The sequence below is a fragment of the Parabacteroides leei genome, assembly GCF_023369805.1.
Taxonomy (GTDB): domain Bacteria; phylum Bacteroidota; class Bacteroidia; order Bacteroidales; family Tannerellaceae; genus Parabacteroides; species Parabacteroides leei.
The window spans coordinates 1-57671 of the sequence record NZ_JAMBQG010000024.1 but is presented as its reverse complement, the minus strand read 5'-3'; the positions used below and the strand labels follow the sequence as shown (position 1 = coordinate 57671).

The following is a 57671-nucleotide window of genomic DNA, read 5'->3' as shown; positions in this document are numbered from 1 at the left end:
GACCTCTTTGACAATGGTGTCAGCAAAGAAGATACCGATAAGATTGCGCATGTGAGCATCTTCCGAACCCGTGATGATAAATTGCTTTGTTTGCCGACTATTGAAGGAACCGAAAAGTTGAAGCCTCGTGAGATTACCCAACAGCAATGGCAACGTATGTGGATAGCCCAGGATATGGCCTTGTACAAAAATCAGTTGGCTGCCAAGCTCTTTGCAGATGTGCTTCACCCTGAACTAAAACAAGAGAATGCCGTCAGGGAACAAGAAGAAACCAAAATAATTTCAATCCCTAACTTCAAGCAATACATAGAACTCAAAGCCAAGCATCCTGATGCTGTGTTGCTATTCAGAGTTGGAGATACCTATCAGAGTTATGCCGAAGATGCCAAACTTATTTCCAAGGTTCTAGACTTGCCAAGACTAAAAGGCGAAGATTCTAAAAATCAAAAGCAGATAGATGTAACCTCATTCCGCTATGGTCAGCTGGATACATATCTACCAAAGTTGATTCGGGATGGAAATAGAGTAGCTATCTGTGATATGTTGAAGTCTCCGAAACAATCCGTGCAGGAAGATCCAAAACAAGAAATAAAGCAGGAGGCCAAGCCTGAAGAGAAAGAGGAAATGCGTATAGGCTGTCACATGTAAATGGAATAATCATGAGTAGAAATCAACAATACGTAGAACAATATAAGGAATATGCCATGGAGCAAATGCGTCGCTATGGCATACCCGCTTCCGTAACACTAGCCCAGGGAATCTTGGAGAGTAGTAATGGACAAAGTCAGTTGGCTCGAAATGAAAACAACCATTTTGGCATCAAAGCTACTTCTTCCTGGATTGCCAATGGAGGAAAATACGGACTGTACACAGATGACAAACCAAATGAGAAATTTTGTAGTTATGCCAGTGTGGGTGATTCGTATGAACACCACAGTCAATTTTTGAGAAACAACAAACGCTATTCAGCCTGTTTCAGTCTTTCTCCTGACAACTACAAAGGATGGGCACAGGGGCTAGATAAAGCAGGATATGCTACGGCTGGAACGTATGCTCCGAACCTGATTAATATCATTGAACGTAACAACCTTGCAAAGTACGACCGCATGGTTATGGAGGAGATGAAAGCCCAAGGAAAGCAGATTGGTGTGGAACAAAACCCACGAACTACAGATAGTAATATAGCTAATACTAACGGTAGTAATAATTCATTATCAATGAATACTACTGATAGTAATTACTCCTTTCCTCTAAAACGTAATGAATTCATATTGGTTACTTCACCGTTCGGAATGCGTAGTGATCCTACAGATTCTTCCAAGCAACAGATGCACAAAGGTATTGATATCCGAACCAAGCAGGACGATATATTGGCAACAGAAGATAAGGGAAAAGTAGTGGCTGTAAATCAAAATGCCAACACTGCAGGAGGTAAATCGGTAACGGTGGAATATCAGCGTGAGAATGGTGATAAAGTTCAGCTCAGCTACCTACACTTGAGTAGTGTTGACGTAAAAGCCGGTGATGAAGTGAACGCAGGACAGAAGTTAGGTGTAACTGGTAATACAGGTACACGCACCACTGGGGAACATCTTCATTTGAGTGTGAAACAAATCGCAGCCGATGGAACGACAAGAGATTTAGATCCGGCTGCATACTTGGCTGAGATTGCCGAAAAGGGAAACATTCAATTGAAAGCCTTATCCAATGGCGAAGACCTGTTGGCAAAATACAAAACCAATAACGCTTCTGAGATAGACACTACTCTATCACCCGATGATTGGATGAAGAAAATCCTATCGTCAGAAGATTCGGGTGAACATATGGGTATGGGTGATCCAATTGTAGAAATGGCTATGACCTTGTTTACCTCGCTTATGGCATTGGCGGTACAGATAGATAACAAATCTGAGAGTGAGAAGATGCAGGCTGCCACAGATGCGGCACTTAATAAACGTATCGACTTATCCTCCTTATTGCCTGGCATGAAAGATAGTGCTTTGGTTCTGAAAGAAGATGGTAAAACCGTCTTGGAAATCAATAATGGCAAACAGCAGTTCATACATGAATTGACACCTAACGAACTGAATAGGCTGTCTCAGGTGCTGAATAATACCGAGCTGAGTGATGATGTAAAACGACAAAGACTGTCAGGTATCGTAAACTCTATAGTGGTAGCTGGTCAAGTATCACAAAACTATGAGCAGCAACAGAATCAAACGGAAAACCAAAACGAAGTAATTCGAAGATAACACAAACACTATGACACATAAAACTAGAAAGTTAGCAAGTATTTCGGCATTAGCTACTGCCGTTTTCCTTTGGGACTTTGGAGTCTATCTGCTCTTTAATGAGTTCGTGGCTAAGCTATTCTTAGTCATCATCCTCATATCAGGAGCATGGACATACTACGAACTAAGAAGAGCAATAGAAATGCCACCTGATTATAACCCAGGTGAGGAAAATCAAAAACAACATACAAACAACAATAAAATAGACAAACTATGATTAAAGCAGAAGCAACAGTAAACGGTATCATCAGTCGCTCAGCGATGATGAAGACAGGCAAAGATGGTAAACCCTTCACAGCCATGACAGTGAAAGTAGATGTGACAGACCGTAATGGTAGTGGTATCTCAGTAGAAATTAGTGTAGGTAAAGACGGCTATGACACAAACGAAGCAGCCAAGTTGACCATCGGTCAGCGTGTTGAAATTGTGGGCACGATGAATTTCAAGAAACGCACAGAACACTTGTACGTAAATCTCAGTGCCAAACAGATTACATTGAATCCAGCCTCACAGACCGATTCGGTAACTGGCGATTTGGAGTTCAAGGGAACTCTAGGCAAGCAGATTGAACGTAAGACCGATAAGAATGGTGGAAACTATCAAATTTTCTCAGGTTTCAGTACTGAAAAGGTAGCAGAAACTTTCGAGTTTACATGGGTGCGTTTTGTCCGATTCTCGAATGATGAGTGCAAAGCTCTTGTTCCCAGTGGCAAGGTGGAAATTAAGGGAGAATTGGAACTGGGCTGTTACCAAGAGAAGCTCAACCTCTCTTGCCGTGTGAATGAAATCTCGGAATGGGTGAAGCAGCCCTTTCCTAATACGAACCAAAACGCATAACTATGGTCGGAAAGAAATTCTATAATAGCGATGGTCCAAGTGCTGAAGACAGAGCCTTGGAACGATTCGCCGATATGCTCATTGAGAAGATGGAGACACTGCAAGGTGACTGGAAGAAACCTTGGTTCACTGAAGGTTCAATGAAATGGCCGAAGAATATGAATGGGCGTGAATATAATGGTATGAATGCCCTGATGCTAATGCTTCAATGTGAGAAGAATGGCTATAAAATCCCTGTGTTCTGCACTTTCGACCGTGTAGCTGCCCTCAATTTCGATAAAGATAAACAAGGAGCTCGCAAGCCAATGGTAGATGAGAATGGTGAAAAACTGCCATTGGTCTCTATCAATAAAGGTGAGAAAAGTTTCCCCGTGTTCATTACGACCTTTACCTGCATCGATAAGGATAGCCATGAGAAGATTAAGTACGATGATTACAAGCAGATGTCCAATGAGGAAAAGAAAAACATAGCCGTCTATCCTAGGATGCAAGTTTATAATGTATTCAATCTCGACCAAACCAATCTAAAAGAGGCTCGTCCAGAGCTTTATGCAAAGTTTGAAGAAGTCAATAAAATCAATGCTGGAGAGAAAAAAGGAGATGGTAAGATGATTGATTTCCCTGCTGTTGATGCCATGATAGAAAAGAATGGATGGGTATGTCCAATCTATCCGAAGCATCAGGATAATGCTTATTTTAGTATTAGCAAGGATGAGATAGTAGTACCAGAAAAGTCACAATTTATCAACGGTGAAAGTTTCTACAGTAACCTTCTCCATGAAATGACCCATAGCACTGGTACGGAAGAAAGATTGAACAGATTCAAGCAAGGAAATGGATTCGGATCTGCCGAATATTCTCGCGAGGAGTTAGTTGCTGAACTTAGTGCCGCCTTGATTGCCAGTCGTTATGGTATGGAGAAAAACGTAAAAGAAGACTCTTGTGCATACCTCAAATCTTGGTTAGGAAGCCTGAAAGAATCTCCAGAGTTTCTCAAAACTACTCTATTGGATGTGAAACGAGCATCCTCCATGATTACACAACGCATTGATGCCATCAATGAACGTATAGGACAAGGTTTGGATCCTATTCCACCCAAAGAGGAAGTTAAGGATGAAAACAAGGAATCTGTTGCTAAAGAGCCTGTCTTCTACTCTAGCATTCAATATCTTCAAATGTCTGATGATACGAATCGTTTGGACAAAATGGATGCCAGCGTTATTCTAAAAGAAGCAAGGGAATACGACAATGGCGATAGCATTGATATGGATAAAACCTATGCCAAAGCCGTTAAATATCCAGGAGATACTGTTATTGCTGAAGATAACCATTATGCGGTTGTCAATAATAACCAGGTAGGTGGTACTTATGATATTATGCGTAAAGTATCTGAAAAGGAAGTACGAGATGCTATCAATCGTTATGGTTTGCCCAGTGATGCTACCGAAGATGTAAAGAACATCGCCAAAGCTATGGTGGCAGAAGAATTCAGCAAAATGGCAACCAATCGTATGCCCATCTTTGAAATGAATAATGGCAGTGTCCTCTATGTTCAATACAATCAAGAAAAGGATACGATGGATGTTGGAACAGCTACCAACGTAGGAATGTCGGTACTTCATCAATTCCCATACGACCATGATTTCAGCTTGGATGCTAATCTTGAAGGAGTAAATGAAAAGCTAACGGAGATGACGGTATATCAAGCAGAAATCGATAGTGAACAAGAAACTGAGAATGTAGCTGAAGAGCAACATTACCATCGAGGTAGATAATCCATAACTAAACACATGACGGCAAGATTGAGTAGAATTAGTCTTGCCGTCTTTATTATAAACACATGACAAACAAAACTAAGCAATACATAACCCTATTATTTCTATTCATAATTGGCTTTACGCCGATAAAAGCTCAGAGCCTACGTCAATCACATTCCTCATCCATTTATGCCTTGTCTGATTTCGATAAGGCTGTTGCTTGCATAAAATTCTACGAGGGACTTCATACCAAGAAAGATTATCCATATATAGGCTACGGGCACTGCATACAACCAGGAGAGAAACTTAACTGGTCTCTTACAAAGAAACAAGCTGATGCTTTATTGCGTTCAGATCTAAAAAAACTTTGTGCTATATTTCGAGGATATGGTGTGGATTCCTTGCTTCTGGCCACATTATCTTATAATGTAGGTTATGGCCGCATCTTGGGTAATGGAAAGTATCCTAAAAGTAAATTGCTTCGAAAGATAGAAGCTGGCGACCGCAAGTTTCACAAAGAATACTTGGAATTCTGCAAGTACAAAGGAAAAAGAATAGCCTCAATCCAGCGAAGACGATACACTGAACTGAGGCTATTATATAGCAAGTAATACCACAGTAATTGCAAAATGAAGCCCCAATCCGATAGCATTCGAACTGAGGCTATATAGCATTTTGAATATGGATTTCTTACTTGCTGACAATCTTCTTTCTCTTAAAGGTATAACATAAGTAACTGGTATAAGCGTTTCCAGAAGATAGATTTGAAGCTATTAGTGGAGCGACAGCAACGAGTTCCCAACCTTGTTGCCCATATTTATCCAGCGTCTTATCATGGTTTTCGAAATGAACCTCACCTTGTTTTGCAAACTTATGGGAGTTTCTAATGTATATCGATTTATATTCCCACTGTTCTGTGGCAACATAAGTTGAATCACTGTTGCTCTGTGTCTGAGCGAAAGAGGATGCCGAGCAAAGAGCCAGCATAAGGACGAATAGGAACTTCTTCATCTGTCTGATATTTAGTTATTTACCATACACAAAGATACGAATTTTCCGGCGCATAACCAAAAAAATAGGAGCTAATTACCTGAACAACAACGCATATAATACATTTCTTTCAAACCTATTGTTGCCTACATCTATTTGACAAAATAGGCCGACCTTCACAGGTCAGCCTACTATCCCCAAATTAAATAACAAAAAGCATTATTTTGGTTCAAAGAACAATTCTATCCTTGTGAACCGATTGCCATCGTTGGGAGAAAGTTCGCTAACCCCACCCATGGATACTTTGGCAATATATTTTTCGTTCAGACCACGCGCTACCAACTGTTCACAGATATATCGAGCACGATTACGGCTCAACTCACTGTTGCGCTCTTTACTGCCAGTAGCACTATCTGCTGCACCCGTCACACGGATACGAAGGTCATATTTTTTGGCCACACGAGCAATCTCATCGAGATTGATCAGCTGTCTATGGTCACTCAACTGGTGTGTATCAATCTTGAAAAAGAAGTAAACAGGAGCACCTATGCAAGAACGGTTATTGCTCATATCGAGCAGATAAGCATTCCAAGCCTGCTCATCGGAGGGTGATGTATGTGCGCTATCACCTGCCAACATCATTGCCATCATCGACTGCCTAGTAGATTCACTTAGGGAATCACCTGGAAATCCGTCCTTACCGGTATTCATATTCCACTTACCTTTTCTCAATCGCTCCATCAACGAATTGAGTCCACTGTAGTCATTCTTAGGATAGAGTGAAACCGTCTGTGAGGCTTCCTCGTCCGAAGAAAGGCTTTCCAGCTTGTCGCCATATTTTTTCAATAACCCTTCTATCTCCAGAATCTTGCGCATCTCTGCGAGAGCTCTTGAGTCTGATTTGTGTCGAGCGTCCAACAGTCTGTTTTTGTTTGCCATCGATAACGAATATCCCAGCAACCAATCATTCTGCTGAATGTAGGGTTTGGCATCCACCACTTTTTTCCATCCACTCTTACCAAGGGTTACAGACAAACCTGCGGTCAGGCTCACCAGATTGTCACCAAATTCACGGGAAGCACCACAGCCATCAAAGTCCTTAAATGTAGTAGTACCGTTCACCTCCATTGTGAGATGCAATCTGTGAGAAAGACGATATCGTCCCACCACACCATAAGAGAATGCAAAAGGACAGTTCCCACTGTCCTCGTTGTGGATCAACCCCAAACCTGCATAGGGAACAATGTCCCAGCGTGGCTCATCACGAGCCTTATTAAAATACGAAGCCACATTCACCAGCAGGTCAGCGTGCATCAGCTTGTAGCGAGTGTCCTGTAACTCCGAGTTTTTCAACTCAAAGCCACGGAACGATACCCGTGTACCGATAGCTGGCGTAAACCATTTGCCCACCTGCAGGTGAAGCGTAGGCTTGATGCGACCAAATAAATCCTCACAACCGAGTGGTGTACCGGCAAATGCAGAAGCACCGCCACCGATTCCAATGAACCAGTTGTCCTTCCAACCCGACGAGAGTGTTACGTTTCTCAGATACGTCGGTTCCAATGACCGAAGCATCGTCTCACTGATGGAAGTCTGCTGACTCACCAGAGAATCCTCCACGAGAGGTTTCTCATCAGCTGCCTGTGCAGTGAGAGCCAAGCAGACAGCCGATAGTACTAAAAATTTCTTCAACATGCGATTCTATTTTGTGTTCATGTTATGTTCTGTTTGAAAGAATGGACATCAAGCCTGACGTAGAGGAACTGGTGAAACAAAACGCCACCATGTCTGAAAAAAGAAAAGGAATATGGTGTAAAAAAAACACCAGTCAACCTCTGCTTCTGACCATCCGTCCATTCTTAAAAATTATCTCTTCATTCGTTTGCCTCCTGATGGTTTCATCATACGATGAGCCTGCATCATGCAACGATAAGCCCATGACCGGTCATCTTCATCTTCTTTGCGGCCCCATGGCAAATCACTACCACCGCCACCGCCTCCATGACCTTTGGCGAAGTTGGTTGCATTGTCCAGCATACCTGTATAGAGATATAAGGCACAAGTCATTATCTCTTCGCCATTAGCAGCCATATCTGCCAGCAATGTATTGTTGAATGCTTCCATGTCACGAAAGGTCATCTGTGGCAATACCGAACGGAAGTCAGAAAGCACAGAATCCGCAAACGCATCCTTCAATCGGAAACGAATCTGGTTTTCCATTTCACCGGCAGCTGCATAAACCTGACGGCGTAGCTCATCCCGGTTGGTTTTGAGTTGTTCTACATCGGACAAAACCTTGTCTCGTTGCTGAACAGCATCGTCCAACTTCGCTTTCTTGTCTGCCAGTCCATCGATGACTGATTGAAGCTGTACATCCAGTTTGCGAATCTGTTCACGAATAGCATCTGCATTTCCTCGTCCTTGAGCAAGTTCATCAGCAAGACGCTTCTGTTCAGCTTCGATGGAAGCCTTCTTCTCTTCCAGATTCTGTACCATCGTAGTAAGACCCTTGACACGGCGTTCAGCCATGACAATCTCCTGGTTAAGCAAACGAAGACGGTCTGTGTTTACAGCTAGTTCTTTTTCCAAAGCCGTACATTGACTGCTGAGCGAACGTCTGTACTCTTCGGTAGAACGATGGCGAGCACCTGTAAGCACGATATTGTCACCACGGTCAAGTCCCCACTTGGCATTCACTTTAGCCAATGCATCATGAATGGCGGTCGTGCGAGCCTTGAACTCATATTTATCCTTGCCGGCAAATAACTTCTTGAAAGCAAACTTCTGGTTCTTGTCTATTGGCAGAAGCGTAAGATGACAATGTGGATTTTGCTCATCGAGATGCACATAAAAGGCCACGATGTTTTCCTCACCCCATCTGTCGGCAGCAAAGCGATACATATCAGATGCCCATTGCTCAATATCCTTGCAGCGAGTGATACCACTGTTGTCCGCACCACGCTCAAAGTTCACCTTCTGATCACCGAAAGCCAGCTCACGCATACGCTCACGACCACCACCCATAATCACATTCACCACCGTTCGGTAGTATGGCTCTTTCATCCCTTCATTCGAGTCTTTGATGCCACGAGCTTTTAGGTTCATGGCCATCAATTCAGGAATAGAGTGGCTCTTGTCAATAGGCTGAACCTTGCCACCACGCACCACTTCAAAGTTGAGCGCAGAACGTGTGCGGTCATAGTTCCCGGAGTGTGTGGCAGACTGCCATCCTTTCTCCGTCCAACGACGCTGATGTTCGTTGCTCTGAGCCACCGTAAAGCCCTTTCCCGGTCTAAAATCAAATACCTGTTTTGCCATTATCTTCTATTGTTATATCTATCTCACAGCTTGCTGTCTTGCTGGTCAGCCTCCCATCGTGGCTTGCCACCATGGGGTATTAGGCTACCAACTCTAATACATTCCTGAACAATCGGGCGAGCCCGACCAGCCTGACCTGGGGTCTATCGTAAACGCCCTTGTTAAGCGGTATGCCACCTAAACTAAGGGAAAATGATGTGACCCGTCATCCTGTATCAACAACGCCCCTGTGAGCGTGACTATGCGTTTATTTGTTACTCATTTTCATCCTTTAGAAATTCTGTGCCGAAACGAATGAAGTACGACTCGACCTTGTCCGCTGTCGTGCGCATCGTCTCATTGCCATAAATCGTCAAGCTGAGCGTGTTGTCCTTCGGCATACGACCAAGGTATTCCTGCCAACGCTTACGGTCTGCGCCACAGAGATTGTAGTAGGCTCTAAACAGCGCATGTTCCACCTTGGGAGTGTATGCCCATTCTCTGATGGTTTCGCTCATTTCAGAGAAGATTTCCTCATAGAGCTCACGACAAACCTTGCGCTGCGATTTTTCCAGCTCAGAGATAGGTTCATCATTCAGTGCAGCGTCCTCATTACCAGTAGCCAAACTACCAGTATCGCCACTTTCAGCATCTGCCGGAAATAAGCCAGTCTCTTTAGGCGTTGAGTGACCTTTTGCATTCTTCTTATCCGATTGTTTCAGCAGTTCAATCGTAGCTTCCTCTTTAACCAATTCCTCCTGAAGCCATCGAAACTTCAATGCCTCGAAAGTAATGGTCATTGTTTTGTAAGAATCAGCCCTTGCCAACTGACCGATAGCGGATAATTCACTCAGAAAGTCACGGACAGTAGCCCGTTGCCAAGCCCAGTCACCAGCCAGTTCTGTTACCGTGGTGTCAAATTCACCCAGTAGCTCAGCTGATGCTGCCTTGGGCAATACCGAGAATGGCTTCTTGACCATGGCTCTACTCAGTAAGTCGAAATACGCCTCCAGTCGAGTAAAGCGTCCCTTGGGCTTTTGCTTGAGGAATTCAATCAAGCGTGGAGTGATCACGACATGACTGACCTCGTAAGATAAGTTGTTGTTCATCTTCAATTGTTTTGGATGTTAATACTACTTGTTTGCGCTGACCCAAGGGAACCGGGAAGTCATGGTCAACTTGTTTTAATTCAAATGTTGTTTATATAAAGTTTTGTGTTGCTCAATAATAGTTGGCGACAAGCTGCCCCGGTATGGAAGTAAGAGAAAAAATCTCATCAAGACTTTCCACCATGTTTCTAATTCCACGAGAGGGATAGAAGATGGAAGCTACCAGTAAAATACCGAGTGCTACAGCCATAGAAAAGCAGTGAGGAATAAAGAGCCCAACCAATACCAGTGAACATACTGACACCATCACCTTACGTTTCTTGATAGCGTAGAACACCAACTCAGCCATGGAAAAGCGAATCAGCAGAGCCGTGATGATTAACGGTATAAAAGTATCGATGGCTGATATGTGCGTCTGAATCTGTATGAACTGAAACAGGATAAGCAGAAGCATGACCAACTGCACATATAATCTCCTGGCAACATCATGAAAACTCATACGCCTATAAAAGGCATTCATCCACCTGCCATCCTTCTTGTAACAACGTAAAGCTGCCACGAGAATAAGGATAGGGAAAATCAATAGTAAGCTATTCCAAATCATCTTTTAATGGTTGTTTATTGGTTCTTAAATTTTTATCATATACTTCTAACTCCAGCTGAACGTAGCCCCACGATGCTTCCAGAACGATCGCTTCTACATCCTCGGGAGTTGGTTCCAGACATCTAATACGACGGGCAAAACCTGTGTCAGCATTACTCAACTTTCGGATAGCACGATCCATTTCATATTCAGAAATGCCTATAACCTGTCCACGAACCTTGTTTCCTCTCGGCCACTTTACAATCAGATTGAATACCGGATTGGCATACCTTTTTAAAAGTCCACCTGATACAAACAGGAACCAATCATCCCGATAAATACCCTGAACTGTAATCCATGTACGGTAACGGTCAATCAGGACAGCCATCTTCTTCCAAAGTACTCTGTTCATATCAAAAGAAATCACCCATGACACTGGCCTCAGACTTCTCATAGAGATACTTGCCAATCGTCCGTTTGTTATGCAACTCCTTCAAAATCTCACCATACATATCGTCCAAAGAATCATAGATGGTCACATACACCTGCTCACAAAGACCATCCACATTGGTGGCAGCATTGATCTTGAACATGTGACCATACTTCGGATTGGAATAAGCACAACAGCTCAATCCAAACTTCATATCTTCTAACGCTCTGTGATAGTACAACAGAATGAATTCCATCTGGTCTTCCAGATAGTTGAGCATATCCTCAAACTCTATGGGACGAGGAAGCTCATACATCAGAATACCTTCATCCTCATGAATCTCCACGTCCTGTAGATTACTCATGGCAAATACTTCCGGCACCATCAATGGCGCAGAGATCTTGAACAATTCAATTCCATCTTCTATCAACATATTATATCTATGCATTAGTATGATAATTATTACTCTGTCATTCCGAATAATTGACATAATTGAACTTCTGAACAATTTTCTGATGAATAACATCGCTTCATCGGTCTGAATTTGCCATTAAAGTCTGTTCATGTCTCAAAGAACAACGCTGCAAAGTTAAGTGCAAAATTCCATCAAAACCAACTCTAACAAATTGTTATAGAGCTATTTAACCTTCATACTCAAAAGTATGAAAACGCTTTTTTGAGTCGTAACTTGCTGATAATTATCGAGTACGATAAAAGGATATTTGCAGATGTTATCCAAACCATTTTCAGCCCAATCGCAAAAAAAAGCCGTTTAAGCGAAAATAGGACACGTACAAAAGCAACTAATCCGTTTGGAAATGCCACCCGAAGCTGATTTATCTGTCGGCAGAACCATAAAAACGAGGTAAAAATCGCTGAATTAAGCATCTTTAGTGCCAAGTATGATTTTCAACGAGAAATATCCAGTAAATTTGCAAGCAATAAATAATACTCTGCGTATGGCACGAATAGGATACCTGTGGAATACTCCACACTATAAGTTTTTAGAAGAAGACAAACAGTGGATGTTGAACAATGGTTGTGAACAGATCATTGAAGAACAGAACATCCATGAGAAGCTTCGTCCTGAATGGCAACGACTCATCGAAGCATTGACCACCAGTGACGAATTGGTCGTTGGTAAATTCAGCAATGCCGTGAGAGGAGCCAGAGAACTATCCATTCTCCTGGAGTTTTGCCGCAAGAACATGGTACGAGTGATATCCATCCGTGACAGGATAGATTCAACAGGAGAAATGTTCAAAGACACCCGTTCCTCGGATATCCTTAATATGATGGCTACCTTACCACAAGAAGCCTTAGCAATGCGTAGAGCCAACAGCAGTACAAGCAAGCTGAAAAAGCCAATCAAAGCACACACTTCAGCAACCTTGCTTAAACTGGAACGCAACAAGATGGTGGTCAACATGTACAAGAGTGGCCATACCATTGACGACATCTGGCAACGAAGCGGATTCAAAAGTAGAAGCTCCCTGTTCCGCATCTTAAACGAAGCAGGTGTAGATTTGAACAGAGGTCATACAAAAGATCCGGTTGAAGAAACGTAATCATTCAAATGAAGAAGACGACAATGAAAAAGATTAAGATTACAGTAATTAGAAAGGTGAATCATACAGACCTGTCGGCGCGATACGAGAACCCAATTGAACATACCTGCGATATGCAGGAAGGACAAACTTTTATCTCCATTGATGCCCAGAAGCCAGAGGGTCTTTGTGAGAGTGCTTGGCAGTCCATGCATTCTTTCGTGATGACGTTGGCACATGGTGGTGAAAACTTCTACGATGGTTGGATGAAGAACCCAAAATCAGCCATGATATCCTGCAATGATGGCTTTCGTCCTGTTAGTTTTTACATAGAAACGATAGAAGAATGAGTACAATAGAAAAGATAATCATAGGCTATGTGATAGTCATCAACGTCATTACCTTGATGATGTATGGCATCGACAAATGGAAAGCCAAACACAGCAAATGGCGCATTCCCGAAGCCACACTGCTCATCATGGCAGCTGTGGGAGGAAGCATCGGTGCATGGATGGGTATCAAACTCTTCCATCATAAGACCTTGCATAAGAAGTTCAAATATGGAGTGCCGGGTATATTCCTCATTCAACTAGGAATAATTCTGTTCATTTACCTCAAAACAAACAACCTTGTATGACCTCCAAAGAATCAGCACTACTTGCTCAGATGCAAGACCTTGGCTATAGTCAAGGCATGATAGTAACAGCTATGCGTCTTCTTAGTCAGTCAAAGGCTGCTCAAGACGATGCACTACTCTATCTTTATGATGAGCAATCATCAGAAAGTCAGTTTATCGACTATGTTGCAACATTATGTGCGGGAACAAACCAGATTGAATTACCATAAAATAGTAGCAATATGAAATTTGGAATGAGAACCCCGTCGCTGAAGAAAAGTATCAGCGCACGTACAACAGGCCGACTGAATAGAGCCGTCAAGAAAGCTCTTATCCCAGGATATGGAAGAAAGGGAATGGGAATATTACATCCAAAGAAAGCAATATATAACCAGATTTACAGAAGAACCACTTTCAGTATTTTCGATTTGGCAAAAGCTGCTTCGGGTAGTAAAAGAGGAACAGCTAGCAATAGCGGATACTGCTTGACTATTCTCTTTTGGATAGTTATAACTTTCACTATCGTTATTTTACAATAAAGACTAAGACAAATAAAGATATTTAGATTATGTATAAGATACAAGACCTTGCGCTTGCCATGATTCACTATGACAAGGGTGATCCCAAGCGCATACAGCATACAACAAAAGTTCATGCCTATGCCAAGCTCATTGGTTTAAAGGAAGGACTCGACGAAGAGACGCAGTTCATCCTCGAAAGTGCTGCCCTGGTGCACGATATAGGAATTCGCGCAAGTGAACAAAAGTATGGTCATCAGAACGGAAAACTCCAAGAGCAAGAAGGTCCTGCTGTGGCTCGTGACCTTCTGACGAGACTTGGCGGCTATACCGAAGAGCAGATAGAACGCATCTGTTGGCTCGTAGCACATCATCACACCTATCATGTATGCGATGACCTGGATTACCAGATTCTCATAGAGGCTGACTTCCTTGTCAACCTGTACGAGGATTCAGAGTCAAAGGAAGCTGTACTTGCCGTTCGTAAGAACATCATCAAGACGGCAGCTTGTACCGAGATACTTAACACAATGTTCGGGTTAGAATAAGAAGAAAAAATGATAAAGAATCTGATATTTGACTTTGGAAAGGTGCTCGTGGATTACGACTTCGAGGCATTCTTTCGTAAATATATTCCCGATGCAGAAAGGTGTCGGGCTTTTACACCTGTACTCTACAACGAAGAGGTACAGCAACGACTTGACCGTGAGGAAAAACCATTTGAAGCAATCGTTGAAGATATCATCAGCAAGAATAAAGATTTTGAGCCGGAGATACGCATCTTCAATGAGCATTACCCGGAGATTGTGACGAATGAAGTTGAAGGAATGTACGAACTGCTCACCCAACTAAAAGCTGAGGGCTATCAGCTCTATGGGTTGACGAACTGGTGCAGCAAGGTATATCTCACCATCGCTCAGTTCGGCATCTTCAAGCTGCTCGATGGCTATGTTGTCTCTTCTGATGAAAAAGTGATAAAGCCTGAAGCAGAAATATACCAACGTCTCTTCAATAAGTTCAACCTGAAGCCTGAGGAGTGCATCTTCGTTGATGATCGTGCAGAGAATATCAAAGGGGGCCGACGAGTGGGTATGGATGGTATTGTATTCACAGATGCCAAGCAATACGAAAGAGAGCTGAGGGAAAAACTTGAAGCAGACCATGATGTCATCATCGAAACCGAACGATTATTGATGCGTAGATGGAGATGCACCGATGCAGAGATACTTTACAAATATGCTTCTGATCCAGATGTTGGACCTCGTGCAGGATGGCCATCCCATACGAGCATTGACGACAGTTTGAGGGTCATTCAGGATGTTTTCATGAACGATTATACCTGGGCCGTTATTCTGAAAGAGACAAAGGAGCCAATAGGCTGCATGGGTTACAATCCTCATGGCAAAAGCAATATCGAGATTAGTGAGAATGATGCAGAGATTGGCTATTGGGTGGGCAAACCACATTGGAACAAGGGATATTGTACAGAGGGTCTTCAAGCCATGATCAAGTATTGCTATGCGACAAAAAACTTCCAGACTCTTTGGGCGGATTTCTTCGTTGATAATCCAGCTTCCGGCAGAGTCATGGAGAAATGTGGATTCATTGATACGGGCAAGGAAAACTACTGTAGCAACCTTTACCATGGTAATGATCGACCTGTCCACATTATGAAGTTAGATAGGAAACAATAGAGCGTTCATTACTATCTAATTTTGGAGGCTTCCCTGTTATTCACCATACGGAGTCTTCTCTTCGGCGACCATGCCCAGAGGGGACTCTTTTCCTATCTCATAACCTAATCCATCTTTCTCCGAAGAAATCACTTTATCCTCTTTTGCTACAGCCAATAAAGGATTGAGTCGTTCCTTGAGTTTGGTGTTGCGTTTCAGAACGGTCATGTTGTGAATGGCATAAGCCAACGCCTTGGTGGAACCTATCAGCACACAGATTTTCTTGGCTCTGGTGATGCCTGTATAAATAAGGTTGCGTTGCAGCATCACATAATGATTCATCAGCACGGGCATCACTACAATAGGATATTCTGAGCCTTGCGATTTATGAATGGTGGTCGCATAAGCCAGCGTCAACTCATCAAGCTCGCTCACCTCATACTCTACCGGCGTTCCGTCAAAATCCACCATCAAGGTGCGTTCTTCCATATCTACCGCCTGAATATACCCCAAGTCGCCATTGAACACATTCTTATCGTAATTATTGCGTATCTGCATCACACGATCACCTTGACGGAAAGAATAACCGCCACGGTTCAAGCCTATCTTGCTTGGATTGATAGTCTCTTGCAACACAATATTCAAATTCGATGCACCCACCACACCCCGTTGCATGGGAGTCAGCACCTGTATCTTGTTAGTCGGCATACTGTAAGCCTTCGGCAGACGGCTTTTTACCAACTGTACAATGTTGGTAGCTACCTGTTCTGCATCATCATTCTTGATAAAGAAGAAATCGGTATCCTTGCCATTGCTCAAATCGGGAAATGCTCCACGATTGATGGCATGGGCACTCATCACAATCCTACTCGATTGGGCTTGACGGAAGATGCGTGTCAAACGTATCACGGGTATCTTTTGTGAATCAATAATATCACGAAGCACATTGCCTGCACCCACACTGGGCAACTGGTCAATATCGCCCACAAACACCAAACGCATACCCAGTGGAATTGCCTTCATAAGGTTGTTCATCAGAATGATGTCTATCATCGAACATTCATCCACTATCAACGCATCACCTTCCAAAGGGTTCTCATCATTGCGCTTGTAACCATCGGCAGGATTGAACTCCAGTAACCGATGAATGGTCTTGGCTTCCATACCTGTAGCCTCACTCATTCGCTTGGCAGCACGACCTGTTGGAGCGGCCAATAGAATCTGTAAGCCAGCAGTTTTCAAAGCCGCAATGATACCTTGTGTGGTGGTTGTTTTGCCTGTACCAGGGCCACCCGTGAGCACCATCACTTTACTATCTACCGCTTGACGAATCGCTGCAATCTGCACTTCATCATATTCTATACCGGTTTCTTTTTCAATGGCTTTCAAGTCAAACTTAGGATGCTTGCCATTATCCGATGCATTCATCAGGGTCAAAAGACGTTTGGCTGTACCACATTCCGAGTGATAAAAAGGAGGGAGATAAATAGCCTCTTGCTCCATCATCAACTTCTCCTCCCGAATCATATCAGCCATGGCCTGACGAATATTCTCTTCATCAGCTTCGAGCAAGGTAATGGCAGCCTTGACCAACTGTTCTTCCTCGGCATACACATGACCCTCGTTGCTGAGTTGGTTGAGCGTATAAAGCAGTCCACTACAACAACGGCGAAGATCGTTCTTTTCGTAACCCATCTTATTCGCAATGCCATCAGCCGTCTTAAAACCGATGCCCCAAATATCATCTGCCAATCGATAAGGATTGCCTTTTACTTTCTCAATGCTTTCCTTGCCATACTGACGATAAATCTTGGCAGCATAAGCCGTGCTCACCCCATAGCCTTGCAGGAAAAGCATCACATTCTTAATGTCCTTCTGCTTCTCCCAGCTTTCACGAATCTTCTCCACACGAACTTTGCCGATACCGGCCACCTCATGCAGTCGCTCGATATCCGTTTCAATCACATCGATAGTCTCCAATCCGAATTTTGAAACAATCAGTTTGGCAAATTTAGGGCCAATGCCTTTCACCAATCCGCTACCCAAGTATTTCTCAATACCATAGATGGTAGCCGGCATCACCTCTTCCCAGGATTGCACAACAAATTGACTACCGTATTTCTTATCCACTTTCCAATCGCCATCGCACAGCAACACACTCCCCACAGGCACATCCAGCAGACTGCCCACAAGGGTAACAAGGTCTTTGTAACCCTTTACATTGACCTTCATAATCGAATAGCCGTTCTCGGCATTCTGATAAGTAATGTGTTCTACTACACAACGGATTTTTAGCATAAGCAGATGGTTAGAGGATTATCGTTCGTGTTTTTCCAAATACTCTTCCATGGCTTCGTTGACAATGTCTTTCAGAGACTTGTTCAGATCGATGGCAAGATACTTCATACGTTTATGAATGCTCTTGTTGATGATAAAGTTACAATGTACTGCAGATTCCTTTTCAGGTGCAGCTACCACTTTAGAAGAGGAGGTTGCTTTCTCTTCCTTTGCAGAAGTGGTGGATGAAATCAATCCATTCAATCCACCCTTCATGCTGTCTTTTAATAAATCACCTTTACTCATGATTCAAATTATTTTAGTTTAAGCACTTCCTTAGCCAACTCCATATAGTCTTTGGCTCCGTTGCTATTCTTGTTATACTCATAGATATTCTGTCCCTTGATAGGAGCTTCAGCCAAAGCCACGTTGTCACGAATGAATGTCTTGAAGACCTGATCGCAGAATGAATCCTTGATAAGTTCACTCACACTCTTGTTCAACGTCTTTCTCTGATCAAACTGGGTAACGACAATGCCACCTACTTTCAAGTTTGGATTCAAACGCTCCTGCACAATCTGAATCACATTCATAATCTTAGCCATACCACGCATAGCCAAGAACTGAGCCTGCACCGGAATGATCAAGTAATCAGATGCAGTTAAAGCATTAAGCGTAAGCAAACCCAATGATGGTGGACAATCAATAAGAACATAATCAAATTTGTCAATGTTAGGAACTTTAGCTATCAAGCCTCGCAAAATCATTTCTCGTCCCGGCTCATTGATAAGCTCTGATTCAGCAGCCGATAAATCCAGGCAAGAAGGAACAAGGGTGATGCCACTCTCTGTTTCTACAAGAGGAAGTCCATATTCTCCTTTGAGTGCCCCATAAACAGTTTTCTCTTCTTCAATAGAATAGCCGAAAGATTCTGTTAGGTTTGCCTGACCATCCAAATCGATGACCATGACACGCTTTTTCTTCTGTTGGAAAGCTGCTGCAAGATTGATGGTAGTGGTGGTTTTTCCAACACCACCTTTATGGTTAAGTATGGCTATAATTTTTGTCATTATATTAAACTTTTTAAATGCGTTACAAAGATACGATGAATAATTAGTATAGACGTATAATAGTGAATATATCTATCACTATTTAAAGTTATTTAGTGCTTACTATGAGTAGTAAGTATTCATATACAATACTATAATGAATTAAAAATGAATAATTATAAAAGTATTTACTACTTTCCTACCTCCGACAGTAGATAAAGTACCTACCATCGGAGATAAAGAAAAAGTTCAATCATGAGAGATTACCGATAAGAAGTTTCTTCCATTGCTCCTGGCAAAAAGCTTCATATTCGGCAGGATTCTCACCACGTTCCACAGCTATATCTATAAGCCGTCCGAAGTCCTCAAAACAAACATCGGTTGCAAGATGGCGAATACCATCTTCATTTCTCAGAAAAATCTCGTAATAGTCCGCACCTTCATTGAGAGCCACCAACACAAAGCCGGTGAACAATCTACCTGACACATGAAACATCAAGGTTGGCATATCCTTGAAATTGGTTGCGATAAACCCCGAAACACCCCACGACATAATGGTATTGATAGGGGTTGTTCCTAATAACTGACTCTTAATGATTCCTACTATTTCCAACAAATACTCTTTGTCCATATCAGTATATTTTTAATGTGAATAATTTATTAACTATCGAAACAGATTGATTATTGGCATACTGCTTTCACTTGCCCTGCGGATGGTGTAGAAAGTACCGCCTTTGTGCTTGCCATCATAGAAAGCAATCAATCCACTAGCATGAGCCAACATATAATCATTGCGTCTCAACAGACAACCATTGCTATATTTCTCACGCAACACAATCACTTCATCGGCATTCTGCAAAGCGTATTGATAGCGTTTATGCTCATAGTCGCTGAATTTCTCACTCTGATTACGATACGGCACAACGGCAATCAACTTTATATCCGAAAACCTACGTTTCAATGCTATCACGGCAGATGCAGCCAATAAATCGAACCCCATTGCCATGCCATTGATAAAATTCCGATAACCACATTGATAGAGTTCTATGAGGGCATTATCAACTGCAACTCTTAACTCCGGTCGCTTGTTTCCATCGATGTCGCGATGTCCTGTGAATGCAACAGACTGACTCTTATTCAAAAATAATTTCTCCATACTTATGATACTTTATATGTTGTTTTACCTAAAAAGAAACCGCCTAAGACATTGGCTCCAAAAGCCTCTAACTTATTAGCGAATGTTCCAAAACTGATACCTCTTGTTATTACATCGTCAAATACTAAGCAAGACTTGTTAGCAAAGAATGGTTCGTCAAAATCCACCACTTGAACCTTGGTGATGCTCTTTTCGGTGCTATGCTCATGCACCGCCAAACGTTCGCCTTGTACACTGATATGTGGATATCCATTGATTGCACCGGAAAGTTCGCAAACCCTTTCAGAAAAAGCCTTGTAGCGGATTTCGTTCTTCTCTGCGCTTGATGCCGGCACGCAACAAAACACAATCTCACTGACCTTGTCACCAAACTGAGCCTTCAATTCATTGGCAGCCCTCTGCGCCACCACTTCAAAGCTTTTACCATCCTTGAAGTCCCAAACCAACTGACGGGCTACAATCTGCTCAGCACCAATATTCTTCTTCACCCTTACCGGATAGTATTTGAGGAAATAAACCTTCAATTTCCTAAGCTGCTTCAAAATGTTCTCATCTGTTATTGCCATATTCAAAATGAATTAGTTAAATGATTCATTTCCCTTACATTCAAGCTTTTCAACCTGACGAGGGATTATTTTTCTGCCGGCAAAGTGAGTGGCAGCAATAAGGCAAAACTGAGATAGAAAATACGCTCTATAGCTTTAGCTACAGAGGAAGATTTATAATCATCAAGCTATGGCGCGTTTTGACGTTTGACAAAGACACTCGATAACTTTGCAGAGAAATATTCCATCGCTCTGGTGAACAAGATGATAGTCTTATCAGCTATAAATAGGAAATCAAGAAGGATGTAAAAGAGGAAAGAGCGAAGCCTAGTATAAAAGCCTATAAGAGGAAACCTTACGGTTAGCAGTCCAAAGGACAATTATAAAAGTAATCTGCGTTTTGAAAGCAGAAAGCCCCAACTACCTAAGCAATCGGGGTTCTCTGTTTATGGATAAGCAAAGGGATTAGAAATCACTCAAAGAAACATATTCAATCTCGTGGATGGCAATCTTCTCATCCAACTCACAATCTTCAATCAGCTTTTCGGCTTGCTTAAAATCATAGACGACTTTACCTGTGAGTTTTTCAAGAATCTCGGCTACCTCTTCAAAGGTGGAATAATACTCCATACCTTCATCGAAATCATCCACAATGTAACGGGATGTGAGGTAACGTCCGTCTTCATCATTGCCTTGGAAAATACCGCATCCAAGCTCTTCAGCAATGAAGAATATCTGAACATCATATTTATCCATCAAGGTGAAGAAGAGTTTTCGGCAGTCGGACCAAGCCGTCTCGGTCATAAGCTGGAAAGAAGCAGTATCATTGGCTTCATCTATGTCCAGTTCCTCTTGTAACCACTCGATTGTACCTCTGCAAGGAATTACTTCCGTTTCTGGGTCAATCTCCAGAATGTCTTTGACAACGTACCCAAGCCAACTTGAATTTGGCAAAAAGGTAGTACCATCTTTCTCGTAACTGCGGTCTGTTGCAATCACTTTTTTGAACTTGTTGTAGAGATTTTGAACTTCTGTTCTTTTCCCTACTATCTGATAATCTGTTGAACACCAGTTTGGCATAGCGTAAAAAATTATTAAGTTAGACAATGGAAGGTTTAATAAAAAGCCTTCGTTTTACACTGCCACAAAAGGTGCGCTGAAAATTCTCAAGCCAAGGGTTCATCGTCGTTATTTGCCTGAAAGGATCACAAATAACCACCATGGTTCATTGGCAGGAATGTAGCGTACATACCTTTGCAGTGAAAAAACAGAAAGGCTTGATAAACCTTTATTGGAACCTAATAGCGCAATGCCTAACGGTATTCATTGGTAATCATAGAGCCCATATAGAAAAGGACATCCTCGTAAAGAATATATAACAGTCCAATTCTTTGGGTGGGCAGGAATATCCGTAATAGCCAAGCCAAACGCAAGAGAATGGTCTTTCGTAAAGCAGACTATTGAGGCAGAATAATGACGCAGTCACTATTGCCCCTATAGGCAAAGGATGAAAGACGATTCTGTTTGGCTCTTTGCAGCATAGTGTAGAAAACATGCAATAGTGGAGACTTTATGCGCAAACTATTTCAGATATTCCGGTGTGGGTGAAAGTCTATAAAAGAATAGACGCGAAGCAAGTATAACAGTATTCTTCAGAAGAAGACAAGGAGCATAAAAATGGATCCGCCGGGGCATGAATGAATCAAGCGACCCGAAAGTCGCTTGATTCTAATCTTGATATTTAGAGTCTGCCCTCGTCGGCATAGCTGTAGAAACTCTCATCGCTCACAATAACGTGGTCTAACAAACGGATATTACAAGTCTTGAAAGCCTCCTTTATCTTGTTAGTCATATTGTCATCATCCATACTGGGGCGTGTGTTACCACTTGGATGGTTATGGCAAATAGCCGCACATGTAGCATTACAGAGAAATGCAGTCTTCAATATCAAGCGAACATCTACCAATGTAGCCGTCAAACCACCTTTGCTCAAACGTTCCACCTTAATCGGCTTGCTACCTTGATTCATATAGATAACCCAAAACTCTTCGTGGTCTAATCCATATACCTTTGGCTTCATCAGACTATAGATAGAATTTGAACAAGTGATAGTTGCTTGTTCACTCTTTTTCTCCACATTCCTTCTGAAAAGCTCAATCACATTCAGAGCCATTTTTTTCTTGGATGGTGAAAGCGAATTGATAAACTCCTCGAAAGATGGTTGCTCATTCTCCACCTGCTTGTTGGAAATATTGTAAATCAACTCATTGTCTGATAAACTGCGTAGGTCATTGTCGTAAATTGTAGTCATACTCTTGCTGTTTAATAATTTATTCTTGATTCTTGAGCCAGGGGAGAAGAGCCTTTATAAGAAACATTTCTCCCCGTAGGCAGTTTTTTTTCATTCCGTCATCTGTCGCCAGTAGATCGTTTCGCCTTTATGTTGCCCCAGAAGGTATCCTGAGAAGTATCACAGCAAGGTTTTCCATGTAAATACGACCTGCAAGGTGGAGATTTGCATGGAAACTACGTCCGACCTTGCAGTACATCCCAGGATAAATACCTTTGCAACGATAAAGAGAAATGTACTTACGGCATCAACGACATGAAATCGGCTGACGACGGGAATCAGAGAAATGCCATGCCGTGAACAAATATTGAGAGCAGCATGTATAAGAGTAAGACAAAGAATAGGTATAACAGAATCGAATAACAATATAACAGTAACCGAGAGCGAGCAAGAAAAAAGCGACCCGAAAGCCGCTTTATCTATGGGAGAAACCAAGAACTATTTCTTGGCCTTTGAAGTCTTTGCTTCCTGTCCGGCAGGTTCTTCTTTCTCCTCGGCAGGACCGAATGAGGTGGCTACCATGATGATGCGGTTATGCTTGACACCATCCTTATCGGACCATTCTTCGGGCTTGAAGAATCCACGGCAAGTAACCATCTGACCTTTCTTCAAGAGGTCGAAAGAGGCACTCTCATTTTTGCGCCAAGTCTCAACGGCCATAAAAGCTGATACTCTGGTGGTATCATCACCTGTTTTCTCTGTGCGGCTAACTGCCAAAGAGAATCTTGCAACACTTGCGGTAGTGAACTGACGGATTTCAGCATCCTTACCAACGAAACCTGTAACTGCGAACGAATTTTCAATCTTCTTCATATCTGTAATTTTTAGAAGTTAAACAATCAATTTTTATATTGCGAGAAGATATTGTAGTCATAGGGCAGCACCAAGGATAGCAGTGCAATACTCTTTTTATTCCGAGCATCAGAAAAAAAAGGAAGATTGTGCCAGCTACGCCATTGGTCAGAATGCAATGTCCCGTAACAGCCCAAGCTGTGCTGCAGTATAGCTTTGCAATGAGAAAAATGATGTGACTTCGCCCAAAAATTGGATGTGAAGCAGAGCCGAAATATCGCAGGTGGTTTTGTCAAGGAGGCTATCCGTCCACGATAGCATGTAAAGCACTCCTGGCAGTGGCATAGAGAAGATAGGGAAATAAAGATACCAATGGTTCAGCTTAGCCATTGAGACTGCAAAAGTAGAAGTGCCCGATCACAAAGAAAGGTCAGAACTTGTCGGATACCAAGGCTACCCGAAGAACCGATAAAGATGAATAAGTGTCAAGCACGTAGCTCTTAGTAGCCGTTCGTACCTACGATGATAAAAAAAGAAGAAAGGAAGCCAAGACCAAAGGCAGAAACACTGTTTCGACTATAAAGCGGTGCCGGTCGCAAAATGGAGAGCGTAAATAATGAAAGATATAAAAGGGTAGGGACACCCTATATGTGTGGGCATAAAAAAGGAAACCTCGAAGAGTTAAATCAAGTCCAGAACTTAATCCGGACTTGATTCATTTGAGTATAGCCACTAACCTACTTCACTACTGAAACGATTTTCTTGTCAGGATGGCAACTAAAATTCCAGTCAATCACGTCATCTTCCAGTGTGGTCTGAATACCACTATGTAGCACCATGCCACAATTATCCTGTACCATCTGACGGGCTTCTACTCTACTCGATGCCTTGACTTCAAAGACACCTTCAAACACAAAACGTGTCTTTACCTTATATACTTTTTCCATATTCTTTAGTATTTATATTTATTAGTTGAAACGTACAAGAGTAATATAGTATTCACTCATACACAATTACTTCATCTTTATAAGCAACGATTTCCTTGCCATTGGTAAGCCGAACAACCAACTCATTTCCATAGTCACTAACTACAGTTCCTTCGGTGTAACCTCGGTATGGCACAATCAAAGAACAATATGCACCAATAATCTCTGTAAGCTCTTCATATTCATACATGACCATCACTATTTAAGTTCCACAATCTGCTCTACTCTACCAAACAAGATGCTACGCAATGCAGCCTTGTCCACTGCAAAATATTCGGCTATCTGTCCATATTGCTTCACCCAATAATGATGCAATGCATCGGCAAAACAAAATCGCCACCCTTGAAGCGGAACGCTCTGCTTGAAATATGCATTGCGGTTCACTGCCTCAGTCAACCAATTCTTTTCACTGCGTTCCAGTTTTTCTCCTCGATTCAGTTTTTCACGAAGCTGGTACACCTTACTACTCTCAAGGGATGCCAATGCAGGCACTTCCCATTCTACAAATTTGCTTGCTATATCCATATCCAAAATGTTATTTTCTCCCTTTCGTAGAATGACCCACTTGGGGCTTGTTAATAATTTTGGTGCGATAAAAGGTGTTACGGCTGTTCTTACAAGGTTTTCCTTTGAAATACTACCGCCGCAGGTGGCTGGAGATTTCAAAGGAAATGAGTATCACACCGACCTTGAAAGGATAAGGACGGAACAGATACCTTTGCAGCTAAATAATGACAAAGCCACAAGTCACAACATGTAAAGCCAATCCGTATGACTTAAAAAAGTCATTATACAGGCATACTTTCATTGGAAACTGCAAGAAATTGTTATAATAGACAATATTTTAGTTGATTTGGCGTTAAATTAGATAAATTAGCTACGTTTTCTCAAAGAAAGCGCTATTTTTGCATATATATAATTGATAATGAGTTATGGGAAAAGACATCAATCGACTTAAAGTCGTTTTAGCCGAAAAGAAGCGAACCAATAAATGGTTAGCAGAACAACTTGGAAAGGATCAGGCTATGGTCTCTAAATGGTGTACAAATACCACACAACCAAGTCTTGAAATGTTGATGAAAATAGCCAAAGTCCTTGAAGTGGAAGTAAAAAAGCTACTTAGGGAACAAACTGATGTATAATTTTTAAATCTGAATAGCGATGCCAGTAAATAACAACGCCTTGTTCCGATATCGAATACTAGATCGGTGCTTTAAAAACAAGCATCGAAATTACACGATTGATGATTTGTTGGATGAAGTAAATGAAAATCTAATAGATCTTACAGGTAAAGGGATACAATTACGTCAACTTAGAGTTGATATCCAAAAGATGAGAGAGCGTCTTATGTTTGACGCTCCGATTATTGCTGAGCAATTCGAGGGAAAACGTTGCTATTATCGCTATTCAGATCCAAATTTTTCCATTTTCAAAAGTGAATTAACCGACGAAGATTTGCATAAGCTCCATTCTACAATTGAAATGCTAGGTAAATATCGAGGTATACCAGCCAATGCATGGTTGGAAGAAGTTATTTCGAGTCTAGAATGTAGATTTGGCGTTAAGTCCAATTCTGACAATTTAGTTTCATTTGGTCAGAATGAGCAGTTAAAAGGCTTGGAGTATTTATCTAGTATCATAGATTCTACAATTAATCACCAGCCTTTGGAGATTGAGTACAAAACATACTCAGACAAAGCGATTGTTTATATACTTCATCCATATTTTGTTAAACAGTATAATAACAGATGGTTTCTCATTGGGCTAGATAGTAATACTGACAAAATTCCCAATATTGCTTTAGACCGCATTATGAGGCTTAAACAATCACCAATAAAATTCATCCCTAATAACACCATTGATTTCAAAACCTACTTTAGTGACATAATAGGTGTATCAATACCAAAAAATGAAGTAAAAAAAGAACACATTATTCTCAAATTTACAAAGGGACGATTCCCTTATGTCGTTAGTAAACCTATTCATCCTTCACAAAAGATTGTGGATAATGAAAAGTGTACCATTGACATATTTGTTAGACCAAATCGTGAGCTTTATCAGCAGATTTTTTCTTTCATTCCAGACATTGAAGTTATATCACCAGTAGATTTTAGAACTTCAATTAGAGAAAAAATTGAAGAAAATCTAAAGAAATATTCATCTGTGCAGAATGAATGCATAGACCATTCCGAAATTTGCACTCGATAAAACAAGGTTTAATATTTAAAATCGAATAAGATGAAAAGAATCACAGAGAATATAAAAGATAGAACTCTTAACAACTTGGATGAATGCCTAAGAAAATTAGGTGTTTATGATAGTAATTGCATTATGCCTTTACTTTATGTTCTTGTTGCTCATCACGAGGGACATTTGGTTTCAATAACGTCATCAGATTCCAATAATATTTTTAGCAACCAAAGAAGACACATTCAGTCAATTATTTCAACAGATAACCACCAATCCGACTTGTTATCCCAAATTAAGAGTTCTGTTAACGAGGATTATTTTATAGGACAACCAGCTGAAATCGTTTTTGATTTCTATTCTAACAATAATGAGTATATCGGTGATTTATATTCTGAAATAATTGAATATATAATAGAGTTTTTGACAGTAAGACAAGGCCGTTTAACCTCCATGTATTCTACTCCAAAGGAAGTTTCAAATCTTATGGTAGAATTAGTATCAGATATGGATCCTAGAAAAATCTATGATCCCTGTGCTGGATTATGTTCTTTTTTCTTATCTCATAAACTTAACAACGTTTTGTTGTTTGGTCAAGAAATCAACCATGTCACCAAAATAATATCAGATGTTCGAGCTCAGGCTTTATTGGGCATTGATTCTTTGTGTGAAGGTGCTGATTGTATAGAACAGTGGAATCGCTCTAGCGATTGCGATACTCTTCTTTCCGACTTGCCAATGGGTATACGTCTTAGAAATGAAGTAAAGGATAAATATAAGGTAAACACCTTAGAGGATTTTGTCCTTTCTCAGTTTGAACGTTCAGAGAATCTTCAGAAGGCAGTATTGTTAGTATCAATGGGTACTTGCTTTAGAGGTGATAATAGAACCCTTCGCGAGTCGTTATGTAAACACAATTATGTTGATACTATTATTAGCTTACCAGTAGGTATTATACCTCAATCTGGTATTGCTACTGCCATAATTATTCTTAATAAGCAGAAAATAGACGAGCATGTAAAATTTGTTTGTGCCGACGACTGTTTACTAAATAATTCAAGTTTCAAAAAGATTTTGGATTATAAAAAAGTGCTATGCAGAATCCAACAAGGGGATAATACACTTTGCAAAGGTATACAAAGAATGGCATTAACAAGCTTTGAGGAAATTGCTTCCAATAATTACAAGCTAACGCCAACAAACTATATAACTGAAAACTTGGAAATTCTCCCAGGACAAGTTGTTGTTCCATTTACTGATTTAGCTGAAAGAATCAGAGGCGAACGAACATATTCAGATTTGTTCGGTAGAAAATTGATACCTCAAAACATGAGCACAAACATTGTGGATATCAATCAAGATTCAGTAGAAGAAAACGTTGATCTTAACAACGAGAGAACACATCTTGTGAAGATAACTGATAAATGCGTTATCTTTAATATGAGAGCTGACAAATTCTATATAAAGACTGACAACGAACCATTATTCGTTACACCAAATTTTTCCTGTTTTCTTGTTGATACCACAAAGTGTAAGCTTGAATATTTTGTATATGCAGTTACAAATGCTGTAAACTTTAGAGAAAGAGCATTAACAGGAGCCACAATTCAAAGAGTTGACTTTAATGAATTGTCCATTCCTATGTATAGCAACATTACTAGCCAGGAAAATATCATCAAACGTCTCTACAGAGAAGAACAAAATCGTTTGAGAGCAAAGCTAGATGAACTTGAAGTTCTAAGCGGAAAAGCATCAGACTTGGTTCATAATCTGGGTGTAACATTTACAAAAATTAGTGCAGGTATAGGAAGTTTGAGATCAGATGAAGAGAATGAAACAGTTGAATCCATCTATAACAATGTAAAATTTGCTTTGAGGCAAATCAATTCAACAGGAGCTGATTTCTCTATGGTTAAACCTTCATTGAAAATTGAACCTTTATTTGATTCTGTATATAACTATCTATATGAATGGGGAAATTTCGGGTTTAATACATTTGAGTTGTCTCCAATTAAAAGCTCTATACCTAGTGATACAAAGGTGAAGATTGATATGGATTTATTCTATACTATGTTGGATTGCATTTTCATCAATGCCCACCAACACGGTTTCAATAAACATTATACATCTGAAAATAAAGTGTTTGTTGAATTAAAAGGAGTCATCGTTAATGATGAAGAGTATGCATTGATAAGTATATCAAATAATGGTTCACCTCTCCCAGATGATTTTACTCTTAAAGATTTCTGCTCACGTGGTGTAGTAGGTATAAATTCTTTCCAAGATGGTTTAGGAGGCAATCATATATATGAGATTGCACACCATTTTAATGGAAAAATTTCTATTGACAATGACTCTGAATGGTTATCATTCAATATTCTATTGCCAATATATCTAACGTCAAATAATTCAAAATTTGAAGATTATGAGTGTGAATGTTTATAGTGTAATATGGGCTGACGATGAATGCATAACGCTTGAAAAAGACAAGAGCATTAGACAACTATTCGATGTAAAGCACATTGAGGTATTAGCCTATGTTCAAACATCCGAAGAGTTGAAAGATAAGATTGAGACATATAAGGATCGAGTTGATGCAATAATTGTTGATGGTAATTTTAGTAAATCACCAGTTGCTTATCTTGAACCCAAAGATATAAGCGGTTTAATCCATACGGTTTCTTTTATAGAACTTTTCAATAACAAGAGAGATATTCCTTTCTTTTTGTACACAGCTAGAAAGGTTATGCTTCAAGAGTTATGTAACAATGGAGAAATTGATTATTTTAAGGACAATAATAGACTTATTCAAAAAGGAGATATAGAAATACTTACCAATCAAATTGTATGTGATGTAGATCATATTCATTCGGTAGAATTTATGGTTAAAAAGAAATACAAAAGTCTTCTTGACATTGCAGGAAAGGTAAGTCCTCAATGTGAATCTGATTTACATCAGTTCCTTTTGGATGAAGAACGAGATAATAAATACGATAAAGCAGTAGACTTATTTGCATCATTAAGAAAGGTTATTGAGCAGATCTTTAAAAGCTGTCGAAATAACGATATTATCCCAGAGGAAGTTTCCACTCTGAATAATTTCAAGGATTATTGGTGTAATAATTATATACACAAGCTAAGGAATAAATATTGCGACTCCATAAATATATATCCCAAAAGCGAATTAATGCCGAAAACAATAACTTGTTTTTTAAGTGCATTAACTGACACTCTTCAAGATGGTTCTCATAATCTTGACAATCTTCATCTACATATATCTGAGTATGTTCAAGAAACTAAACGTCCATTCATATTTAGAGCATGTCTGTTTCAAGTAATGGATTTATTGAGATGGCATAATGAGATTATGACTAAATTGATTGATGGAAGATTAACTCCACCACTATATAATAGAAAAACTTGTAACAATGCAGAATAGCTGCATCATTAGAATGTAGATTTGCAAGAAAATAATTAAATCAATAATATGAGCAACTTGGAATTAAATTGTAAATGGCATTTTGCACCGCAAATGGGTGGTCGTGAGGATGGTCCTAACGATCCGATGCAAGATAACTTTAAGAAAACGCCATATGCGTCACTCATTCGTGAATCTATTCAGAATTCATTGGATGTTCCTCTTGACGAATCTCAACCTGTTAGAATGGAATTTACTATCAGTCGTATTCGTGCAAGAGAGTATGCCAATTTTTTCCAATTAAAGAAACATGCTCAGGGTTGTATTAAGCATTTCAATAACAACGATGATGCAAAAACAACTTATCAACCAATTATTGATTATTTTGATTCTCTAGGCGAATTTGATGATTTAAGCTATATAAAGGTAGCTGACTACAACACACGTGGTATGGACTACGAAAAGGGTGATACTTCTAAACCTTTCTATGCTTTTGTTAGAGCAGCAGGTGTTTCTTCAAAAAAAGATGCATCAGCTGGAGGTTCATTCGGGTTTGGTAAAGCTGCTTATTTTTATATATCGCCTTTGCGTACCATCTTAGTTTCCACACAAACAGAGGATGACAAACATTTTTTTGAAGGAGTTTCTTCTCTTTGTACTCATGAATTGGAAAATGAAGACGGAATGTTCGTCTCTGTAGGATATTATGATAACAATGACGGAGAACCTGTAACCGAAATAGATAATATTCCCAATAGATTTAGAAGAAATGAGCCAGGAACAAATATCTATATTTTAGGAATAGATGCCTCTTACAGAGATTCAATTAATACAGAGATGGTAGAAGCTGTATTACGTAACTTTTGGATGGCTATCTATGAAGGCAGATTAGAAGTTAATATCAATTCTATTGAAATTAACAAAGATAACCTTCATGAGATAATGACTCAGTATTTCACAGGGGAACATGATATAGTTCGCCGAGAAACCAATTACAATCCTATTCCTTATCTTGATGCAGTCATGAATGCTGGTAATGATAACCATCATATTATGTTTGAAGATACATTACCAGAAATTGGGCATGTGCGTTTTTATTCGGTAAAGGCCAAGAAAGCAACAGATAAAATTCTCTATATGCGCAAGCCACTCATGCTTGTAAAGGCACGAAGAACACAGAGTTCTAATGGCTTCTATGGAGTATTTATTTGTGATGACGAAATAGGAAATGAGTATTTACGCAAAACAGAAAACCCTGCACATAACGAATGGAAGTCTGCAAATTGGAGAGAAAATGGAAAAATCCAACCCAAAGGGCGAGCTGCTATAGATGATGTAGATAACTACATTATCAAAGTAATGGAACGAATGTTTTCAAGCCGTAAAGCAGAAATCCAAAACATTCAAGGTCTTGAAGAATTTCTATATATACCAACAGCTGTTGATGATGACGACGATTTTGAAAATGAATCGTTGCTTGGAGAAGTTATCGACCAAAAGGATGACGAAGGAAATTCTATTTCAACCGATTTATCAGACGTCACTCAATCTCCTACTAGAGAGAAGCCTTCAACTGGAAAAGTAATGATTGAGAATTCTCAAACTACACACGAGAAAGATGATAAAGGAAAAGAGTTGAGCGGACATGGAACTCGCAAGAAACAGACTCCGGGTGGAGGTGGCACTACTCCTGGAAAAATAGATTCTCGGTACACAGAAAAAGAAGACGGCGTTGAAGGTACTTTCCTTTCAGAAGTTCCTGTTAACTATCGTTCATTTGCTTTAATCGAAAATGGTAAAGTGGTCCATAACATTGTGATTCACTCTGATTATGATTTCGAAAATGGACGTATAGATTTGATTGTAGGTGGAGATCAATCTGATGATGTTGTAACAATTAAAAGTTGTTCGATGCCTGGAACTATACATGATAATACAATTTCAGGGCTTCACTTCATTAAGGGGAAAAATACATTAAAAATCCAGTTTGCTGATAACATGAAGCACGCTGTTAAACTTGACGCATATGAACTTAAATAATATATCATTACCATATCCAGTCCTTGGTATTAGTGATGACATCTCACCTCTATTGCCACAAGATTCAGTATCAGTAGAGTTATCAAATGATGCAAAGAGTTATTTATTCGTAATCGAACTAAAATTTGACAACTCTGATATCTACAACCTTATAAAGCAAGGGAAAGCAGAGTTCTCATGTGAGTATGAGTGTGCCAGAACCATGCTGCGCTGTTGTAAAAAAACGGATGAAAACAAATTTGAGATTCAAATTCCAAGACATAACATAAACGGTCGAATCAATTTCAACTGTTTTGTTTCCGTCAAAGAGCCTATCTCTAATTACACAAATAGTGGGTTCAATGATGACTATGAGGGGTTTTCTTTTAATATGGAACCAGGCGACATATTAGTAGCTTTTCCTCAGTTCCACTATGATGCGGACATTAAGTATGATAAACTACAGGCTGCAGGCTCATTCATGCAGATACGTGAAAGTTCTCTACATGAAGAGGTATTCTTCGATATAACAGGTAATAAGATAGAGATTCTCTTACCTACTTCATTATATCAGTTGTATTGTAATCCGCAGGTGAAAGGTTCTGCAGAAATAATACATTCTTCATTAGTATTGAACGCTCTAACCTATGCGCTTTTCAATATTGAGGCTCATGATCAAACTACATGGGCTAAGACCATTTATTATCGTCTAAATAATGAGGAAGGTTTATCTGTTGATGATTTAGCAGATGTGTCTAGCATACCAAGTTTAGCTCAACGTCTTCTTAAAGACCCTTATGCAAGGCTATTTAATAACATTATGTCTCACCAAATAACATCGGAGGAATAATTATGTTACAATTACAGAAAACATTCAAGGAAAGTTATATGAAGACTCTTCGTGATGCAGTTAAATCTGGTGAGTCACTACCATTATATAGCTGTGATAGTTTTGCTATTGATGAAACTCAAGTTAAGCGTTTAGCCAATGTTTATGCGCCAGAGGGTTTAGAAGACAAGCTTATTCCTACTTCTGATGGTGATTTCCAATCGGCCATTGCAATATATGAAGCTTATAAGGACATTTCACCTTTGTTAGCTTCAAATGAAACTTTTTGGGCATACATTACCCATACTACATTGTTCAACTATGCTCAGAAAAGATGGCCTAAAGTGTTAGATAAAACAGCATCAGTTGATTATGTATTAGACCACTGGTTTTTAGGAAGCAATGGACTTTTACGTAATGCGGCATCAGCATTGTGGTGGGGCGTTTATTCCACAGTAGATGATAGTAGAAACAACAAGTATGAACTTACTGAAATTCTTTTCAGAAACTATACACTTCGAGTCGTAACATTAGGATCATACACTCTTATCCGACACAGAGAAGCCATGTTGGGTATTTTGGAATTCTTAAAGGATAATCCTGATGTAATGGGAAAAGGATTCGAATATAAAGGTCAGTTTATTACAAAATATTTCAATAGACTTGGTTCATCTAAGCAGCTTGTTTACATGGAAAAAGATTTCTTTTACAACACGCTTGTGAAGATTAAGGATAGGATAATGAAAGTTACAACAAGAGAGGATATAAATAACGATTCTCTCTATAATGATAACGAATAAATAATATTTAGTATATAGCAGAGGGAGTAATAAATGATGCTAGCATGATGGATTTATGAAAAATTGAACAATGGAAGTATGAAACCTCCTCTATAATATATATAATAATTAACTGTGCAGAAAGACTACACAAGTTATAAGTAAATTTGCAATAATAAATTAATTAAGATATGAATCAGTCACAATATAGCCGCCTGTTCTCCTTCCTATTCAACATCGCAAATGATGTTTTGGTTCAGGCCTTCGAAAAAGGAGATTATAAGAAAGTAACACTACCATTCATAGTGTTGCGTCGTCTTGATTTGCTATTAGAGCCTACGAAAGAGGCTGTAATGCAATTCAGTCAAGCAGAAGAGTTCGCCATGATGCCCGAAGAAAGTCAAGACCAGCAATTGTGTCAAATTACAGGCTATCCTTTCTATAACACATCGGCTTTTACGATGAAAATTTTGCGTTCTGAAACAGACAATACTCGTTTGCGTCAAAACTTTGAAGCTTATCTTGATGGATTCAGCATTCATGTGCAAGATATAATTGGCAAATTCGACTTGCGTCACTATGTGGAGAAGTTGTCTTCTGTAGGTCGATTAGGGTTACTAATTGAAAAGATGACCGATGAAAACATAAACCTTGGAGCATCTCCTGTTATTGACCCCGAAACCAAAGAAGAAAAACTTCCAGGACTAGACAATCACACAATGGGTACACTCTTTGAAGACTTGCTTCGAAAATTCAATGAAGATTTCAGTGTCACTGAGGCTGGAGAGCACTATACACCTCGCGACTATGTAAGCCTGTTGGCTGACTTAGCTATTTTGCCAGTTGCAGGTACACTAAAAAATGGAAGTTACGACATCTACGACGGAGCATGTGGTACTGGTGGAATTCTTTCGCTCGTGCAAGACCGCGTGGCTCAACTTTCTACTGAACGCAACAAGCGTTGGAAAACATATCTTTACGGACAAGAACTTCAACCAGAAACTTTTGCTACTTGTAAAGCCGACTTGATGCTGTCTGGTCACAGCCGTAATTTTACTTACCGACAAGGTGGCATCAATCGCCTTTGCTTTGCCAATGGCAGTACAATTAGCGAAGATGGTCACCCAGGAAAGAAATTTGATTTCTGTATCTCTAATCCCCCTTTTGGTACTCCATGGAAAGCAGACTTGGAAAATTGGGGATATGGCTCCGACAAAAGCAAGATTGTAGATACTCGTTTCTATGGCACTATAGGAGGCAAAGTGCTTAGTTTTGTCCCTGGTATTGGTGACCCACAGATGCTGTTCCTGGCTAACAACGTAAGTCGCATGAAAGATGACGATGAACAAGGAACACGCATTGTAGAAATACACAATGGTTCATCTTTATTCACTGGTAATGCCGATGGTGGAGAAAGCAACTTGCGTCGTTATATCATAGAAAACGACTTGCTCGAGGCTATCATCGCAATGCCTGAAAATATGTTTTACAATACAGGTATTGGAACATTTGTTTGGATTGTAACTAACCGCAAGGAGCAACGTCGTCGTGGTAAGGTGCAATTAATTGATGCTATAAGCATCAAAACGCCATTACGTAAGAACTTGGGAAATAAGAACTGCGAAGCTTCGGACGCTGACCGAGCTGCCATTTTGAAACTATTGACAGACTTTGAAGAAAACGAACAAAGCAAGATATTCGACAACCGAGAGTTTGGATATTGGCAGATTACTGTTGACCGCCCCTTGCGTCTTCGTGTCAAAGAGAGTTACGACTTGACTGAGGGCAAATTAAAGGATGCCGAAATTGACCTATGCAGAGAAGCTTTAGCCAAAGTAGCAAGTGGAACTCCACTAAACGACTGGTCAGCATATGCTAAGGCACTGGGTTTAAAATCTACTTTGTTGAAAAAACTACGTCCACTTATTACAGAGATAGACCCTGATGCTATGATAGTTGAAGGAGAAGTAGATACAGCTCTTCGTGATACCGAGCAAGTGCCTTTGCTTTATCCCGGAGGAATTGATGCCTTCATGAAAAATGAAGTACTGCCTTATGCTCTAGATGCTAAGGTAGATGATAGCAAGACGTTGATAGGCTACGAACTGTCGTTCACAAAGTATTTCTACAAACCAGTAGAACTTCGTTCTCGTGATGCTATTGCCTCAGAGATTCGCGAACTTGAAGCAGAAACCGATGGTTTGCTTAATGAAATTTTGGAGGACTAAGCATGAAACAATATAGTGAATATAAAGATAGTGGGATTTCGTGGATTGGAGAGATTCCCAGTCATTGGAAAGCGATTAGAATTAAATTTATTGGTAGCACAATTGGTGGATTGACTTATTCTCCAATGGACACATGCTCAAAAGATGAAGGGGTTATTGTACTTCGATCCTCAAATATTCAAAACAATAGATTATGTTTTGATGATAATGTATATGTTAAAAAAGTATTGACAGAAAAAGATTATATCAAACAAGGAGACCTTCTGATTTGCTCTAGAAATGGTAGTGCAGATTTGATAGGAAAATGTGCTATTATTGATAGCCCTATAGAAGCTGCTTTTGGAGCATTTATGATGGTCTTAAGACCTATCATTACAAAGAATAGCAAATATGTATACTACATATCTCAGGTGTGTATTGAGAAATATAAATGTACATTCAAAACATCAACAATTAATCAGTTGACAAATTCTCTTCTAGGTAATATATATACTCCTTATGCCTACAAATTTGATGAGCAGCAAGCAATAGTGGCTTATCTTGATGGGAAAGTGGCGAAGATAGACAAGTATATAGCTACAGCCGAAAAGAAGATAGTGGCTCTTGATGAATTAAAGCAAGTCACTATTGCCGATGCAGTAACTCATGGTATCAACCCTAATGCACCTATGAAAAATTCAGGTATTCCTTGGATTGGTATGGTGCCAGAACATTGGGAAGTAAAAACGCTTCGTGCTTATATTCGACTTTATTCAGAAAAGAATCATGCAGATAAGCAGCTTCTTTCAATAACACGGGAACAAGGTGTAATCACAAGAGATATTGAGTCAAAAGAAGAGAATCATAACTACATACCCGATGATTTATCAGGCTATAAATTGGTAGAAAAAGGAGACTTTGCTATTAATAAAATGAAATCTTGGCAAGGTTCATATGGAGTATCAAACTACAAAGGGATAGTCAGTCCTGCATATTATGTATGCAAACTTGAATTCGAAAATAAAGACTTCTTTAGTAAATCCATCAGAAGTAAAGCTTATGTTCCTTTTTTTAATCAATATTCTAAAGGTATTCGAGTTGACCAATGGGATTTGTCTCCAATTGCATTAAAGAATATTCCTTATTTTGAACCACCAATCTCAGAGCAAAATGAAATAGTAGCGTATATTGACCGCAAGGTGGCACAGATAGCCAAGATGAAAGCGGCAGAATTATCGCAGATTGAGAAGCTCAAAGAGTACAAACAACGCTTGATAAGCGATGTAGTTACAGGTAAAGTTAAAGTAACAAACGATTAAAAATCAAGACTTATGGCAACAGATACATCAGAAAAAGGTTTGGAAACAATCATTGAAGCATGTCTAATTGACAGCAAAGGCGAAAAAGAAGAACAGCTTCGTTGGATAAAAAGAACGAGCAATGATTTCAATCGTGATTATTGTCTTGACGAAGATATGTTAAGAACATTCTTACAAAGCACACAGATGGACAAAGTGACTCGTACTCGTATCTATGATAATCCTGCTAACACTCGCAAGTTCTTGGAAAGAATACGCAATCAGATAACGCAACGTGGAGTTGTTGATGTGCTACGACATGGAGTAGAACATAATGCTACACCATTTGATTTGTATTATCCTACGCCAATGGCAGGTAACTTGCAGGCATCTATTGCATATAATCAAAATAGATGGGCAGTTACTCGCCAGCTTCATTTCTCAAACACAAGGCCCGCTGATTCAGTGGATATGGTATTGTCGTTAAATGGGCTACCTATAATAACAATGGAACTCAAGAACGAATTATCGTGCCAAGATGTGGAACATGCAGTAAGTCAATATAAGACCGACAGAGACTCCAAAGAATTACTATTCATGCCCAAGCGTTGCGCCGTACACTTTGCAGTAGATGACGCCAACGTGAAGATGTGCACAGCACTATGTGGTAAATCGTCGTGGTTCCTTCCTTTCAACAAGGGCGTTAATGATGGTGCAGGAAATCCTGTAAATCCAAATGGATTGAAAACAGCCTATTTATGGGAAAATATACTTCAGAAACCACGGTTAAGTGATATATTGGAAAACTATGCACAAGTTATTCGTGAGAAAGACCAAGAGACAGGCAAAACGAAAGAGAAGAACATCTGGCCTCGATATCACCAATTTGAGGCAGTGAGAGAATTATTAGCTGATACCCAAGCACAAGAAGGCGGTCAAAGATATTTAATTCAACACTCTGCTGGTTCTGGCAAGAGCAATTCTATAACATGGCTTGCGTTTCAATTGGTTAATCTAAAATTGGCAGATGGCGTAACACCACGATTTGAAAGTATCATCGTAGTGACCGACCGCGTGAACCTTGATAAACAGATTCGTGATAACATCAGAGCATTCTGTAACAACAAGAGTATTGTTGAATGGGCCGATGACAGTGATGCTTTAAAAACAGCATTAGGAGCAGGAAAGAAAATCATCGTCAGCACTATATGTAAATTCCCATTTGTACTACAAACATTAGGAAAAGAAATGGCAGATAAACGATTTGCAGTAATCATTGACGAAGCGCACTCAAGCCAAAGCGGAAGTATGCAGAGTGCTCTTAATAGAGTTCTATCTGGTTATGGTCATAAAGATGTGGAAATAGAAGACAATGAAGACGGTTTGAATGAATTGCTTGAATATGTGGTGGCTGGACGAATGATGGCAAAAAACACCAATTTCTATGCATTCACAGCAACTCCAAAAAACAAAACATTGGAGATGTTTGGCACACCTTATGAAGGCGAAGATGGAGAAACTGCTCACAAGCCGTTTCACCTCTACTCAATGCGTCAAGCAATTGAGGAAGGGTTCATAATGGATGTATTGGAAAATTATACGACCTATGATAGCTTCTACAAAATTCTAAAAACAACAGAAGCGAACCCTGTATTTGATAAAGACCAAGCGGCAAAGAAACTAAGAGTATGGGTCGAGAGTCGCCCCGAGACGGTAGAAAAGAAAGCCCGCATTATGGTGGAACATTTTCATGAGAACGTGGCTCACAAAATGAGAGGCGAAGCGCGAGCAATGATTATCTGCAACGGCATTTTGCGTGCTATCGACTATTACTATACGTTCAAAGATCTGCTTGCAAAACGTAACAGTCCTTACAAACCTATTATTGCTTTCAGCGGCACTAAGGAATATAAAGGGAAACAAGTTACTGAAGCAGACTTGAATGGATTTCCTTCATCGGCAATAGAAAAAACTTTCCGAAGCGGAAACTATCGTTTTCTTATTGTAGCTGACAAATTCCAAACAGGTTATGACGAGCCTTTGCTTCACACAATGTATGTGGACAAACCTTTGAAAGATGTGAAGACTGTACAGACGTTAAGCCGTCTTAATCGTTGCCACCCATTGAAAGAGGAAACTTATGTGCTTGATTTCGTAAATAAGGCTGAAGATATTCAAGCCGATTTCCAACGTTACTATAAGAAGACAATACTTAGTCATGAGACCGACGTAAACAAATTGAGCGACAAACTTGATGTGTGTGACCAATCGATGATTTACGAGGAAGAGGAGGTAAATCTGTTTAATCAGAAATATTGGGCCGGAGCTTCACGTGAAGAACTTGACCCTCTACTTGACTCTTGTGTAGAGCGCTTCAAACAGTTGCCAATAACAGAAGACAAGAATATGCAGATTGAAGTCAAGAGTGCAATGAAGCAGTTTGTCCGCCTTTATGAGTTTCTTACAGCCCTTATGGATATCGCTCGCATTGACTGGGAGAAAAAGAACACTTTCTTCCATTTCTTGTTGCGCAAACTCCCCAAAATAGAAAATGAGGATTGGACCGAAGGATTGCTAGACTTGGTTGACTTTGACAAATATCGAGTTAACCGAGCTGGTGATAACGAAATTAAACTAAAGAATGAAAATGCAATTATTGACCCCATTCCAATCGGGCAAGGGCATACAGGAACTGATGACCCCGATTTGCAGACATTGGATCAGATTATAGACGATTTCAACTTGGTGTTTGGAGACATAGAATGGGGAGATCCTGATACAGTAAGGCACCAAATACGTCAAGTTGTAACTCAACTTCAACAGAATGACGAAGTACGAGATTCGATGTTGAATAACGACGAAGATATGCAGATTCAAGTTATCCATGACAACATTTCTTCGGAATTGGGTATTGTTACTGCTAATAGCAGTGAAATGCAACGAAGATACTTATCTCAACCATCTATTCAGGCACAACTTGATAATCTTGTATTGATGCGTCTGCAAGAACAAATCAATCCTGCAATAAATGAACAATTGCTTTCAGAAAAATTGATAGAAGAATTTAATGCCGACTTTAAAGAAATATGTGGCGTAAGCTATCGTCCTTTGTCTGAGGTTGTAGAATGGTTCTTTAAAGTTTTGGACACACCAACCATTTCATCATTAGATGGTATCAAGAAACTTAAAAGAATTGTGAACTTGATCTATCGCACACAAGGTCGTGAGGAAGACAAGCAGGACTGGTTGCAACAATTGCTTAGTCGTTTCGAAGCCTACATGAAGAAGATGTATTACATGGCTAAAAGAGAAGAATTGGTTAAGCCGAATGGTAGTCATGTTCAATTCTTGGATGCAGCAAAGGCACTTGGCGTTAATAAGCTACATTTCACAGAAGACACGAAGCTTACCAATCTTAAATCATTCTATGAATTCGTTCATGCTCAGCGTAATGAAGAATCGCATAATGCACCAATTTCAACAGATGCTGAAATAGTTGCAGGCATTCACATGACCATGGCGATGTATATTTATGCTACAATGATAAATATTACAGATATGGAAATCGGAGAGAGTACAACGATTATGGTTTAGATGAAAACGAACTAACAATTTAATTGCAGTAAATTCTTAAAAATTTATTCATCTAACATGTTTTTTTGACTCATAAAACCTAAAAAAACATATTAAAGGAAAAGCATATAAATTTATTCGATAATTTTGAAAAACCAAAAAAGTGGGAGAAAACATCTTTCTTCCACTTTTTTTGTGCTTTTTAGATAAATATATTTATCTGTGCAGAATGACTGCATAGTTGCTATATACCTTTGCACTGTAACATTTAAACATCAAAGGATATGCCTACAAATAAAAATGCAGCAATTAGATACCAAGCACTAGATCGATGCTTGAGCAACTGGTCTAGAAGATCCTATATTGAAGATCTTGTTGACGCTTGTAATGAAGCATTATTCATGTATAATGGAGAAACGAAGGAAAATGGCGGAGTAAAGAAACGTCAGGTTCAACAAGATATGATGTTTCTCGAAAGTGAAGAAGGCTATAAAATGATGATTGATGGTATCAGAGATGGTCATCGTAAATATTATCGTTATCATCATCGTGGTGATTCCATAAAGAATCAGCCCATCAATCAAGAAGAACTAGACCTCATACATGATGCGCTCCTGCTTTTGAAGCGTTTCCAAGGTATTCCACACTTTGACTGGATGGATGATGTAGAAAGAAGACTCTATACAACTAGTCAATTAGGGGACAATACTAAGTCCGTTGTAACGTTTCAGTCCAACCCTTATTTAAAAGGAATGGAATCATATTTCCGACCTCTGTTTGATGCGATTGTTAATAAAAGAGTGCTGGAATTGGTTTACCAACCATTTGGAAAAGATGCACGCACTATTATAATCTCCCCATATCATCTGAAACAATACAACAATCGCTGGTTTCTAATCGGTAAACAAGCTGATTACGATAAACAGCTTGCCAACATAGCCATCGATAGAATTGAGGAATTAACGGAAACGTCTAAACCATTTGACCCTTTAGATGAAGGTATTGATTTTGAAGAATATTTTGCTGATGTTGTTGGCGTTTCAGTAAATGATTCTCCAGTAGAAGAAGTAATCCTTCATCTTAATAGTCGTGTTATGGGCTACATAGTTACGAAGCCATTACATGAATCTCAATGCACTATGCCCAAGAAACTAGAGACTGGAAACTGGGAGATAACTCTAAAAGTGAAAGATAATTACGAGCTTCGTTCATTACTACGCTCATTTGGTGAACAGATAGAGGTAATTAGTCCCAAAACATTGAGAGAGGAAATGAAAGGCACTGCTACTAAACTGAACGAGATGTATTCAAAATAAAAATTAATCTTAATTGTATAGATATGAAAGAATTAACATGTCCTAATTGTGGTAATGTATTTACCGTAGACGAAGCTGACTATGCAAGTATTGTCAGTCAGGTTAAGAACGCTGAGTTTAAAGATGAAGTAGATCGAAGACTCAAAGAATTGCGTCAACAAACGATTGCAGAACAGGAGGCAGAGAATCTTAGAGCTGAACAAAAATACCAGAACGAATTAGCAACAAAAATGCTAGAGCTAAAGAAAAAAGATACCGAGATTGCTATGTTGAATGAGAAGCTGAATAGTATTGCTGAATCAAAGCAAATGGAATATTATGTTGATTTGGAGAAGAAAGAGAAAGAAATTCTTGAGCTTAAATCGCAGATTGAAAAAAGTGATGACAAACTAAAAATTGCCATTCTAGAAGAGCAGGGAAAGTCGAAGCAAGACATCCAATTAAAAGAAACAGAGATTTTGGAGTTAAAGAGCCTGATTAACTCCCAAAAAAGCGAAGCTACCATTCGTGAAGCAAATATCAAGGATGGTTATGAACTCCAGCTAAAGCAAAAGCAGGAAATGGTGGACTATTACAAGGATTTAAAAGCAAAGATGTCAACTAAGATGATAGGTGAAACACTAGAAATCCATTGTAATACCGAGTTTAATCGTATTAGACCGATGTTCCCTAATGCCTATTTTGAAAAGGATAATGATGCTTCAGCAGGCAGTAAAGGTGACTTTATTTTTAGAGATTCAGAAGATGGGATTGAGTATCTGTCTATAATGTTTGAGATGAAGAATGAGATGGATGAAACCGCAACGAAACATAAGAATGAAGACTTTCTAAAGAAACTGGATGAAGATCGTCGATCAAAGAACTGTGAATATGCTATTCTTGTATCGTTGCTTGAGCCTGATAGTGAATTATACAATACTGGTATTGTGGATATGTCTCACCGTTATCCAAAAATGTATGTTATCCGTCCACAATTCTTTATTCAGCTTATAACTCTTTTGGTTCAAACTTCTAAAAAAAGCTTAGAATATAAGAAGGCACTCGTAGAAGCTCAAAACCAATCTGTAGATATTACAAGGTTCGAGTCTCAGCTCAATGATTTCAAGGATAAGTTTTCTAACAACTATCGTCTGGCAAGTGAAAAATTCCAAACAGCAATAGCTGAAATAGACAAATCCATCGAGCATTTACAGAAGATTAAAAGTGCTTTACTTGGCTCAGAAAACAACTTAAGATTAGCGAACGATAAGGCAGAGAATCTTACTATCAAAAAACTTACTAAAGGCAATCCAACAATGAAAGCCAAATTTGAGGAACTAAATAGCCAGACATTGTCGGAATAAAGCGTAAACAGATGAGCAATGCACATTGGGTGCATTGTTAGTCTGTACCTTAGCACTGTATTAATTAAAACCCCAATAACATGTCTACTAAACTCAAAGAAATACAGACCTCTACCCTTGAAAGTAGGTTTAAAAAGCTTCACGATGCTGCAAATTTTGCAGAGGAATCTTGTAAAGCTATTGCTTTTCATATAAATGATCTGCAGCCAGACAGTCTTTCAGCTGAACAGTCAGCAGTAATAGAGAACCTCCGATTGGATATTGAGAACTGGTGTAAAAAATTCGTCAGACTAGCTTCTCAAGTGCAGGATATTGAAGCAGAATATTGGAATCACTTAAGTGATGACAAAACTAAATGTACGTTGATTGAGGAGGTTCCAACATATAGTAAGACTGAAATCCCCAATATCTTTCAGATGACAGAGAAGCTGTTTGAAATAGGCTACTATTCTATTGATGGTGCAATTCAAAATAATCGTACTTTTTCTGATTATACAATTATTTCCAACATCAAAGATCTTCGCATGAACATTATCTTGTGCATTAAAGCATTGGCTAATGCAAATTACAAAGGTATTTGGAAACCTATTGAGAATACCATTTTCGACATTTATGAATTTCAACCAGGTAATAACATTGATCGATTAGTGTCCTCATTCGATATATAAGACTTAAGAATAAATGAACTAGGAAACGTAACCGTACAAACTGAGAACACAGTGAACTGAATTGACAGCTACTGAAGATGTGAGCAATAGCATCTAAACGGAAGGTACACACTAAGTATTTGTTCTAATGGTGCGTGAAGCGTCTATTGTCAAGCCCCTTGTGGATAGAAGAAGTCTTGTCGGATAGAAAAGCCAGATTCCAATAAAGTACGGTAGTTCATTTTTTCTAATAATGCAGAAAGGGTGCATAGTCATCTTTTATGTTTGCAACATAAATTCGATATAACTATTAATATTTTATAGATAATGAAGAAATTATTTTTGTTTTCAATGTTAATTTGCTCAGTTTGTTTAGCTTCTAATGCTCAAAACACTTCGGGCAATTGTTATCGTGGTTTTGTTGATGCCGGCTATGATGTCGGAATAGGAGACTATGAATTTGGTCGCTTTGTGATTAACACCACACATGGCTACCAATTTAACCCCTACATCTTCCTCGGTGCCGGCACAGGCTTTCACTTTATGTCCGAGTATAAAACAAAAGATATGGATATAGCCTTGGACACAAGAGAAAGCAAAGTAGATGTCCCTGTCTTTGCAAATGTTCATGTAAACTTCACAAAGAGCAAAGTTACTCCATTTGTTGATGGTAAGGCTGGTACATTTGTTACCAATAATGGTGGTATGTTTTGGAATATCTCAGCTGGTTGCAGAATAGCTACCAATGAGAAACAGGCCGTTAATATATCTATAGGTTACGCTGCCGAGAAGTTAGAGTTTGAATCTTTTGATAGATTCAATAGTTCACATGACATGAGTTATACCCGTAAGGCAAGAGTGCTGAACGCAGAATGTGTAACCTTGAGAGTCGGATATGAATTCTAACATTATCAGAACAATTTAAATTAACATTAATATGAAGACATTTTTTAAATTGGCTTCTTTGCCATCAATCAAAAAGCAATTATTTGTTCTCCCATTTGTGGGTTTGTTATTCACTTCATGTGGAATGATGCAGAGTTACATGGCATCTTATTCTGTCGGTCTTTCATCTGTTGAAAGCCCAGCCAATTCTAAACAGCAATATGGTGAAACCAAAGTTGTTGATTTTAAGGATGGAGAAGTAAATAAGTATCGCTATGAAGACGATTTTATTGAAATCGTTTGGTATGTTGGATCCACACAGTTCAACTTTGAGTTGAAGAATAAGACTACTCACTCAATGAAGATTAATTGGGACGATATTAGTTTTGTTGATATTAATGGAAAGACTGGACGTGTTATGCATGCCGGTGTTAAATACACAGAACGAAATAATAGTCAGCCATCAAGTACCATCCCAAGAGGTGCTAGTCTTTCTGACCTATTGATGCCTACTGATAATGTCTATTTCGTTTCTGGTCAATATGGTGGTTGGCGAGAGAAAAACCTTCTTCCGTCTTTCTATAAAACACAAGAAGCTCTTAATACTGGAGCACCTGGATATGTAGGCAAGAAAATGACGATACTCATGCCAATTATAATCGAAAGCGTTCAGAATGATTACACATTCGTATTCAATGTCGATGAATGGATAAATAAGAAAAAGTAAAGATAAGACAAAAGGGAAAGTGATATACTATTGCTTTCCCTTTTGTCTGGGAAAAAGTCTACAATTGAATTTCTGGCATCTGTTTGAATAGAATATATATACACATTGTCTATATTGTCATTGTCTATATAATAAAAATATATTTATAATCGAACGGCATGATATTTGTACTGAATATCAACAAATTGAGAATATATATTATTATTCACGATTCGTTCAGTTTAAGGCAGTACGAAAACAAAATGTTTTACTTAAAAATATTAAATGGCAAATAACCCCAAATTAAAATCTCCTATTAAGGAGATTACTGCAAGTGCAAGAAAAAAGTTGAAAGACGCTGCATATTCTCGTCTATGGGCAAAGTCAGCAGGTCGTTGTGAATTTCAAGGATGTAACTGTCTTCTGTATGAAGATAATATCACTGGTGAAAATAATAGCCACGGACAAAAAGCACACATTGTTGCTTTTTCTGAGAATGGGCCAAGAGGTGATAAGGAACTTTCTGCGGCATTAGATGGTGATGACGAGAATCTAATGCTTTTATGCAATGAACATCACCATTTAATAGACCATGAGGGTGTTGAAAAATATTCTGTAGATGTATTGCGTAAAATGAAGGAAAATCGAGAACGAGAAATACGACAACTCACAGAACTAACAACAGAAAGTAAATCTACATGTTTGGTTTATATGTCATCAATAGGAAAGTTCAATCCGACAATAGATGATAGTGAGATAAGAAATGCATTATGGTCTTCTTCAAGAAAATTTCTTGCCAATGGACTGTCGCTCAGAATTCAGGGCTCTGTAGGTATTCCTGATTGGGACGAAGATTATTGGAAAGCAGCAGATAAAGCCCTTTGTTACCAGATTGCAAAGTTTATTGCCAGTGATCCAAACCATAGAGATCATTACTCAATTTTTGCACTTGCTCCACAACCATTATTGGTTAAGTTGGGATTATTAATCAATAGTCTTAGCCGATGCGATATTTATCAGCGTAATCGAGAAAAAGAATCTTGGGTTTGGCCTGATAACGATAAGGACATGGGGTTGGCTGTAAGCCTCCCAAATGAATCTGAAGCTCAGAATAGTAAAGCAGTATTGATTATTGCGATTAGTGCAGATGCTATAATTGAGAGTGTACACAAGCAACTTGAAAAGGAACAATGCGCATACTGGCAAATAAATGCAGACAAGCCCAATTATGATTGGGCTAGTTCTCGTAAACATTTGGATTTCTTTAGATATAAAGTAGAGGAAGTGCTTAATGATATTAGGAAACGTAGCAAGAACGATGAGTTACATGTTTTTATAGCTGCGCCAGCGTCATGCAATATTGTTTTGGGTAGAGCATGGATGCCAAAAGTAGATATCCCACTTTCTCTATACAATTTAAACCCAGAGAAGAAAGAATATCAGAAAGTATTAACAATTAATGTAAACGACTAATGGAATTTGGAATCAATAAAACGAATTTAAATAAGTATCTCACAAGTATAGTATCTAGCTTAGATATAACTGAGAGTATGTATAAGTCACTTGAACAAAGTTACAAGGCAGTTGGTGAATATCTAAGTGGTGATGAAATTTTATCGTCACATAATGTTGAAATCCATCCACAAGGTTCATTACTATTAGGAACAGCTATACGCCCCATTTCAGATGATGGTGATGTCGATATTGATTTAGTTTGTGAAATACGCCGAAAGGAACCAGCATGGACTCAGAAATTTTACAAAAACATGGTTGGAAATCGATTGAAAGATAGTAAGACTTACGAACCTATGCTTGAGCCAGAGGGACGTAGATGTTGGACTATTGATTACAGACGCCATTCTGAGAATCCCCAAGATAGATATCATCTCGATGTTTTACCTGCGGTTTATAATCATGGAATGTCGCTTCATCAAACACTTAATACTTATGCTAGTTTGAGAGGGAGAGACCTATGGGATAAATTGTCAATGCGTCTAACAGATACAAAAACGCCAGGATATACCACTGATACAGAATTAATTAAATGGCAAAAAACAAATCCTTTTGGATATGCTATTTGGTTTGAGGAACGTTGTAAAACTTCAATAGGTACAGAAGGTGTTATTATGATGCGAAGTAAGGTTTCTCCAATGCGTCCGTATTCGAATGAGAAATTACCTTTGCAGAGAGTAGTACAGCTACTTAAAAGACATCGCGACATAAAGTTTGGTGAAGATGAAGATAGACCTATCTCGATCATTATTACAACTCTAGCTGCATACGCATACAATGGTGAAACTGATATCGCTACTGCGTTACAACATGTTGTTGGTAATATAGAATTCAATTTGAAACGTGATGCTAGTGGTCATTATTTGGTTCAAAATCCAGTAAATCCAGAAGAAAACTTTGCGGACAAATGGCCTGAACACCCAGAACGAGAAAAAAAATTCCTTAATTGGTTGCGTCAATTGAAGGATGATGTTGAATACCTCTATAACTCAAGTACATCAAGAACTCAAATGTTCCAAAAACTAAAATCTAGCTTTGGCGATAATATTGTGAATGATATTATTGCCAGAGAAGCAGAAGAGACCAAGACTGCAAGCGACAACGGAACTTTAAAGATGACTACTACAGGTGTTTTAGGTACAGCAGGTTCTATTACTGCAAAGACAAATACATTTTATGGCAGATGAAATTTCAAAAAAATCTTCCATTGACACCACAACAGCAAAAGGGTACTTTGATAAAGGATTACCCAAATGGTGTTTTTAAGAATATCTCATTTAATAAATGGGAATGGATTTACCAACTTCAACCCACTGAAGGCAGTCCATTCTACTCTTTTAAGCTTGTCTATGACGATATCCGACCTCGCATATATATATTAGATTTGCTAGAAAGAGTAGATGGACACTTAGAACTGCCTCACGTTTGGAATGATAAGAAACAAGAAATATGTCTATACTATCCTATTTATCAAGAGTGGACACATTATAAGAAAATTTCTATATTTGTGCCATGGGTTTCTGAATGGTTATACTATTATGAATTATGGCTAGTAACTGGCACATGGTACGGAGGTGGTATTCATGACAGCGATAATAGTATGGCAAAGAAAGAAAAGAGAAAAAAGGTTATACTAATGTGATAAAAACTATTGGGTACGCAAAAAGACTGCGTACTCATGTAGTAATTTTGCACCCGCAAAGGGTTAAAACGGCAGAAACTTTATCAGAATCGCCGAAAAACAGTTATCTTTGCACCCGATTTACAACGTTTTAAACAGATAACAATGCTGAAACAAAGAATGAACATACAGACAACAACGCAGTACCATAGCTTTAGTAGCTTTGGTAAGAGTTGCTATGCTCATAGCTTTAGCTGCTCTTATACAAGCACGCTTGAGGGATGTTTCCATTGCTATCGATACTGTAGTTGTTAAACAACAGACAAGATTAATCCAAGATAAAGGAGATAGTTGGGAAGTCCTCAAAAGCTTTCCAACTTTTTTTGTGCCCAATCGACCGGACTTCTCCTTTATCACTGGCTGACTGTGGTACTTACAAAAACAAGAATTATGAACCAATCAGATTTTACACACAGCAATGCCAGTAAACAAGAATGCGTTGATACGCTACAAAACAATAGACCGATGCCTGCGGAACAAATACAGGCGATGGACTCTGGATGATTTGGTAGAAGCCTGCTCAGATGCCCTCTACGATATGGAAGGGATAATGAAAGGTGTGTCCATGAGAACCGTTCAAGCCGATATTCAAATAATGAGGTCGGATAAGTTGGGCTACAATGCCCCGATAGAAGTTTACGATAACAAATACTACCGCTACGAGAATCCAGAATATTCAATCTCGGAATCTCCATTGACGACGGAAGATTACGAACTGATGGCCAAAGCCGTAGCCATGATTCAGCAATGCCAGGAAGGAAACCAGTTGGATGAACTGAAGGATGTGCTGGCTAAAGTAAAAGAAAAGTTGAATCTTCTGATCAAATGCGGATAACAATAAAAAGTCTTCGACTTTGAAATGAATATTTCCAGGTTGAAGACTTCTTTTTAGAGTGAAGGATCGGATTCGAACCGATGAATACTGGTTTTGCAGACCAGCCCCTTAAACCACTTGGGCACCCTCACGAATTGAGTTGCGGGAGGTGGACTCGAACCACCGACCTTGAGCTTATGAAACTCACTAGCTACCACTGCTATACCCCGTGATGTTGAGCTTCTCAAGTAGGGTTCGAACCTACGACCTGCTCATTACAAGTGAGCTGCTCTACCAACTGAGCTATTGAAGCGAAAAGGGAGTAAGACGGGGATCGAACCCGTGACCACTGGACCCACAAACCAGCACTCTACCAACTGAGCTACCTACTCCATATAGTTGTTGGGGTGACAGGACTCGAACCTCTGAAGTCGAATGACGGCTGATTTACAATCAGCTCTCGTTGCCGCTGGTGAACACCCCAATAAAAGTGGAGCCTTGTGGATTCGAACCACATTCTCAGGATTTTCAGTCCTGCGCATACACCAAGTCTGCCAAAGCTCCATCAAAAAGCGGAAGTAGAAGGATTCGAACCTCCGGATCCGATTGGATCAACACGTTAGCAGTGTGCCGGTTTCAGCCACTCACCCATACTTCCTTTCTGATTGATGATGCAAAGGTAGAGGGTCGTTCTGCAGCCTTTTTGCGTAGCTAAAATTATTTTCGATTTTTCTTGAAAAAAGCATGATTTTCTTATGTTTTGAGTGTTGTAAGCCTAAGTTTTTGTAATTTTATGATTACTGTATAACAACTATCAAATAAAACTAGTAACTTTGCACCCACGTAAACATTGAATATATGGTCAACCAAGATAAAAAGGAGAATAGAGGTGGCAAGCGTGAAGGTGCTGGCCGACCAAAAGGTACGAGTAAACTGTATGCTTTCCGTGCCGATAAAGAAGTGTCTACCTTTATTGATGAGCAGGAGAACAAGACAGAGTTCATCCGTGATTGCATCTTCAAAGAGTTACAGTCACGTCAGTCTTTTGATGCCAATGACCAGCTTAATAAGTTGGGCGAACTGATTCCTGCCAATAGAATCAAATCTCAGACTATACCTTTTTTTGATGTCAAGATTGTGGCTGGTTTTCCCATCCCTCTAAATAATGATGAATTGGCACAGGATATTGACTTGATTAAGATGATTTGCCCCAATCCCGACGCTTCTTACCTAATTCGTGTGCAAGGCAATTCCATGATTGAAGCTAATGTGCATGATGGAGATATCTTGGTGGTGGATAAGAGCAACCGCAACCCATCTGAAAAGCAAATTGCCGTGTGTGAACTGAACGGAGAATACACGGTGAAATATGTAATAAAGAAAGAAAATCGCAGTTGGTTAGTGCCTGCCAATCCAGAATTTCCTGAGATTGAAATCACCGATGGAGATTGCTTTAGTGTATGGGGAGTAGTAACCTATATTTTGCATAAACCTTGCTAAAGTGCATTTACTTCGTTTAGTATTTATAACAGATACTATTTAGCATTTATAATAGTTTGTAGTATAATACATATTGTAGTATTATTTTATTATCAACATGATAGCCTTAGCAGATTGCAATAGTTTCTTCTGTAGCGTAGAAAAAGTATTTCATCCCGGACTGGATGGAATGCCTGTTTGCGTGCTGAGTTGTAACGATGGATGCATCGTGGCATTGACTCCCGAAGCTAAAGCAATAGGCCTTCATCGAGGTGATCCAATCTTCAAGATGCGTGATATTGTTGAACACAATAATGTCAAGTTGTTCTCGACCAATATGTATCTGTATGCTGCCATGTCCAAGCGAGTAAATAACATTCTTCGTTCTGCTATACCTCATACTGAATCGTATTCGATAGATGAATCGTTTTTATATTTAGATGGCATGGAGAAACTCTACAATCTGGAGGAATACATGCGAGGTGTAGCTGAGAAAGTAAAGCTCTACACCGATATACCCGTCAGTGTGGGTGTGGCTCCAAGCAAGACATTAGCCAAGATGGGAAGCAAGTTCGCCAAGCAGTATAAAGGTTATCAGTCGGTTTGTATGATTGACAATGAAGACAAACGAAGAAAAGCTTTGGAGTTGTTCGAACTTGCAGATGTTTGGGGCATCGGCCGACAGACATTGGCCAAGCTCAATTATCTAGGGATACACACACCATTAGAGTTTGCTGACAAAAAAGAAAATTGGGTGCGAAGTCACTTTAATCTTCCTGGGGTGCAAACATGGAAAGAACTGAATGGCATTCCCTGCATTGATACCGCCGAGGTTGCACAAAAACAATCCATCAGCACCAGTAGAAGTTTTGGCGAGATGGTGACTAGTATCGATTCTCTGCGAGCATCAGTGGCCGACTTTGCCGCAAGTTGTGCCAACAAACTTCGTGGGCAACATTCGGTAGCAAGCACAGTCACCGTCTATATCATGAGTAATCGCTTTCGAGAAGACCTATCCCAATATGGTAATGGTCAAACTGCCATACTCCCCATAGCCACATCAGATACCATAGAGATTACAAAAGCTGCTCTTTCGGTATTGGATGAAATCTATCGAGAGGGTATCAGTTATAAAAAGGCAGGAGTGATATTGGGAAACATTACCGATGCGTCAGTCATACAGCAGAATCTGTTTGATGAGATAAAGAATCGACCGGCACGTTTCCAACTCATGAAGAGCATTGATAATCTGAATCACCGTTATGGATTAAAGACCCTACGTTTGGCTGTAGAAGGAGGGGATAAACAAGAATGGCACGCTAAAAGTGAACATCGAAGTGGAAACTACCTATCCGATATCAATGAAATCTTGACCATTCGCATATAATCAGGGCTCCAGAAGCAAAGTAGAATGGCGTTTGCTTGACTAAGGTATGGTTCAATACTCATTCTGGAGTATATCCATTGACTTCTAATAATCTGCCCGAATAAAACTTTCTTTCTGGAGCATATCCGTTCATTTTTTGTTTTTAAAAGACTGATATTAAATCTTTCTATAGCATATCCGTTTTATCAAAGATGGCAACATGCAATGGTAATTCCCTCATAGAAGTAGAACCATTTGTTCGTCTGATATAACACTTTTTTAATAGCCTCCACCTTTTCGTAATGCTTCGGACTATTATCGAAGAACTCATTCCATTTCGGATAAACCGCTTTAATTCCTATTATTTTAAAACTATTGATTGCTATAATCTATAATTATCAAACTTCAACTACATTCCAAATTTCTCTCAATTCAGGACAGTCCATTTTATCAAATCTGTCTTTCTGTATAGCAACGCACAACAAGTAACGAGGTCTACTCATTCCTACATATGCAACCTTTAAACTACTAAGTGTCTTTTTGTCTGTACCTATATATGGTATTCCTCTAAACTGTGTTGATAAACGTTCTGACTCATGCTTTTCAAAATAAGATGTTTCAAGATAGAGCGTAGAAGCATGTGTTTCACCTTTCACGGCATGGACTGTAGCGACTTCAATTTCAATGCCATCTTTTACATAAACATTCCCTTGCTCTACAATTTGTCCATCTTGAGCTCCACTGTTAGCTACATTGAAGAACTCGGTAGCTTCTTGCGTTAAGTTCTTTGCAAAAATAGGCAGTAAAGTATTTACTATATATTGATAAATGGTATCTTTTATCTGATGAATATCTTCATCGCTATGACTTTGAGTAATAAGTAAAGACCAACTCATTACTTCTTGTAGAAACATTTCTTTCAGTTCCATGTCAGTCGCTTGCAAAAATTCTAATAATGATGTTCTTGTGTAACGCCGACTGCCATTTTTCACATCACACAAATCCAACACCTTTAATATACCCTGAATAATGGATATAGCACAATCCTTTACATTCTTCATAGGGTTCTTGAGAATGAAGTCTTCGAAAGAATTTCCCTCCACTCTTTGTTTTGCTTTTTTCTTTTCAAAAGCGGGGAAATACGACTCTATCAATCTCTTTTTATTAGTGGCTCCTTTTTTGCCGACCCATCCACAAGCTTTAAGATTCACTCTGTGTAATGGATCCTCTTCCCTCTCATTTTTTGCAATTTCCTGAACAGAGCGATTACCCATTTCTGGAATTAAAGTGATACTAAGCAAGTTTGCATATTTAGGAAGAACAGACAGAGGATCTTCATAAGTGATAATAATTGGTTTTGCAGAATGTACGTCAGGGTTACCATGAAGTGTATGATTGTTCTCCATACATAACGTTCGTAATGGTTTAGCGATGTTTTCCCCAAAGCGATTACTGTCATGTATGTATAAAACATTATCACCTTTCAATTTATTATTCTCTGTACCTTCTTTTTCTTCCCCATCATAGATAGCTTGGCAATAATCACCGAAACGTTGAATAATAACTTTGTCATCAGCGAATATCTTTTTTATCAGTTCAACCTGTCGATTATCACAATCCTGAACTTCATCTACGAAAAGGTATTGGAACCTCTTATCAGAGAAATCACTAAAACTCAAATTCTTTTCAATAATATACCGAAATGCCAAGTCATAAGCATCATCAAATGATAGAATACCTTCTGCGAACATTTCCTCTTTAAGTTTTATATATTCGGCTCCAGCTTCTGTCTCCATCCTTATTTGATTGGAATCAGTATAAATTTTATTATTAAGCCAATCCACTTTAAACGAAAGAATCAACTCTTTTCCTTGCCAAGCTATAATATTATCTTTCTTAGTTCTAATTAATTCTTGCTTATCCTTGGGAATCTTATTCCAATCATAATTACTCAATTGAAAATCATATTTACAAACTTTCTTTCCTATATTTTTAATCACATTAGCAAACGTCAATATATCTATCCCTCCCAAGACTTCTATTTCATCAGTTTCAATAATATGTGCCTTTGAAACCACATGTGCATATATCAATTTTTTGAGTTTGTTTTTATAGGCTAGGGCGTCAAATTTTTTCAAAAGTACTGCATTTGCCACGTCATTATCCACATAAGCTATCTGACTACCATAAAAATAATGAAGAGCTGCGGCTGTAATATATTTGTGTAAAAAGGTTTGTATCGTACCAAAAAAATTAGGATACCTGAAAAGGACATCTGCTTTTGTACCAAGCTTTGCTTTTATCTCATCGATAGCGACATTGGTATGTGTCAGCACGCATACTCCTTTCCCTTCTGGCAGAGGCATTTTATTGGAAAGAAGAACCAATTTGGCCAGCAATGCCGTTGTTTTGCCACTCCCAGGGCACGCCTGTACATAGCAACTACTATCTTCCTTAATAATATTCTCCCTTGACTTATCGAAAGGGTTCTTTCCTTTCAATAATACATCATGAGCTATTTTTATTTCATTATCAGTAGCAAATGGCATGAATCCTCATTTTTTAAGTTATATTGTAACATGATTAATTGCATCCACCAGATATTTCAGTTTCTCATCTGACTCAACAATACGTTTTACTTCTTCTCTATCCACTATATTATCACTAACAGGAGGCAATTCTCCTGCAAGCATTCCAGCTAAATATTGTGCTGTAATGGCTTTGCTGACAGTCCCCTCATTTAATGGCTTAAAAATCTTGTATACCACTTCTTTAGTCTGTGTTTTTTCCTTCGGGTAATCAATTATAACCTCGTTCCATAAATTCTTCAAGACCACATCAGTTATCTCTTGTTCTTGGTTAGTTGCTTCTTTTTTAGCTGCTCTTATCGCTGTTTCCAACAATCTATATAATCCACTACCAGCAATTTCATACTCCAATGTCCACGCTTTAGGCAGGAATATCTTTATTCCATCATCGTTAATCTCACTCTCTAATTGCTCTTTCTTTTCTTTTCTAATCTGCGCCAACATTCCTTCATTTAAGGTAGTCAAATTACCATCCGTCAAGACTTCTTTCATACGATTCAGAGTTTCTGTAATAGAATTAAAATTATCTTTTTTATGTAATCTAACTTCTTTCTCAAAAAAGGATTTACTTCCAAAAAAAGTTGCCATAGCATCATAATTCACACACTGTGAAATCTTCTCTAACTCAGGTCTTAATGTTTCTTTCAACCAATATTTTGGTATCTTGCGATCACTACAATTATCATCATAATATTCCAGAGCTCTAACATCAAGATCCGAAACAACGGATATAGGCATTCCAAATGATTTACCGTCTGTACGCTTGAATATATTAACATATCTTTTGTACGCTGTACTTCCCACATTAACCACTGATACACCATACTTATAAAGATTTCTACCAATTAATTGAGCAATAGCAGGTATCAACAAGTTCTCAGCATCTCCTTCCACCATAATCAATCCTCGGGCAAAAAACAAGTTGGCCTTTGTTGCATCAAGAAATCGCTCTAAAAATTTGTAGTCAGCAGGTTTCATAAACGTATATTCCGGTGACATTGGTAATGCCTCCGTCCCTTTCAGCACAATCAGATTTGCAAGCTTTATCTTTGAAGCCAAGGCAATGCTATGGGTTGAAAGTATAAACTGTTCATTTTTCTGTTGTGAAGAGATATATTCAATGAGTCTCAATTGATACTGAGGATGCAGATGTGCCTCTAATTCTTCTACTAACGCCAATTTCAATCCTTTCTTCTGATTGTTAAAGAGTAGCATTTCGGCTGCTATACATAATAGGTTAAGCGTACCAAGACCTGATTTATTACCTTCCAAAATAAGATCGAGCAATGTTAAAATTTCTGCAAGTTCTCCTCCCGTCAATTTTACCTCCGCATTTCTTGAATCGCCATTTAACAGGAAATGTTCTTTAAGAAAACTATTGATGCCGCTTGTTATACTTTCTCCACCACCTCCATCCTTGAAATAGCTTTCTATTTTCTTTTTCAGATTCTCGTAATCTGTTTCAAGTTTGTGCTTTGTATTGTTGCCTTCTGCATCCTTTTGAGTTTTGAAAAGTTCATGAGAACCTAGAATTTGTGCTAGCCTTGACTTGTAGCCGTGAGTCATGTCTGTAAGGGCATCTCTAAGTGGTTTAAAGTACACCACTTTTAGAAGTTCTCTGGCTTCAGAATCCATTCGATCAGCCTGTCCATCAATTCCAGCAGAAAAAGTCGGCATAATTACATTATCTTTCCGTTTTACAAACAGCCATACTTTTAGCAAATATTTTGTCTTATCATCGTTCCATGACAGCCATTCCCAAAACAAGCCAGAATCTTGCTCATTTAAACCGTCAAAAACACATTCTATTTTGAATTCATCTTTTCTTCTTCCATCAGAATCCTGATAGAAATCCTTGTCATCAAACTGAATAAACTCTCCACTCTGAGTTTTCAATACATAACGGATGGAATCTACTATGGCTGTTTTCCCAGAATCATTCTCGCCAATCAGCACATTCACTCCTTCTTGAAAATGAACTTCCAAGCCAGGCTCACCATCTGGCCCAGCACTATATTTTCTAAAATTCCAAAGTCTAAGTATTGAAAGATACATTGTATATTATCTATTTAAGTATAAAAATAAAGATATGATAACCCGTTGGCGGAATTAATTCACTAAAAAATGTCAGGAAATAAGTTGTGCATATCATTGATTATTAGTATTTTAATGGTGATCAAACTATTAATATACAGCTCAATTATGCACAACTTATATGCAA

Annotated in this window: 54 protein-coding genes, 6 tRNA genes and 1 pseudogene (1 of these 61 running past the window's edge); 34 read left to right on the top strand and 27 right to left on the bottom strand. The window is 39.1% G+C overall.

Translation table 11 applies throughout. The annotated features are described in order from the left end of the window. The 6 genes from M1P97_RS23280 to M1P97_RS26470 all read left to right on the top strand — a co-directional run. Positions 1-648 carry the final stretch of a MutS N-terminal domain-containing protein gene (locus M1P97_RS23280; protein ID WP_249390372.1) on the top strand. It extends 2013 nt beyond the left edge of the window, so the window shows 648 of its 2661 coding nt (coding positions 2014-2661); its start codon lies off the left edge, out of view; it ends in the stop codon at positions 646-648. A gap of 11 nt (positions 649-659) precedes the next feature. Then, positions 660-2252 carry a glucosaminidase domain-containing protein gene (locus M1P97_RS23275; protein ID WP_249390371.1) on the top strand — a complete coding sequence of 531 codons (1593 nt, stop codon included), beginning with the start codon at positions 660-662 and terminating at the stop codon, positions 2250-2252. Between the two features lie 10 nt (positions 2253-2262). After that, the gene (locus M1P97_RS23270) at positions 2263-2508 is read left to right on the top strand and encodes a hypothetical protein (RefSeq protein ID WP_249390370.1); all 246 of its coding nucleotides are present in this window, start codon (positions 2263-2265) and stop codon (positions 2506-2508) included. Beyond that, entirely contained in the window at positions 2505-3128 is a 624-nt protein-coding gene (locus M1P97_RS23265) for a hypothetical protein (RefSeq protein WP_249390369.1), read from the top strand. Before M1P97_RS23270 ends, M1P97_RS23265 begins: the two co-directional genes overlap by 4 nt. A gap of 2 nt (positions 3129-3130) precedes the next feature. Continuing rightward, positions 3131-4903: a zincin-like metallopeptidase domain-containing protein gene (locus M1P97_RS23260; RefSeq protein WP_249390368.1), complete on the top strand. Its 1773-nt coding sequence runs from the start codon at positions 3131-3133 to the stop codon at positions 4901-4903. 65 nt (positions 4904-4968) lie between these two features. After that, positions 4969-5496: a glycoside hydrolase family protein gene (locus tag M1P97_RS26470; protein WP_394803941.1), complete on the top strand. Its 528-nt coding sequence runs from the start codon at positions 4969-4971 to the stop codon at positions 5494-5496. A 79-nt stretch (positions 5497-5575) separates the two neighbouring features. On the opposite strand, the gene M1P97_RS23255 is transcribed toward M1P97_RS26470, so the two are convergent. The 7 genes from M1P97_RS23255 to M1P97_RS23225 form a co-directional block, all read right to left on the bottom strand. After that, on the bottom strand, positions 5576-5896 hold the full coding sequence (locus M1P97_RS23255; protein WP_249390367.1) for a DUF4177 domain-containing protein: 321 nt from the start codon (positions 5894-5896) through the stop codon (positions 5576-5578). A gap of 198 nt (positions 5897-6094) precedes the next feature. Further along, complete coding sequence (locus M1P97_RS23250) at positions 6095-7570, bottom strand: OmpA family protein (protein WP_249390366.1); 1476 nt, start codon at positions 7568-7570, stop codon at positions 6095-6097. A gap of 171 nt (positions 7571-7741) precedes the next feature. Beyond that, the gene (gene mobV / locus M1P97_RS23245; RefSeq protein WP_249390365.1) at positions 7742-9193 is read right to left on the bottom strand and encodes a MobV family relaxase; all 1452 of its coding nucleotides are present in this window, start codon (positions 9191-9193) and stop codon (positions 7742-7744) included. A gap of 254 nt (positions 9194-9447) precedes the next feature. After that, positions 9448-10281, bottom strand: a complete 834-nt coding sequence (locus M1P97_RS23240; RefSeq protein WP_074636830.1) for a hypothetical protein — start codon at positions 10279-10281, stop codon at positions 9448-9450. A gap of 112 nt (positions 10282-10393) precedes the next feature. Further along, positions 10394-10885, bottom strand: a complete 492-nt coding sequence (locus M1P97_RS23235; RefSeq protein WP_249390364.1) for a hypothetical protein — start codon at positions 10883-10885, stop codon at positions 10394-10396. Continuing rightward, entirely contained in the window at positions 10872-11276 is a 405-nt protein-coding gene (locus M1P97_RS23230; RefSeq protein WP_249390363.1) for a hypothetical protein, read from the bottom strand. The genes M1P97_RS23235 and M1P97_RS23230 overlap by 14 nt, the downstream gene beginning before the upstream one ends. A 1-nt stretch (position 11277) precedes the next feature. After that, on the bottom strand, positions 11278-11742 hold the full coding sequence (locus tag M1P97_RS23225) for a hypothetical protein (RefSeq protein WP_235782312.1): 465 nt from the start codon (positions 11740-11742) through the stop codon (positions 11278-11280). A 511-nt stretch (positions 11743-12253) separates the two neighbouring features. On the opposite strand from M1P97_RS23225, the gene M1P97_RS23220 reads away from it, so the two are divergent. The 7 genes from M1P97_RS23220 to M1P97_RS23190 are packed head-to-tail and all read left to right on the top strand — an operon-like array spanning position 12254 to position 15669. After that, positions 12254-12862, top strand: coding sequence for a recombinase family protein (locus M1P97_RS23220; RefSeq protein ID WP_249390362.1), 609 nt, complete (start codon positions 12254-12256; stop codon positions 12860-12862). A 23-nt stretch (positions 12863-12885) separates the two neighbouring features. Beyond that, on the top strand, positions 12886-13191 hold the full coding sequence (locus M1P97_RS23215) for a TIGR04076 family protein (RefSeq protein WP_249390384.1): 306 nt from the start codon (positions 12886-12888) through the stop codon (positions 13189-13191). Continuing rightward, positions 13188-13478, top strand: coding sequence for a DUF1294 domain-containing protein (locus tag M1P97_RS23210; RefSeq protein ID WP_249390361.1), 291 nt, complete (start codon positions 13188-13190; stop codon positions 13476-13478). The genes M1P97_RS23215 and M1P97_RS23210 overlap by 4 nt, the downstream gene beginning before the upstream one ends. Continuing rightward, the gene (locus M1P97_RS23205) at positions 13475-13687 is read left to right on the top strand and encodes a hypothetical protein (protein ID WP_249390360.1); all 213 of its coding nucleotides are present in this window, start codon (positions 13475-13477) and stop codon (positions 13685-13687) included. Before M1P97_RS23210 ends, M1P97_RS23205 begins: the two co-directional genes overlap by 4 nt. A 12-nt stretch (positions 13688-13699) precedes the next feature. Further along, on the top strand, positions 13700-13996 hold the full coding sequence (locus M1P97_RS23200) for a hypothetical protein (RefSeq protein WP_249390359.1): 297 nt from the start codon (positions 13700-13702) through the stop codon (positions 13994-13996). A 29-nt stretch (positions 13997-14025) separates the two neighbouring features. Then, complete coding sequence (locus tag M1P97_RS23195; RefSeq protein ID WP_249390358.1) at positions 14026-14523, top strand: HD domain-containing protein; 498 nt, start codon at positions 14026-14028, stop codon at positions 14521-14523. Between the two features lie 9 nt (positions 14524-14532). Continuing rightward, positions 14533-15669: a GNAT family N-acetyltransferase gene (locus M1P97_RS23190; RefSeq protein WP_249390357.1), complete on the top strand. Its 1137-nt coding sequence runs from the start codon at positions 14533-14535 to the stop codon at positions 15667-15669. 36 nt (positions 15670-15705) lie between these two features. Here M1P97_RS23190 and recD2 read toward each other — a convergent pair whose 3' ends face one another. From recD2 to M1P97_RS23130, 12 genes are all read right to left on the bottom strand, one after another. Next, entirely contained in the window at positions 15706-17946 is a 2241-nt protein-coding gene (gene recD2 / locus M1P97_RS23185) for an SF1B family DNA helicase RecD2 (protein WP_249390356.1), read from the bottom strand. Positions 17947-17964: 18 nt separating this feature from the next. Continuing rightward, entirely contained in the window at positions 17965-18231 is a 267-nt protein-coding gene (locus M1P97_RS23180; protein ID WP_074636855.1) for a hypothetical protein, read from the bottom strand. 8 nt (positions 18232-18239) lie between these two features. Further along, complete coding sequence (locus M1P97_RS23175) at positions 18240-18995, bottom strand: ParA family protein (protein WP_249390355.1); 756 nt, start codon at positions 18993-18995, stop codon at positions 18240-18242. 232 nt (positions 18996-19227) lie between these two features. Beyond that, on the bottom strand, positions 19228-19605 hold the full coding sequence (locus M1P97_RS23170; RefSeq protein WP_249390354.1) for a hypothetical protein: 378 nt from the start codon (positions 19603-19605) through the stop codon (positions 19228-19230). Between the two features lie 33 nt (positions 19606-19638). Beyond that, positions 19639-20130: an SLOG family protein gene (locus M1P97_RS23165; RefSeq protein ID WP_249390353.1), complete on the bottom strand. Its 492-nt coding sequence runs from the start codon at positions 20128-20130 to the stop codon at positions 19639-19641. A gap of 2 nt (positions 20131-20132) precedes the next feature. Beyond that, the gene (locus M1P97_RS23160; RefSeq protein ID WP_249390352.1) at positions 20133-20696 is read right to left on the bottom strand and encodes a phosphoribosyltransferase; all 564 of its coding nucleotides are present in this window, start codon (positions 20694-20696) and stop codon (positions 20133-20135) included. Between the two features lie 444 nt (positions 20697-21140). Continuing rightward, positions 21141-21755, bottom strand: a complete 615-nt coding sequence (locus M1P97_RS23155) for a hypothetical protein (RefSeq protein ID WP_249390351.1) — start codon at positions 21753-21755, stop codon at positions 21141-21143. A 661-nt stretch (positions 21756-22416) separates the two neighbouring features. Further along, a complete protein-coding gene (locus M1P97_RS23150) occupies positions 22417-22986 on the bottom strand; it encodes a JAB domain-containing protein (RefSeq protein ID WP_249390350.1) in 570 nt (189 codons plus the stop codon). Between the two features lie 477 nt (positions 22987-23463). Further along, a complete protein-coding gene (locus M1P97_RS23145) occupies positions 23464-23838 on the bottom strand; it encodes a single-stranded DNA-binding protein (RefSeq protein ID WP_249390349.1) in 375 nt (124 codons plus the stop codon). Positions 23839-24554: 716 nt separating this feature from the next. Beyond that, positions 24555-24764, bottom strand: coding sequence for a hypothetical protein (locus tag M1P97_RS23140; RefSeq protein ID WP_074636873.1), 210 nt, complete (start codon positions 24762-24764; stop codon positions 24555-24557). Positions 24765-24816: 52 nt separating this feature from the next. Continuing rightward, positions 24817-24993 carry a ribonuclease P gene (locus M1P97_RS23135; RefSeq protein WP_249390348.1) on the bottom strand — a complete coding sequence of 59 codons (177 nt, stop codon included), beginning with the start codon at positions 24991-24993 and terminating at the stop codon, positions 24817-24819. 8 nt (positions 24994-25001) lie between these two features. Further along, complete coding sequence (locus M1P97_RS23130) at positions 25002-25328, bottom strand: molybdenum ABC transporter ATP-binding protein (RefSeq protein ID WP_394803940.1); 327 nt, start codon at positions 25326-25328, stop codon at positions 25002-25004. A 407-nt stretch (positions 25329-25735) separates the two neighbouring features. On the opposite strand from M1P97_RS23130, the gene M1P97_RS23125 reads away from it, so the two are divergent. The 19 genes and pseudogenes from M1P97_RS23125 to M1P97_RS23035 all read left to right on the top strand — a co-directional run. Next, positions 25736-25945 carry a helix-turn-helix transcriptional regulator gene (locus tag M1P97_RS23125; RefSeq protein WP_249390347.1) on the top strand — a complete coding sequence of 70 codons (210 nt, stop codon included), beginning with the start codon at positions 25736-25738 and terminating at the stop codon, positions 25943-25945. Positions 25946-25964: 19 nt separating this feature from the next. Continuing rightward, on the top strand, positions 25965-27011 hold the full coding sequence (locus tag M1P97_RS23120) for a helix-turn-helix transcriptional regulator (RefSeq protein WP_249390346.1): 1047 nt from the start codon (positions 25965-25967) through the stop codon (positions 27009-27011). Positions 27012-27041: 30 nt separating this feature from the next. Beyond that, entirely contained in the window at positions 27042-29435 is a 2394-nt protein-coding gene (locus M1P97_RS23115) for an N-6 DNA methylase (RefSeq protein ID WP_249390345.1), read from the top strand. Next, on the top strand, positions 29416-30429 hold the full coding sequence (locus M1P97_RS23110) for a hypothetical protein (protein WP_249390344.1): 1014 nt from the start codon (positions 29416-29418) through the stop codon (positions 30427-30429). The genes M1P97_RS23115 and M1P97_RS23110 overlap by 20 nt, the downstream gene beginning before the upstream one ends. A gap of 48 nt (positions 30430-30477) precedes the next feature. Beyond that, positions 30478-32448, top strand: coding sequence for a hypothetical protein (locus M1P97_RS23105; RefSeq protein WP_249390343.1), 1971 nt, complete (start codon positions 30478-30480; stop codon positions 32446-32448). Continuing rightward, positions 32435-33277 (top strand): hypothetical protein, encoded by an 843-nt coding sequence (locus M1P97_RS23100; RefSeq protein ID WP_249390342.1) that lies wholly within the window; start codon positions 32435-32437, stop codon positions 33275-33277. The genes M1P97_RS23105 and M1P97_RS23100 overlap by 14 nt, the downstream gene beginning before the upstream one ends. 38 nt (positions 33278-33315) lie before the next feature. Beyond that, on the top strand, positions 33316-34056 hold the full coding sequence (locus M1P97_RS23095) for a DUF6339 family protein (protein ID WP_249390341.1): 741 nt from the start codon (positions 33316-33318) through the stop codon (positions 34054-34056). A gap of 170 nt (positions 34057-34226) precedes the next feature. Next, positions 34227-36263: a type I restriction-modification system subunit M gene (locus M1P97_RS23090; RefSeq protein WP_249390340.1), complete on the top strand. Its 2037-nt coding sequence runs from the start codon at positions 34227-34229 to the stop codon at positions 36261-36263. A 2-nt stretch (positions 36264-36265) separates the two neighbouring features. Further along, complete coding sequence (locus M1P97_RS23085) at positions 36266-37561, top strand: restriction endonuclease subunit S (protein WP_249390339.1); 1296 nt, start codon at positions 36266-36268, stop codon at positions 37559-37561. Between the two features lie 12 nt (positions 37562-37573). Next, the gene (locus tag M1P97_RS23080) at positions 37574-41134 is read left to right on the top strand and encodes a type I restriction endonuclease subunit R (protein ID WP_249390338.1); all 3561 of its coding nucleotides are present in this window, start codon (positions 37574-37576) and stop codon (positions 41132-41134) included. Positions 41135-41397: 263 nt separating this feature from the next. After that, positions 41398-42429, top strand: coding sequence for a helix-turn-helix transcriptional regulator (locus tag M1P97_RS23075; protein ID WP_249390337.1), 1032 nt, complete (start codon positions 41398-41400; stop codon positions 42427-42429). A 23-nt stretch (positions 42430-42452) separates the two neighbouring features. Continuing rightward, positions 42453-43772, top strand: a complete 1320-nt coding sequence (locus M1P97_RS23070; RefSeq protein ID WP_249390336.1) for a DUF2130 domain-containing protein — start codon at positions 42453-42455, stop codon at positions 43770-43772. An 80-nt stretch (positions 43773-43852) separates the two neighbouring features. Beyond that, entirely contained in the window at positions 43853-44440 is a 588-nt protein-coding gene (locus M1P97_RS23065) for a hypothetical protein (protein ID WP_249390335.1), read from the top strand. A gap of 306 nt (positions 44441-44746) precedes the next feature. Continuing rightward, positions 44747-45325: an outer membrane beta-barrel protein gene (locus M1P97_RS23060; protein ID WP_249390334.1), complete on the top strand. Its 579-nt coding sequence runs from the start codon at positions 44747-44749 to the stop codon at positions 45323-45325. A 31-nt stretch (positions 45326-45356) separates the two neighbouring features. Next, the gene (locus M1P97_RS23055) at positions 45357-46031 is read left to right on the top strand and encodes a hypothetical protein (protein ID WP_249390333.1); all 675 of its coding nucleotides are present in this window, start codon (positions 45357-45359) and stop codon (positions 46029-46031) included. 264 nt (positions 46032-46295) lie between these two features. Continuing rightward, a complete protein-coding gene (locus M1P97_RS23050) occupies positions 46296-47483 on the top strand; it encodes an SAVED domain-containing protein (protein ID WP_249390332.1) in 1188 nt (395 codons plus the stop codon). Beyond that, positions 47483-48709, top strand: coding sequence for a nucleotidyltransferase domain-containing protein (locus tag M1P97_RS23045; RefSeq protein ID WP_249390331.1), 1227 nt, complete (start codon positions 47483-47485; stop codon positions 48707-48709). The genes M1P97_RS23050 and M1P97_RS23045 overlap by 1 nt, the downstream gene beginning before the upstream one ends. Further along, entirely contained in the window at positions 48706-49164 is a 459-nt protein-coding gene (locus M1P97_RS23040) for a hypothetical protein (protein ID WP_249390330.1), read from the top strand. Before M1P97_RS23045 ends, M1P97_RS23040 begins: the two co-directional genes overlap by 4 nt. 457 nt (positions 49165-49621) lie before the next feature. Beyond that, positions 49622-49901: pseudogene (locus tag M1P97_RS23035) on the top strand (hypothetical protein); the annotation flags it as partial. 194 nt (positions 49902-50095) lie between these two features. Here the strand turns inward: M1P97_RS23035 and M1P97_RS23030 are convergent. From M1P97_RS23030 to M1P97_RS23005, 6 genes are all read right to left on the bottom strand, one after another. Then, positions 50096-50169, bottom strand: a tRNA-Cys gene (locus M1P97_RS23030). 8 nt (positions 50170-50177) lie between these two features. Then, a tRNA-Met gene (locus M1P97_RS23025) sits at positions 50178-50249 on the bottom strand. A 6-nt stretch (positions 50250-50255) separates the two neighbouring features. Continuing rightward, a tRNA-Thr gene (locus tag M1P97_RS23020) sits at positions 50256-50330 on the bottom strand. Between the two features lie 5 nt (positions 50331-50335). Next, positions 50336-50410 (bottom strand) — tRNA-His (locus tag M1P97_RS23015). A 98-nt stretch (positions 50411-50508) separates the two neighbouring features. Next, positions 50509-50581 (bottom strand) — tRNA-Phe (locus M1P97_RS23010). A gap of 9 nt (positions 50582-50590) precedes the next feature. After that, positions 50591-50675, bottom strand: a tRNA-Ser gene (locus M1P97_RS23005). 200 nt (positions 50676-50875) lie between these two features. On the opposite strand from M1P97_RS23005, the gene M1P97_RS23000 reads away from it, so the two are divergent. Then, complete coding sequence (locus tag M1P97_RS23000; RefSeq protein WP_249390328.1) at positions 50876-51517, top strand: LexA family protein; 642 nt, start codon at positions 50876-50878, stop codon at positions 51515-51517. 97 nt (positions 51518-51614) lie between these two features. Further along, on the top strand, positions 51615-52883 hold the full coding sequence (locus M1P97_RS22995) for a Y-family DNA polymerase (protein WP_249390327.1): 1269 nt from the start codon (positions 51615-51617) through the stop codon (positions 52881-52883). Positions 52884-53260: 377 nt separating this feature from the next. Here M1P97_RS22995 and M1P97_RS22990 read toward each other — a convergent pair whose 3' ends face one another. Both M1P97_RS22990 and M1P97_RS22985 read right to left on the bottom strand, forming a co-directional pair. Continuing rightward, entirely contained in the window at positions 53261-55411 is a 2151-nt protein-coding gene (locus tag M1P97_RS22990; protein ID WP_249390326.1) for a UvrD-helicase domain-containing protein, read from the bottom strand. A gap of 18 nt (positions 55412-55429) precedes the next feature. After that, positions 55430-57505: an AAA family ATPase gene (locus M1P97_RS22985; RefSeq protein WP_249390325.1), complete on the bottom strand. Its 2076-nt coding sequence runs from the start codon at positions 57503-57505 to the stop codon at positions 55430-55432. Positions 57506-57671 lie beyond the last annotated feature (166 nt).

Bases quoted from the DNA above. Each gene is read 5' to 3' on its own strand.
- M1P97_RS23080 (WP_249390338.1), top strand. From the start codon at position 37,574: ATGGCAACAGATACATCAGAAAAAGGTTTGGAAACAATCATTGAAGCA.
- M1P97_RS26470 (WP_394803941.1), top strand. From the start codon at position 4,969: ATGACAAACAAAACTAAGCAATACATAACCCTATTATTTCTATTCATA.
- M1P97_RS23195 (WP_249390358.1), top strand. From the start codon at position 14,026: ATGTATAAGATACAAGACCTTGCGCTTGCCATGATTCACTATGACAAG.
- M1P97_RS23065 (WP_249390335.1), top strand. From the start codon at position 43,853: ATGTCTACTAAACTCAAAGAAATACAGACCTCTACCCTTGAAAGTAGG.
- M1P97_RS23215 (WP_249390384.1), top strand. From the start codon at position 12,886: ATGAAAAAGATTAAGATTACAGTAATTAGAAAGGTGAATCATACAGAC.
- M1P97_RS23180 (WP_074636855.1), bottom strand. From the start codon at position 18,231: ATGAGTAAAGGTGATTTATTAAAAGACAGCATGAAGGGTGGATTGAAT.
- M1P97_RS23070 (WP_249390336.1), top strand. From the start codon at position 42,453: ATGAAAGAATTAACATGTCCTAATTGTGGTAATGTATTTACCGTAGAC.
- M1P97_RS23145 (WP_249390349.1), bottom strand. From the start codon at position 23,838: ATGAAGAAGATTGAAAATTCGTTCGCAGTTACAGGTTTCGTTGGTAAG.
- M1P97_RS23075 (WP_249390337.1), top strand. From the start codon at position 41,398: ATGCCTACAAATAAAAATGCAGCAATTAGATACCAAGCACTAGATCGA.
- M1P97_RS23240 (WP_074636830.1), bottom strand. From the start codon at position 10,281: ATGAACAACAACTTATCTTACGAGGTCAGTCATGTCGTGATCACTCCA.
- M1P97_RS23150 (WP_249390350.1), bottom strand. From the start codon at position 22,986: ATGACTACAATTTACGACAATGACCTACGCAGTTTATCAGACAATGAG.
- M1P97_RS23085 (WP_249390339.1), top strand. From the start codon at position 36,266: ATGAAACAATATAGTGAATATAAAGATAGTGGGATTTCGTGGATTGGA.
- M1P97_RS23040 (WP_249390330.1), top strand. From the start codon at position 48,706: ATGAAATTTCAAAAAAATCTTCCATTGACACCACAACAGCAAAAGGGT.
- M1P97_RS23200 (WP_249390359.1), top strand. From the start codon at position 13,700: ATGAAATTTGGAATGAGAACCCCGTCGCTGAAGAAAAGTATCAGCGCA.
- M1P97_RS23235 (WP_249390364.1), bottom strand. From the start codon at position 10,885: ATGATTTGGAATAGCTTACTATTGATTTTCCCTATCCTTATTCTCGTG.
- M1P97_RS23115 (WP_249390345.1), top strand. From the start codon at position 27,042: ATGAAAAGAATCACAGAGAATATAAAAGATAGAACTCTTAACAACTTG.
- M1P97_RS23210 (WP_249390361.1), top strand. From the start codon at position 13,188: ATGAGTACAATAGAAAAGATAATCATAGGCTATGTGATAGTCATCAAC.
- M1P97_RS22985 (WP_249390325.1), bottom strand. From the start codon at position 57,505: ATGTATCTTTCAATACTTAGACTTTGGAATTTTAGAAAATATAGTGCT.
- M1P97_RS23205 (WP_249390360.1), top strand. From the start codon at position 13,475: ATGACCTCCAAAGAATCAGCACTACTTGCTCAGATGCAAGACCTTGGC.
- mobV (WP_249390365.1), bottom strand. From the start codon at position 9,193: ATGGCAAAACAGGTATTTGATTTTAGACCGGGAAAGGGCTTTACGGTG.
- M1P97_RS23140 (WP_074636873.1), bottom strand. From the start codon at position 24,764: ATGGAAAAAGTATATAAGGTAAAGACACGTTTTGTGTTTGAAGGTGTC.
- M1P97_RS23050 (WP_249390332.1), top strand. From the start codon at position 46,296: ATGGCAAATAACCCCAAATTAAAATCTCCTATTAAGGAGATTACTGCA.
- M1P97_RS23250 (WP_249390366.1), bottom strand. From the start codon at position 7,570: ATGTTGAAGAAATTTTTAGTACTATCGGCTGTCTGCTTGGCTCTCACT.
- M1P97_RS22995 (WP_249390327.1), top strand. From the start codon at position 51,615: ATGATAGCCTTAGCAGATTGCAATAGTTTCTTCTGTAGCGTAGAAAAA.
- M1P97_RS23105 (WP_249390343.1), top strand. From the start codon at position 30,478: ATGAGCAACTTGGAATTAAATTGTAAATGGCATTTTGCACCGCAAATG.
- M1P97_RS23225 (WP_235782312.1), bottom strand. From the start codon at position 11,742: ATGCATAGATATAATATGTTGATAGAAGATGGAATTGAATTGTTCAAG.
- M1P97_RS23270 (WP_249390370.1), top strand. From the start codon at position 2,263: ATGACACATAAAACTAGAAAGTTAGCAAGTATTTCGGCATTAGCTACT.
- recD2 (WP_249390356.1), bottom strand. From the start codon at position 17,946: ATGCTAAAAATCCGTTGTGTAGTAGAACACATTACTTATCAGAATGCC.
- M1P97_RS23120 (WP_249390346.1), top strand. From the start codon at position 25,965: ATGCCAGTAAATAACAACGCCTTGTTCCGATATCGAATACTAGATCGG.
- M1P97_RS23060 (WP_249390334.1), top strand. From the start codon at position 44,747: ATGAAGAAATTATTTTTGTTTTCAATGTTAATTTGCTCAGTTTGTTTA.
- M1P97_RS23275 (WP_249390371.1), top strand. From the start codon at position 660: ATGAGTAGAAATCAACAATACGTAGAACAATATAAGGAATATGCCATG.
- M1P97_RS23220 (WP_249390362.1), top strand. From the start codon at position 12,254: ATGGCACGAATAGGATACCTGTGGAATACTCCACACTATAAGTTTTTA.
- M1P97_RS23130 (WP_394803940.1), bottom strand. From the start codon at position 25,328: ATGGATATAGCAAGCAAATTTGTAGAATGGGAAGTGCCTGCATTGGCA.
- M1P97_RS23125 (WP_249390347.1), top strand. From the start codon at position 25,736: ATGGGAAAAGACATCAATCGACTTAAAGTCGTTTTAGCCGAAAAGAAG.
- M1P97_RS23135 (WP_249390348.1), bottom strand. From the start codon at position 24,993: ATGTATGAATATGAAGAGCTTACAGAGATTATTGGTGCATATTGTTCT.
- M1P97_RS23055 (WP_249390333.1), top strand. From the start codon at position 45,357: ATGAAGACATTTTTTAAATTGGCTTCTTTGCCATCAATCAAAAAGCAA.
- M1P97_RS22990 (WP_249390326.1), bottom strand. From the start codon at position 55,411: ATGCCATTTGCTACTGATAATGAAATAAAAATAGCTCATGATGTATTA.
- M1P97_RS23095 (WP_249390341.1), top strand. From the start codon at position 33,316: ATGAAGACTCTTCGTGATGCAGTTAAATCTGGTGAGTCACTACCATTA.
- M1P97_RS23265 (WP_249390369.1), top strand. From the start codon at position 2,505: ATGATTAAAGCAGAAGCAACAGTAAACGGTATCATCAGTCGCTCAGCG.
- M1P97_RS23165 (WP_249390353.1), bottom strand. From the start codon at position 20,130: ATGGAGAAATTATTTTTGAATAAGAGTCAGTCTGTTGCATTCACAGGA.
- M1P97_RS23170 (WP_249390354.1), bottom strand. From the start codon at position 19,605: ATGGACAAAGAGTATTTGTTGGAAATAGTAGGAATCATTAAGAGTCAG.
- M1P97_RS23110 (WP_249390344.1), top strand. From the start codon at position 29,416: ATGAGTGTGAATGTTTATAGTGTAATATGGGCTGACGATGAATGCATA.
- M1P97_RS23230 (WP_249390363.1), bottom strand. From the start codon at position 11,276: ATGAACAGAGTACTTTGGAAGAAGATGGCTGTCCTGATTGACCGTTAC.
- M1P97_RS23260 (WP_249390368.1), top strand. From the start codon at position 3,131: ATGGTCGGAAAGAAATTCTATAATAGCGATGGTCCAAGTGCTGAAGAC.
- M1P97_RS23175 (WP_249390355.1), bottom strand. From the start codon at position 18,995: ATGACAAAAATTATAGCCATACTTAACCATAAAGGTGGTGTTGGAAAA.
- M1P97_RS23155 (WP_249390351.1), bottom strand. From the start codon at position 21,755: ATGCCAAACTGGTGTTCAACAGATTATCAGATAGTAGGGAAAAGAACA.
- M1P97_RS23045 (WP_249390331.1), top strand. From the start codon at position 47,483: ATGGAATTTGGAATCAATAAAACGAATTTAAATAAGTATCTCACAAGT.
- M1P97_RS23190 (WP_249390357.1), top strand. From the start codon at position 14,533: ATGATAAAGAATCTGATATTTGACTTTGGAAAGGTGCTCGTGGATTAC.
- M1P97_RS23000 (WP_249390328.1), top strand. From the start codon at position 50,876: ATGGTCAACCAAGATAAAAAGGAGAATAGAGGTGGCAAGCGTGAAGGT.
- M1P97_RS23100 (WP_249390342.1), top strand. From the start codon at position 32,435: ATGAACTTAAATAATATATCATTACCATATCCAGTCCTTGGTATTAGT.
- M1P97_RS23255 (WP_249390367.1), bottom strand. From the start codon at position 5,896: ATGAAGAAGTTCCTATTCGTCCTTATGCTGGCTCTTTGCTCGGCATCC.
- M1P97_RS23160 (WP_249390352.1), bottom strand. From the start codon at position 20,696: ATGGCAATAACAGATGAGAACATTTTGAAGCAGCTTAGGAAATTGAAG.
- M1P97_RS23090 (WP_249390340.1), top strand. From the start codon at position 34,227: ATGAATCAGTCACAATATAGCCGCCTGTTCTCCTTCCTATTCAACATC.